This is a genomic window from Phyllobacterium brassicacearum (assembly GCF_003010955.1).
Classification (GTDB): Bacteria; Pseudomonadota; Alphaproteobacteria; order Rhizobiales; family Rhizobiaceae; genus Phyllobacterium; species Phyllobacterium brassicacearum.
The window spans coordinates 170,914-227,370 of the sequence record NZ_PGGO01000007.1 but is presented as its reverse complement, the minus strand read 5'-3'; the positions used below and the strand labels follow the sequence as shown (position 1 = coordinate 227,370).

At 58.5% G+C, this 56,457-nt stretch carries 55 protein-coding genes and 2 pseudogenes (2 of these 57 cut by a window edge); 14 read left to right on the top strand and 43 right to left on the bottom strand.

The features are described from left to right. The 13 genes from CU102_RS11670 to CU102_RS11610 form a co-directional block, all read right to left on the bottom strand. A protein-coding gene (locus CU102_RS11670) for an ATP-binding protein (protein WP_106711259.1) crosses the window boundary here: on the bottom strand, positions 1-609 show its 5' end (the start). The gene continues 696 nt to the left of window position 1, outside the view; 609 of the gene's 1,305 nt are visible here — the first part of the coding sequence; the start codon lies at positions 607-609; its stop codon lies off the left edge, out of view. A gap of 16 nt (positions 610-625) precedes the next feature. After that, complete coding sequence (locus tag CU102_RS11665; RefSeq protein ID WP_106711258.1) at positions 626-1,570, bottom strand: type II secretion system F family protein; 945 nt, start codon at positions 1,568-1,570, stop codon at positions 626-628. Positions 1,571-1,577: 7 nt separating this feature from the next. Then, positions 1,578-2,531, bottom strand: a complete 954-nt coding sequence (locus CU102_RS11660; RefSeq protein ID WP_106711257.1) for a type II secretion system F family protein — start codon at positions 2,529-2,531, stop codon at positions 1,578-1,580. Then, positions 2,528-3,982 (bottom strand): TadA family conjugal transfer-associated ATPase, encoded by a 1,455-nt coding sequence (locus tag CU102_RS11655; RefSeq protein WP_106711256.1) that lies wholly within the window; start codon positions 3,980-3,982, stop codon positions 2,528-2,530. The genes CU102_RS11660 and CU102_RS11655 overlap by 4 nt, the downstream gene beginning before the upstream one ends. 15 nt (positions 3,983-3,997) lie before the next feature. Next, positions 3,998-4,570, bottom strand: a complete 573-nt coding sequence (locus CU102_RS11650) for a L,D-transpeptidase (RefSeq protein ID WP_106711255.1) — start codon at positions 4,568-4,570, stop codon at positions 3,998-4,000. After that, positions 4,567-5,709: a pilus assembly protein gene (locus CU102_RS11645; RefSeq protein ID WP_106711254.1), complete on the bottom strand. Its 1,143-nt coding sequence runs from the start codon at positions 5,707-5,709 to the stop codon at positions 4,567-4,569. The genes CU102_RS11650 and CU102_RS11645 overlap by 4 nt, the downstream gene beginning before the upstream one ends. 28 nt (positions 5,710-5,737) lie before the next feature. Then, entirely contained in the window at positions 5,738-6,361 is a 624-nt protein-coding gene (locus CU102_RS11640) for a TadE/TadG family type IV pilus assembly protein (protein WP_106711253.1), read from the bottom strand. Next, on the bottom strand, positions 6,355-6,834 hold the full coding sequence (locus CU102_RS11635) for a TadE/TadG family type IV pilus assembly protein (protein ID WP_106711326.1): 480 nt from the start codon (positions 6,832-6,834) through the stop codon (positions 6,355-6,357). Before CU102_RS11635 ends, CU102_RS11640 begins: the two co-directional genes overlap by 7 nt. Further along, entirely contained in the window at positions 6,834-8,441 is a 1,608-nt protein-coding gene (locus CU102_RS11630) for a pilus assembly protein TadG-related protein (RefSeq protein WP_106711252.1), read from the bottom strand. The genes CU102_RS11635 and CU102_RS11630 overlap by 1 nt, the downstream gene beginning before the upstream one ends. A 92-nt stretch (positions 8,442-8,533) precedes the next feature. Beyond that, positions 8,534-8,878 carry a hypothetical protein gene (locus tag CU102_RS11625; protein WP_166648383.1) on the bottom strand — a complete coding sequence of 115 codons (345 nt, stop codon included), beginning with the start codon at positions 8,876-8,878 and terminating at the stop codon, positions 8,534-8,536. After that, on the bottom strand, positions 8,823-10,310 hold the full coding sequence (locus tag CU102_RS11620; RefSeq protein WP_106711251.1) for a type II and III secretion system protein family protein: 1,488 nt from the start codon (positions 10,308-10,310) through the stop codon (positions 8,823-8,825). Before CU102_RS11620 ends, CU102_RS11625 begins: the two co-directional genes overlap by 56 nt. 51 nt (positions 10,311-10,361) lie before the next feature. Then, complete coding sequence (gene cpaB, locus CU102_RS11615) at positions 10,362-11,348, bottom strand: Flp pilus assembly protein CpaB (RefSeq protein WP_106711250.1); 987 nt, start codon at positions 11,346-11,348, stop codon at positions 10,362-10,364. Positions 11,349-11,447: 99 nt separating this feature from the next. After that, positions 11,448-11,651 (bottom strand): hypothetical protein, encoded by a 204-nt coding sequence (locus CU102_RS11610; RefSeq protein ID WP_106711249.1) that lies wholly within the window; start codon positions 11,649-11,651, stop codon positions 11,448-11,450. 404 nt (positions 11,652-12,055) lie between these two features. On the opposite strand from CU102_RS11610, the gene CU102_RS11605 reads away from it, so the two are divergent. Both CU102_RS11605 and CU102_RS30350 read left to right on the top strand, forming a co-directional pair. After that, complete coding sequence (locus CU102_RS11605; protein ID WP_106711324.1) at positions 12,056-12,577, top strand: prepilin peptidase; 522 nt, start codon at positions 12,056-12,058, stop codon at positions 12,575-12,577. 439 nt (positions 12,578-13,016) lie between these two features. Beyond that, a pseudogene (locus CU102_RS30350) lies at positions 13,017-13,645 on the top strand (IS5 family transposase); the annotation flags it as partial. 59 nt (positions 13,646-13,704) lie between these two features. Here the strand turns inward: CU102_RS30350 and CU102_RS11590 are convergent. The 8 genes from CU102_RS11590 to CU102_RS11555 all read right to left on the bottom strand — a co-directional run bounded on the left by CU102_RS11590 (position 13,705) and on the right by CU102_RS11555 (position 21,265). Further along, positions 13,705-14,175 (bottom strand): nucleoside deaminase, encoded by a 471-nt coding sequence (locus CU102_RS11590; RefSeq protein WP_106711246.1) that lies wholly within the window; start codon positions 14,173-14,175, stop codon positions 13,705-13,707. A gap of 219 nt (positions 14,176-14,394) precedes the next feature. After that, complete coding sequence (locus tag CU102_RS11585) at positions 14,395-15,462, bottom strand: ABC transporter ATP-binding protein (protein WP_106711245.1); 1,068 nt, start codon at positions 15,460-15,462, stop codon at positions 14,395-14,397. A 23-nt stretch (positions 15,463-15,485) separates the two neighbouring features. Continuing rightward, complete coding sequence (locus tag CU102_RS11580; RefSeq protein ID WP_106711244.1) at positions 15,486-16,310, bottom strand: carbohydrate ABC transporter permease; 825 nt, start codon at positions 16,308-16,310, stop codon at positions 15,486-15,488. A 10-nt stretch (positions 16,311-16,320) separates the two neighbouring features. After that, on the bottom strand, positions 16,321-17,226 hold the full coding sequence (locus tag CU102_RS11575) for a carbohydrate ABC transporter permease (protein WP_208113815.1): 906 nt from the start codon (positions 17,224-17,226) through the stop codon (positions 16,321-16,323). Positions 17,227-17,267: 41 nt separating this feature from the next. Next, positions 17,268-18,596 carry an ABC transporter substrate-binding protein gene (locus CU102_RS11570; protein WP_166648382.1) on the bottom strand — a complete coding sequence of 443 codons (1,329 nt, stop codon included), beginning with the start codon at positions 18,594-18,596 and terminating at the stop codon, positions 17,268-17,270. A 59-nt stretch (positions 18,597-18,655) separates the two neighbouring features. Next, positions 18,656-19,315 carry a GntR family transcriptional regulator gene (locus CU102_RS11565; protein WP_106711242.1) on the bottom strand — a complete coding sequence of 220 codons (660 nt, stop codon included), beginning with the start codon at positions 19,313-19,315 and terminating at the stop codon, positions 18,656-18,658. A 39-nt stretch (positions 19,316-19,354) separates the two neighbouring features. Next, the gene (locus CU102_RS11560) at positions 19,355-20,242 is read right to left on the bottom strand and encodes a dihydrodipicolinate synthase family protein (protein ID WP_280951894.1); all 888 of its coding nucleotides are present in this window, start codon (positions 20,240-20,242) and stop codon (positions 19,355-19,357) included. Between the two features lie 99 nt (positions 20,243-20,341). Beyond that, complete coding sequence (locus tag CU102_RS11555; protein WP_106711240.1) at positions 20,342-21,265, bottom strand: PfkB family carbohydrate kinase; 924 nt, start codon at positions 21,263-21,265, stop codon at positions 20,342-20,344. Between the two features lie 177 nt (positions 21,266-21,442). Here CU102_RS11555 and CU102_RS11550 point away from each other — a divergent pair, with 177 nt between their 5' ends. Then, entirely contained in the window at positions 21,443-22,333 is an 891-nt protein-coding gene (locus CU102_RS11550) for an MBL fold metallo-hydrolase (protein ID WP_106711322.1), read from the top strand. 67 nt (positions 22,334-22,400) lie between these two features. Here the strand turns inward: CU102_RS11550 and CU102_RS11545 are convergent, their stop codons facing one another. Genes CU102_RS11545 through gcl form a run of 3 tightly spaced genes read right to left on the bottom strand, consistent with a single transcriptional unit; the run spans position 22,401 to position 25,916 of the window. After that, positions 22,401-23,285 (bottom strand): 2-hydroxy-3-oxopropionate reductase, encoded by an 885-nt coding sequence (locus tag CU102_RS11545; RefSeq protein ID WP_106711239.1) that lies wholly within the window; start codon positions 23,283-23,285, stop codon positions 22,401-22,403. Between the two features lie 3 nt (positions 23,286-23,288). Beyond that, positions 23,289-24,104, bottom strand: coding sequence for a hydroxypyruvate isomerase (gene hyi / locus CU102_RS11540; RefSeq protein ID WP_106711238.1), 816 nt, complete (start codon positions 24,102-24,104; stop codon positions 23,289-23,291). Positions 24,105-24,131: 27 nt separating this feature from the next. Continuing rightward, positions 24,132-25,916, bottom strand: a complete 1,785-nt coding sequence (gcl, locus tag CU102_RS11535) for a glyoxylate carboligase (RefSeq protein ID WP_106711321.1) — start codon at positions 25,914-25,916, stop codon at positions 24,132-24,134. A gap of 169 nt (positions 25,917-26,085) precedes the next feature. Here gcl and CU102_RS11530 point away from each other — a divergent pair, with 169 nt between their 5' ends. After that, entirely contained in the window at positions 26,086-26,916 is an 831-nt protein-coding gene (locus tag CU102_RS11530) for an IclR family transcriptional regulator (protein WP_106711320.1), read from the top strand. Between the two features lie 39 nt (positions 26,917-26,955). On the opposite strand, the gene guaD is transcribed toward CU102_RS11530, so the two are convergent. Further along, the gene (gene guaD, locus CU102_RS11525) at positions 26,956-28,314 is read right to left on the bottom strand and encodes a guanine deaminase (RefSeq protein ID WP_106711237.1); all 1,359 of its coding nucleotides are present in this window, start codon (positions 28,312-28,314) and stop codon (positions 26,956-26,958) included. Further along, on the bottom strand, positions 28,311-29,552 hold the full coding sequence (locus CU102_RS11520; protein ID WP_106711236.1) for a urate hydroxylase PuuD: 1,242 nt from the start codon (positions 29,550-29,552) through the stop codon (positions 28,311-28,313). The genes guaD and CU102_RS11520 overlap by 4 nt, the downstream gene beginning before the upstream one ends. 134 nt (positions 29,553-29,686) lie before the next feature. On the opposite strand from CU102_RS11520, the gene CU102_RS11515 reads away from it, so the two are divergent. Further along, a complete protein-coding gene (locus CU102_RS11515) occupies positions 29,687-30,601 on the top strand; it encodes a LysR family transcriptional regulator (RefSeq protein ID WP_106711235.1) in 915 nt (304 codons plus the stop codon). Between the two features lie 2 nt (positions 30,602-30,603). Here the strand turns inward: CU102_RS11515 and xdhC are convergent, their stop codons facing one another. The 4 genes from xdhC to uraH are packed head-to-tail and all read right to left on the bottom strand — an operon-like array spanning position 30,604 to position 35,668. Continuing rightward, positions 30,604-31,461: a xanthine dehydrogenase accessory protein XdhC gene (gene xdhC, locus CU102_RS11510; protein ID WP_106711234.1), complete on the bottom strand. Its 858-nt coding sequence runs from the start codon at positions 31,459-31,461 to the stop codon at positions 30,604-30,606. 7 nt (positions 31,462-31,468) lie between these two features. Continuing rightward, positions 31,469-33,799, bottom strand: a complete 2,331-nt coding sequence (xdhB, locus tag CU102_RS11505; RefSeq protein ID WP_106711233.1) for a xanthine dehydrogenase molybdopterin binding subunit — start codon at positions 33,797-33,799, stop codon at positions 31,469-31,471. Positions 33,800-33,809: 10 nt separating this feature from the next. Beyond that, on the bottom strand, positions 33,810-35,291 hold the full coding sequence (xdhA, locus tag CU102_RS11500) for a xanthine dehydrogenase small subunit (RefSeq protein WP_106711232.1): 1,482 nt from the start codon (positions 35,289-35,291) through the stop codon (positions 33,810-33,812). Between the two features lie 5 nt (positions 35,292-35,296). Next, positions 35,297-35,668, bottom strand: coding sequence for a hydroxyisourate hydrolase (gene uraH, locus CU102_RS11495; RefSeq protein ID WP_106711231.1), 372 nt, complete (start codon positions 35,666-35,668; stop codon positions 35,297-35,299). A 183-nt stretch (positions 35,669-35,851) separates the two neighbouring features. On the opposite strand from uraH, the gene puuE reads away from it, so the two are divergent. From puuE to CU102_RS11480, 3 genes are read left to right on the top strand one after another with little or no spacing between them, the layout of a single operon-like run. Then, a complete protein-coding gene (puuE, locus tag CU102_RS11490; RefSeq protein ID WP_106711230.1) occupies positions 35,852-37,270 on the top strand; it encodes an allantoinase PuuE in 1,419 nt (472 codons plus the stop codon). A 9-nt stretch (positions 37,271-37,279) separates the two neighbouring features. Further along, positions 37,280-38,293, top strand: coding sequence for an allantoicase (alc, locus tag CU102_RS11485; RefSeq protein WP_106711229.1), 1,014 nt, complete (start codon positions 37,280-37,282; stop codon positions 38,291-38,293). A gap of 3 nt (positions 38,294-38,296) precedes the next feature. Next, a complete protein-coding gene (locus CU102_RS11480) occupies positions 38,297-38,782 on the top strand; it encodes an ureidoglycolate lyase (RefSeq protein ID WP_106711228.1) in 486 nt (161 codons plus the stop codon). Positions 38,783-38,845: 63 nt separating this feature from the next. Here CU102_RS11480 and CU102_RS11475 read toward each other — a convergent pair whose 3' ends face one another. From CU102_RS11475 to CU102_RS31110, 5 genes and pseudogenes are all read right to left on the bottom strand, one after another. Next, positions 38,846-39,451: a deaminase gene (locus CU102_RS11475; protein ID WP_166648381.1), complete on the bottom strand. Its 606-nt coding sequence runs from the start codon at positions 39,449-39,451 to the stop codon at positions 38,846-38,848. A gap of 104 nt (positions 39,452-39,555) precedes the next feature. Then, positions 39,556-40,848 (bottom strand): NCS2 family permease, encoded by a 1,293-nt coding sequence (locus CU102_RS11470; RefSeq protein ID WP_106711227.1) that lies wholly within the window; start codon positions 40,846-40,848, stop codon positions 39,556-39,558. Between the two features lie 290 nt (positions 40,849-41,138). Then, a complete protein-coding gene (gene tam, locus CU102_RS11465) occupies positions 41,139-41,915 on the bottom strand; it encodes a trans-aconitate 2-methyltransferase (RefSeq protein WP_106711226.1) in 777 nt (258 codons plus the stop codon). Between the two features lie 46 nt (positions 41,916-41,961). Beyond that, entirely contained in the window at positions 41,962-42,261 is a 300-nt protein-coding gene (locus CU102_RS31115; RefSeq protein ID WP_245425302.1) for a hypothetical protein, read from the bottom strand. A 3-nt stretch (positions 42,262-42,264) separates the two neighbouring features. Continuing rightward, positions 42,265-42,801, bottom strand: a pseudogene (locus CU102_RS31110) (DUF2865 domain-containing protein); the annotation flags it as partial. Positions 42,802-43,605: 804 nt separating this feature from the next. On the opposite strand from CU102_RS31110, the gene CU102_RS11455 reads away from it, so the two are divergent. The 5 genes from CU102_RS11455 to CU102_RS11435 all read left to right on the top strand — a co-directional run bounded on the left by CU102_RS11455 (position 43,606) and on the right by CU102_RS11435 (position 46,697). After that, the gene (locus CU102_RS11455) at positions 43,606-43,923 is read left to right on the top strand and encodes an SH3 domain-containing protein (protein WP_106711224.1); all 318 of its coding nucleotides are present in this window, start codon (positions 43,606-43,608) and stop codon (positions 43,921-43,923) included. A gap of 141 nt (positions 43,924-44,064) precedes the next feature. Then, positions 44,065-44,439 (top strand): YciI family protein, encoded by a 375-nt coding sequence (locus CU102_RS11450; protein WP_106711223.1) that lies wholly within the window; start codon positions 44,065-44,067, stop codon positions 44,437-44,439. Beyond that, a complete protein-coding gene (locus CU102_RS11445) occupies positions 44,436-45,677 on the top strand; it encodes an RNA polymerase sigma factor (RefSeq protein WP_106711222.1) in 1,242 nt (413 codons plus the stop codon). Before CU102_RS11450 ends, CU102_RS11445 begins: the two co-directional genes overlap by 4 nt. 90 nt (positions 45,678-45,767) lie before the next feature. Continuing rightward, entirely contained in the window at positions 45,768-46,244 is a 477-nt protein-coding gene (locus tag CU102_RS11440; protein ID WP_106711221.1) for an SRPBCC family protein, read from the top strand. A gap of 15 nt (positions 46,245-46,259) precedes the next feature. Then, a complete protein-coding gene (locus CU102_RS11435) occupies positions 46,260-46,697 on the top strand; it encodes a YybH family protein (RefSeq protein ID WP_106711220.1) in 438 nt (145 codons plus the stop codon). A gap of 17 nt (positions 46,698-46,714) precedes the next feature. On the opposite strand, the gene CU102_RS11430 is transcribed toward CU102_RS11435, so the two are convergent. The 3 genes from CU102_RS11430 to CU102_RS11420 form a co-directional block, all read right to left on the bottom strand. Further along, positions 46,715-48,343 carry an MFS transporter gene (locus CU102_RS11430; RefSeq protein ID WP_106711219.1) on the bottom strand — a complete coding sequence of 543 codons (1,629 nt, stop codon included), beginning with the start codon at positions 48,341-48,343 and terminating at the stop codon, positions 46,715-46,717. Between the two features lie 457 nt (positions 48,344-48,800). Then, complete coding sequence (locus CU102_RS11425; RefSeq protein WP_106711317.1) at positions 48,801-50,057, bottom strand: type II toxin-antitoxin system HipA family toxin; 1,257 nt, start codon at positions 50,055-50,057, stop codon at positions 48,801-48,803. Further along, entirely contained in the window at positions 50,032-50,361 is a 330-nt protein-coding gene (locus tag CU102_RS11420; protein ID WP_208113811.1) for a helix-turn-helix domain-containing protein, read from the bottom strand. Before CU102_RS11420 ends, CU102_RS11425 begins: the two co-directional genes overlap by 26 nt. Positions 50,362-51,088: 727 nt before the next feature. Here CU102_RS11420 and CU102_RS11415 point away from each other — a divergent pair. Then, positions 51,089-51,487 carry a hypothetical protein gene (locus CU102_RS11415; RefSeq protein WP_106711218.1) on the top strand — a complete coding sequence of 133 codons (399 nt, stop codon included), beginning with the start codon at positions 51,089-51,091 and terminating at the stop codon, positions 51,485-51,487. A gap of 371 nt (positions 51,488-51,858) precedes the next feature. On the opposite strand, the gene CU102_RS11410 is transcribed toward CU102_RS11415, so the two are convergent. The 5 genes from CU102_RS11410 to CU102_RS11390 form a co-directional block, all read right to left on the bottom strand. Then, positions 51,859-52,674: a formylmethanofuran dehydrogenase subunit C gene (locus CU102_RS11410; RefSeq protein ID WP_106711217.1), complete on the bottom strand. Its 816-nt coding sequence runs from the start codon at positions 52,672-52,674 to the stop codon at positions 51,859-51,861. Then, positions 52,671-53,579, bottom strand: coding sequence for a formylmethanofuran--tetrahydromethanopterin N-formyltransferase (gene fhcD, locus CU102_RS11405; protein WP_106711216.1), 909 nt, complete (start codon positions 53,577-53,579; stop codon positions 52,671-52,673). Before fhcD ends, CU102_RS11410 begins: the two co-directional genes overlap by 4 nt. Then, complete coding sequence (locus tag CU102_RS11400) at positions 53,567-55,201, bottom strand: formylmethanofuran dehydrogenase subunit A (protein ID WP_106711215.1); 1,635 nt, start codon at positions 55,199-55,201, stop codon at positions 53,567-53,569. The genes fhcD and CU102_RS11400 overlap by 13 nt, the downstream gene beginning before the upstream one ends. Continuing rightward, positions 55,195-56,247: a molybdopterin-binding domain-containing protein gene (locus CU102_RS11395; RefSeq protein WP_106711214.1), complete on the bottom strand. Its 1,053-nt coding sequence runs from the start codon at positions 56,245-56,247 to the stop codon at positions 55,195-55,197. The genes CU102_RS11400 and CU102_RS11395 overlap by 7 nt, the downstream gene beginning before the upstream one ends. Positions 56,248-56,369: 122 nt before the next feature. Next, positions 56,370-56,457 carry the end of a 4a-hydroxytetrahydrobiopterin dehydratase gene (locus CU102_RS11390; protein ID WP_106711213.1) on the bottom strand. Its footprint extends 311 nt past the window's final position, so only the last 88 of its 399 coding nucleotides appear in the window; its start codon lies off the right edge, out of view; the stop codon is at positions 56,370-56,372.

Sequence of the window (56,457 nt, the reverse complement as noted above, 5' to 3'; positions counted from 1 at the left end):
GATGGCATAGGGCACCCAGATCGTTTGGCGAAACAGTTGCGACGTCCGCTCGGCGATGCTCGTCTTTCCGTTTCCGGGCGGTCCGTATAGCAGGATGGAGCGACCGGAGTTCATGGCCGGACCGAGCTTTTCGACCAACGAATCTGAAATTACCAGCCCTTCAAGGCTCTCGATCAGCCGCTCTGGGGTCACGCGCTCGCCATGGATGGACTGCAAACCCACTTGTCGGCAGAAAGAGTCCAGCGATACCGGCGCCGACCCCACATACTGGGATTGACGTGACGCCGCGTGGGCATATTCGAAGCCATTCGTCGAAAGCGCATAGCGAATGTCGGATCTCACATCCTCGCCAGCCAGGCCCCGCGCCTCCAGGAATGCGAGTTTCACGAGTTCCTTGATCAGGATATGGGCCAGTACTTTCGGCAATTTCATGCGGTCAGCCAAGTGAGATGCCGTGACTGTATCCTGCTGGGCCGCACATTTTGCCGCCAGCCGAAGCAGGAACGACAATTCCAGGCCAGTCTCCTCTACGCTTGCCGGTGCCATCGGCATCCGTGGATCGAGGGGTATTACGACATCTTGACGATTCTGTTCGGGCGAATACGGCATACGGACCTCGCTTGGCTCAACCGCCAGGTTTCAGGCCGCCGAGAATACTGGCGACACGGATGACAATGGGCACGAGCACGATGATAAGGCTCACTGGAAACAGGAAGGCTCCGAGCGGCAACAGCATTTTGATCGGCAGGGCGTTGGCCTTTTCCTCGGCCCGCACGATGCGAAGATCGCGCATTTCGTTGCTGTAGACCCGCAGCGTCTGCGTAACGCTCGTTCCGAGTTCCTCCGATTGGCGGAACAGTACCGAAAGCGCCCGCGCCTCATCTATACGCAATCGTGTCGCAAGATTGGCCAATGCATCGCGCAGGCGGCGCCCGCCGCGCACTTCCAGCATCATGATCGAGAGATGCAGGCCGAAGTCTTGCTGCTTGTCGACGAATTCCCGGGCAACGCGGTCGGCCGCCGCCTCGATGCTCATCCCCGCATCGAGGCAGACGATCAGCATGTCCATGAAGTCGGGAAAGAGCCGGCGATATTCCCGCTCCTTGGCGCCGCCGCGCCGGTCGATATAGATGTTGACCAGAATAAAGGTCACGCCGGCGGCAAACATGGCGAAGATCAAGGTAGCTATCCGCGACATCTCGGGCACGAAGCGATTGAATGCCCAGACCGCCGCGACAAACACGCCGATACAGATCAGCGCGCGAACCACCTGGAAGATGGTCACTGCGCTGGCATCGAAATATCCCGCGCGGATCAGCCGGTTCTGGGTGGAGTTCGCATTCGTATCACGCCGGGTAATCTCGAAATAGCGACGGATCAGGCGGTTTTCCGCCTCGCCGAGATCGGCAATCGTCGTATCGCCAAGGTGGAATTCCTCGCCTGCCGCCGCCGTGGCTTCCGACAATCGCACCCCGACCTCGCGCCGCCGAAAAACGAATTCCGATGCCGCTGCAGCAAATATCAGCACTGAAAAGAAGACGATGAAGTAAATTCCATATTCACTCGACATGACTGCCTCAGTACTCGAAGTTGACCAGCTTATAGAGAATGACATTCCCGACCGCCATGAGGGCCAGCAGCGCGCTTACAACGATGGTTCCGTAGCCGCTGTCCCAGACGGAATTGAAGTAGGTCGGCGACAGCGCCTTGATCATCCCGTAGAGCAGAAACGGGTAGATCGACATGAAGATCGCCGTGATGCGCCCTTCCGAGGAGATTGCCTTGACCTTTGCCTTCAGCATCGTCCGGTTGCGCAGTGTCTTCGATAGATTCTGCAGGATTTCGACGAGATTCCCGCCGGTCCCGGCCTGTACGCTCAGCGATATTGCGAGCAGGTTCAGATCCTCGACGCCGACCCGGTCGGTCAGGTTTATGAGGGCGTCGTCGAGCGCCACGCCATAGGTGAGTTCGTCCGAGAGGAGGCCGAACTCGCTGCCGATCGGATCAGGCATCTCGCGCGCCACCAGAGTAATCGCCGCAGGCAGCGGGTGGCCGGCAGCCAGGCTGCGGTTGGCGACATCGAGTGCTTCGGGAAGCTTCAGTGCGAATTTTCGCATGCGGCGCGCCCGGGTGCGCCAGACGACAAGCGCAGGGATAAGGAGGCAGATCAGGAGAAAGACCGGTGCCCTGACCAGATTGTTCGGCACAAGAAACTGAACGACCAGCCATAGCAAAGGTGCGCCGGCGATCGCAAAGAGCGCAAATCGCCTGGCATCGAACTTGATGCCGGACTGGACGTAGAACTGCCGCAGTCGCTGCACCAGGGGGATTTGCCGCCAGCTGCCGTCGGCGCCGCGCTCCTTCAGCATGTCGTGGTAGGTCTTACGATGATCGTTGCTGACATTGAGCAGGCTCAGCCGATGGTTTACAGCGCGGTGACGCTCGGATGTCCTGAAATAGCCGCGCACTATCGCTTCGACGGCAACAAGGGCGGCGACAAAGACGGCCGCGTAAAGCAGGATCAGGGTCATGGTTCAACAGGTCCCGTTTGCAGCGGTTTACCGGGATCGAAGATCATCGCAGGAATCTCAATCCCGAGTTCGGCAAATTCCTCGATGAAGCGCGGCCGGATGCCCGTGGCGCGAAATTCTCCGCGGATCCGCCCGTCGTCATCGGTGCCGGTCTTCTTGAATTTCATGATCTCCTGCATCTGCACGACTTCACCCTCCATGCCGGTGATCTCGGAAATCGAGACGATCTTGCGGGTGCCGTCGCTCAAGCGTTGAACCTGCACGATAATCGTGATGGCGGACGAGATCTGCGAGCGAATGCTCAGCTGTGACATCGGCATCCCGGCCATGCCGACCATCTGTTCGAGCCGGCCGACGGCGTCGCGGGGCGTGTTGGCGTGAATGGTCGTCATCGACCCCTCGTGACCGGTATTCATCGCTTGCAGCATGTCGAAAGCCTCGTCGCCGCGCACTTCGCCAACGATGATGCGGTCCGGACGCATACGCAGCGCGTTTTTCAAAAGTTCGCGCTGACGAATTTCGTTGCGCCCGTCGAGCGTCGGCGGCCGAGTTTCCAGCCGGCCGACATGCGGCTGCTGCAACTGGAGTTCGGCCGCGTCCTCGATTGTGATCAGACGCTCCTTCGGAGAAATTTGCGACGAGAGCGCGTTGAGCAAGGTGGTCTTGCCTGAACCCGTGCCGCCCGAAATGACCATGGACACCTTGCCCCTGACCGCGGCGCTAAGAAGGATGCGCATCGCATTAGCCATGGCGCCATATTCCACGAGGCGCTCCATCGTCAGCGGCTTGCGGGTAAATTTTCTGATGGAAACGAGCGGCCCGTCGACCGAGATCGGCCGAATGGCGACGTTCACACGTGAGCCATCCTTGAGGCGGGCATCGACCATCGGGGTCGATTCGTCAACGCGGCGGCCGACGGCCGAGACGATCTTGTTGATCACCCGCAACAGATGGTCCTCGTCCTTGAAACGCACGGCGGTGCTTTCGAGCTTGCCGCCCCGCTCCACATAGACGCTGTTGTGGCCGTTGATGAGAATATCGGCAATCGTGTCGTCGGCCAGTAGCGGCTCGATCGGTCCCAGCCCGAGCATCTCGTCGGTGATATCGCGGATCAGATCATTGATTTCCTTGGCATTGAGCGGAAAGTTGTTACGCCGGATATATTCCTTGACCAGCGGCCTTATCTCAGTCGCAATCTCCTCGTTGTCGAGCGTGTCGAGCATGCCCAGGTTGATACGATCGAGCAGGTAGCGATGCAGATTGACCCGCTCGGACACCATGTCCGGCCCGAGCGAAGCTTCTTTGCCACTCACCGGCGCTTCGCCGGACGCCGGTTGCCGGGCTGGCACGTGCGGAACCGCGTCGGCCAGAGACAGTTCGGTCGCCTCCAGACGCTCCCGGCTTTCCGGTTCCTGCTGCTTGTAGAAACGCCCCATGATTCCGTACGCCATGCCTTTCACCCTCGACTATTTTACAATGACCGCGGAGCCGACCTTCACCCGCTCATAGAGATCGATGACATCGGCGTTGCTCATGCGGAAGCAGCCCGACGACGCGAAACCGCCGACCGTCGACTGCTCGTTCGTTCCATGAATGCGGTAGAGCGTGTCGGTGTTGCCCCTGTAGAGATAGATCCCGCGAGCGCCCAAGGGATTAAGGGGCCCGGGAGGTACCAGGTCCGGAAGTTGCGGCGAGCGCGCCTTCATCTCGGCCGGTGGCCGCCAGTCAGGCCACTTTGACTTGCGCCCGACCTTCACGATGCCGCTCCAGCGAAATCCGTCGCGACCGACACCGATCTTATAACGGATCGCGCGTTTTCCGGAGACGACGAGGTCGAGCGTCTGGTTCCCGCTGACAATGACGATAGTCCCTGCCGCGTAGCTTTGCTCGATGGTCACCATGGCGCTTGTCCTCGGTCCGAGGCTTCGCGGCACAAGCCCGCCTGCAGCGGCATCCCCGACAGCGGCCGCTATCGCGAAAACCGCAAGGCCAAGAGTGGCGGTGCAGGCCCTTATGCGCCCACGGTCGATCGCCTTCATCGCACCAGTGCTCCGAGCTTGGCGACCGCGCTGCAAAAGCGCGCTCGGGAATTCACTTCCACCGGCAGCACGCCGCGGTTGACCGCCTCGCTTAGGGTATCCCAATCATCCGTGATGACGTGAGTGGGGATATCCTTGAATATCTTCTCCGTTTGCTGCCGGCGGACGCCGGGGCCGAAAAGCTTTTTTCGGTATTTGTTTATGACGATGAATATCTGATCCGAATTGCCGCGCAACCGCACCAGATTGGCAAATAGGTCCTTGGCTTGGGAAAGCGCGGGGATCGTCATTTCGGTCACGATGCAGATGCTGTTGACCGAACTGAGCACATCGTACTTCCACGGCGTATCGTAATAGGGAATGTCGATGACGGTGTGATCGCTCTCGAAGGCGGCTACGTCCAGCATGCGCAGCACGAGTTCGGCGCCCCTTGGCGTCAGAAGGACGGACGGCTGCTTGAAGGACAGCAGCGAAAAGCCGCCCGAATGACGCTTGCGGACCAGATCGATGAATTCCAGATCGACTCGCGAAGGATTGGCGATGACCGGCTTCAGGTCGTAGTCGTTGACAAGGTTGAGGTAATAACCGAGCGACCCCGAAGAAAAATCCATGTCGAACAGATCGACCCGCGGCGCGGAATTCTTGGTCGGCTGGGCAAGCACATGCGCGAGCGACGAAGCGATCACGCTGGCGCCCGCACCGCCGACGGCCGAAACCACGGCATGCACCCGGCTGTCGCTGGCCCCGGTGCCGGGCGCATGGGTCGAGATCATGTCGATCAACGCGCGGCGCTCGAGCGGCTTCTTCAGCCAGTCGTTGCCGTTCAGCCGGAAGAGCAGCCGCAGCATGTCGTCCGGCAGATCTTCGGAAACGACAATGAGCGGAATGTCCCGATGGCTGGTGCGGAACGCGAACAGTTCCGGACGGTGCAGCGATTGGCCGTCGTCGACGTCGAGAACGATCAGGTCGAACTGCGTCGGATCGAACCGACCTTTATCGCCAAGCGCCTTCAGTGCCACATGGCGCACATCGTAACGCGACAGCGCACCGAACACATCAAGCATGAGGCTTGCGGCCGCAGCATCGTCGGACAGGACCAATATCTTGGTGGATGAGGCAATGTTCATGTGAGCTGTCATTTCACGTTCCTACGCAATATTTAAGGAGTCAGCAGGTTGAGCATGTCTTGAGGTCTTCCGTAGTGATCGTCACCGGATGGGCTGGAATGAGGATGTCGTTGATCCCGAGCAGTGCCCCGAGGATCGGCAGATCGAAGGTGATGTCGCGCACCTCCAGCCGCATCGTCAGCACCGGCCCGTCCGGCCGGCCCCAATAGCCTAGTCCCGAGCGCTGGTAGGTCACCATCAGATTCTGCGGCTGAATCCGCCAGTTGAGGTCGCAAATGCCGGGGTGCGGATCACCTGCCACGCCGCAGAGTCCATCGCCCCCTAAGACGATCCGGTTCAATGCCGCCGTGCAGTTCGCAAGTGCCGGTCCGCAGGTTGAGGAAATCGCCGCATCGTTCGGCGCGGCCTTGCCGTTGTTGAGTGGATCGGCGGCTTCGATCGGGAAAACGGTGTCGAAATTCGTTGTCAGCGGATCGGATACCGCCGCCAGGCGGGCGCCATATTGCAGTGCCTTGACCGTCTGGTTCCACTGCGACATTGCATAGCCGAACTCGACGAAAGCGGCGAACACCAGCATAATGATCGGAAAGGTCACCAGCGCCTCGGTGAGGCTGACGCCACGGGTATCTTGCCAGAACGCCTTAAATATCCGAAAGGTCACCATCCGATGTACCTCTCTTCATGGAAGGAATTGATGGTGATGGCATCGATTCCGAGCCAGCCGAACAGAGGCGAAGTCTGGTAGAGGTGAGCGGTAGAGATAGTAATGTTCCCGTCAGCATCTGGCGCTGCGATGGTGATGTCGGCAGGGTCCTTCCAGCCCGGCACACGGGGTTTAGCGTCCGCTGCAGGAGTTTGCGTTCCGTAAAAGGCGATCGTCTTCGCCGTCGCCTGATTGCATGTCGGCTCATAGGTTCCCGACGCCGGCCGACAGCGCGACAAATAACGTCCCGCATCGCGCAGGCCAGCGTCGATCTGCATCCGCTCCCAGAAAATGTTGCCGAATTCGAGAAAACCGGCGGCAAACAGCGTCACAAAGGGCACCACCACCAGCGCTTCGGCCAGTACCGCCCCCTCCTGCCTTAACCAGAACCCGAGACCAAGCCCTTGCCGGACGAAATTGCGGAGCGCCATCATCATCGGACGAGTTCCGCTTCTTCGCGCAGGAACTCATCGAGCGTACCTCGCCCGCCCTTGCCGGTTATGTCGATCATTTCGAGCGAGAAGTATCGCTCGCCGGCAACTTTGATCGCCGGCTTGGTCAGGAACATCCGGGCGAAGGCGACCGCCCGGGTGGCCTTTTGGCCGTTCAGATGGCCGACGGACTGTTCGTAGCCGCAGTTTACGATGGCCGCGAATATCTCGCGGCGATCGCCATATTCGGCCGCTGTATAGTCCGCGAGGTCGGGCCCGCTGTAGCACTGGCCGCCTGTCGCAGGCGTCCCGGTCTCGCCGTTCGCCGAGGCATGGCTGATGAGCGCCGGGTTGGTGAGTTCGTAGCGGTAGACGTCGTAGGCGGAGGGCTGGGATGGTGTACCGGCTGCCTGCTGCGGATAACTGGAGTAGTTGCTGAGGATCGTGCTTGCTGAGGGAGCGGTCGTTCCCTGAGCAACGTTCCAGTATGTCGTATACTGCCAGTTGTTACCGCTGCTGATCTTACCGCCGGCGAGGGAGGTCATGGCTGCTCCGTAACCTAGCGGCAAAGCCTTGGCGGGATCGCCGACAATGTCTCCGACTTTCACCGGATCGTACGTATCGCATCCCTTGCTGCCATTTCCGGTTATCGTTTGAGCGGAACGCACGTTTTGCGCTGGGCGATAACGATAATCGCCCTTCACTTTATTGAACGACGAGGAGTAGTAGCCAAAGCGCGTATTCACGCCGTCTTCGACAGGCCCCGCCTTTGCACCGGTTTCGGTATCGAGGCTGTCCTGGGTATAGCAGGTACCGGGATTGCCGGTGGCAAGAGCCTCCGCCAGCACGGACGCCCCATTGCCCAAGGGAGTCCGCAAAAATCCGAAATTGCCGGGACCGGGGTTGGACGCCGCGGTGCTGTGAAGCTCGATCTGCACCCCATAGAGATTGCCGGCCGCAAAATTGGTGTGTAAGGCCTCTGCCGCATCTTCGCTCGCAGTTTCGCTTGTGTTCCCAACGGGCTCGAACGGATTGCAGATAAACATCGGCGTCACGTCGCAGGCGCTCGCCCGGTAGACCGCCACGGCATCCGCCGAGACATTCACCGTGTCACGAGTAAAGCCGATTGGAAGCGGGAAGATCGTTTGCATCGCCTGTTCCTTGGTGACGACCCAGGCGTAGGCTGCTTCGTTGGAGTTCTCCGCCTCCATCGTATCAAGGTCGATTTCGTCGTCATCCTGAGCCGGTATGCTCTTGAGATATTTGACAATAACGGTGCTCCCGGCATCGTTTCCGGCATCATAGCTCACCGTGATGTACGAGCCGAGCGACATGCCGGTCCCGCCGCCGGAAAAAGCCGCACTGTTGGCGATCTTCTCGATTGCGGCGTCCGCCCGGTCGATCGCATTGTCGCGGCCGTCGAGCTCGCGGGCTCCGGCAAGCGCCATCGCATCGACGGCGCTCTGCAGGTCGGTATGCAGGTTGCCGGTGCGGCCTACATCGATGACCAGCAGCGAAAAGCCGAGAAGCAGCGGCATGGCAATGAGCGTCAAGGCGATGACGTAGCCATGATGATCATTCCAGAACCGTCTGATAACCCTGCTCAGCATTGGCATACCCCCATCGCGGCGCTATCGCCGTGACGTCCGTGTTTTGTGCGTCTTCTACTTCCGGCGCTGCCGCCGTTCATGCCGATCGATAGTTACTTGCCGACGGCCGACCCATTGGAGGCCCCATTGGTCGCCATGGCCGGCGCCGGCTGCACGATAACTGATCCGCCGTTCTGGTACTCGGTGACCACCCTGCGAATCACCTTGCCGTCGCTGGCGATCTGGGTTCGCTGCGCTTCCGGCGGGAACGGGTCCTGTATATGGATGGCCTTGTTGGCTTCCACGGCGTTCCCAAGCCCGAAGGTGATCGAGTCGCGATGGTTCATGTAGTCGGCGCAGCCGGAAACGAGGCTGGCGACGACGAGGACGAGAAGCACGAGCTTATCGTTTTGTAACGGCAAGTTGGCCTCCCTGGTCCAGATCGAGACGATGGCCATAGGGACCTTTCACACCTTCGCCGTTGCGAAAGCGTCGCAGCATGTCCTTGTCCACTTCCAGTATACCGAGCGCGAACAGCTCGGCGTCGTTCGATGAACGCGTCTGGTCGAGCGGACTGTAGAGATCCTCGCCCGGCGAGGAAGGTCGCACGATATGCGGGGTGACGACGATGACGAGGTCGGATTCCTTTTTCTGGAAACTCGTCGAGCGGAACAGCGCGCCGAGAATCGGTATCTTCCCGAGGCCCGGCAATTGCTGGATGTCCTTGGCGTTGATCGACTGCAAAAGCCCCGCCATGGCGAAGCTCTGCCCGTCGCGCAGCGCCACTGTGGTGCTGGCAGCGCGCGAGATGAAGCCCGGATTGCCGTTGACGTTGATCGATGTATCGATCTCGGAGACTTCCGGCTTGATCTCCAGGTTGATGAGGCCGTCGTCGAGGACCACCGGCTTGAAGGTCAACCGCACGCCGAAGGGGCGATAGTCTGTCTCGGTGGCGACGGTCGCGCCGTTGGTGGTCGTCGTCAGGATCGGCACTTCGCCGCCGGCATGGAAGCTGGCGGTCGAGCCACTCATGGCGATCAGGTTCGGCTGCGCCAGCCGGCGCACCACCCCTTTCTGCTCGAGCGCGTTGATGACCACGTCGATTTGGCCGCCCGAGATTTCCAGCACCTTGGCAATTAGTTGGCCGAAGGGCTGCATACCCGTCGCCGCGCCCTTGGGGTCGAGCAGTGTGCGGACGAGGCTGCCGTCCTCCACTCCGATGCCCTGGCTGGTCGTTGCCTTGCCGATGCCGTTGTTGCCCCGTCCGGACCAACCAATCCCGAGGTCGCGGCCCGTCTGGCGCGAGGCTTCGATGACACGGACCTCCAGCATGACCTGCTGGCTGTCGCTGACCCTGAGCTGGTTCAGCACCGGGCGGTCGGAATAGGACTGGGCGATTTCCATCACCCGCTGCAGTTCCACGGCGTCACGTACGGTGCCGGTCAGGCGAATGCGGTCGTTGGAGTTGAACACCCTGACCCGGGCCGAGGGCGCGCCGGAGCGGATGGCGGAGGCCGCCTCGCGGAAATCGGCGGCGATGCGGACGTCGATGACGCCGAGCAGTCTCTTGCTGTCGTCATAGACCGAGATGTTGGTGGCGCCGATCTGCTTGGCGCGGATGAACAGCGACCGGTCTGACATCGGCACCACGTCGATCATATCGGCGCTGCCGATGACGAGATCGCCGAACGCCTGGCCAGTGTTGAGCGTCAGCGTCTCGTTTGGAGGCAACGTGACATGCTGGACCGACCCGCCGAGCGTCACGAACTTTTCCTGTGCGTCGGCGCGCCCGACAAAGCCTGGGCCCCAGGACATACAGGCCGAAAACACTGCGACCAGTGCCGCAAGGCTCCTGGACCTTGAGATTCCCCTCTTGCCACCCCTCGACATACCTGCCTTTGCCCCCTCATTCGGCCGCCGCGCCTGCGGGCCGCATTTATGTCACTGGATCAGGCCGACCCTGTACTCCTCGCGCTTCGTCTTGTTCCAGACGCCCACCGTCGTCCACTTTGGCTCGATCGGCAATACCGGCTCGACCTTGCGTTCGACAATCTGCACTTGTTTTTCGCTCTCTGGCGTCTTCATCTTCCCCAGGTCGTCCCCAACCTTTCGTACCAGGCGCTCGAGGATGTCGAACCGCCCGTCGTCGGCGTTTTTCGCCAAATCTTTGCCAAGTGCGGTCGCCATCGGGCCGCCCCCGAGGTCGGCGACGGTCATCGACCGGGTCTCTTCGACGGAGGACGAGGCGATGTTGCGAAGTGCCAGCGAAAGCGTGCCGATAGTGGCGCCGAGCGTAAGGCGCTGCGCCTCGTCGGTCGTCACCTCGAAAGTCACGGTTTTAACCACGGACGGCTGGTCCTTGCGCTCGTCCGCGGTCTGGTCCACGGCCAGCACCTTGACGCCCTGCAGCAGCACATCGACAAACGTTTGGTCGTTGCCGGCCTGGCCCCGCACGAGCCGCGTCAGAAGCACGTCGACGCGATCCGAAGGCCGCACAAAGCCGGCGACGCCGAGCACGTCGTTGACGCGGATGGAAACCGCCTTCATGCCCTGGTCGAGCGCTGCAGACAGCGTGGCGCGCTCGCCGGTACCGGTGATTTTCGAGGAAAGCACCGGCTCGCCCGGATCGATTGCCGCCATGGCATAGCGCGGTTGGGCGTCGTCGCCGACCACCGCCTCGATGCTCGCGAACGAACCTGCGGGTGTTTCGTTTGAGGGCCACGGAATGGCCTTGAGATTTTCGGGGCGCACCCGGTCGCCGAAACGCATCGGCTTGGCGGCGACAATCAATGTCTTTTCTTGCGTCTTGGTGCTGCCCATCGCCAGCAACCGGGCCTTCTGATCGGCGAGATACTCGCGCATCCCGAAAACCGCTGCTCCTGCGAGCACGAAAGCAATAACGAGACTGAAAATCGTTGAAGAACGCATCACCGCTACTCTATACTAGGTGGAATACTTCCATCCAAGATGGCTAATTTAGAAGAGAGGGATTAACAAAACCCCTCTCTTCAGATGCAAAAACACTGCTCAGACGGCAGCCGGTGCATCAAGGTCTTGAGCTTCGAACCAATCCGCCCAGGAATCCCAAGCTGTGTTGAGGTCTTCGCCGATCAGGACAACTGATGCAACGACTCCGCCGACCAGCAAACCAAGCAAAATAAGATATTCAGTCAGTGCGACGCCGTCTTCTTCCCGCGCGAAAGCGCGTACACTATTGACAAGTACTTTCATCGAGAATTACCCCCAATTTATTTGGCGCGCCGTCATTTCCCGCGGCCACTGCCTTGTCGTCGAGACCACCCCTCCGACTGGAAACATTAATAAACAGTAAATTCGATTTATGTCAACTAGTAATATTTAGTGATATGCACGCGAATCGGCAGCTATAGTTTATGGTAAAAGACCAAGAGCCTAAAAACTGTGACATCTCCTCATGTATCGGGTCAAAAAAAATCGGTAATCATCAGTTTATCCTCGCCTAAAGACGTAGGCGGTACTTGTCCTCATGTATCGGGTTAAAAATCGGCAATCATCAGTTTATCCTCGCCTAAAGACGTAGGCGGTACTTGTCCTTAATGCTTAGGCGGTACTTGTCCTTAAATGCGATAAGTCGTGGCATGGAGAAAAGGCAAATCATGATACAAATTGTCAATCTTATTACATGGATCTCAGTATTGCTTCTTCTCTATGCTGCCTGGACAGATTTCAGCACGTGGAAGATCCCCAACACGCTCGTCCTCGCGCTCGTGACCCTCTATGCGCTGCGCGCGGTGGCCGTGATGCTTGGCTCCGGGGATGCCGGCGCCGCGCTGCTTTCCTCTACCGGGATCGGCGGCGACGCTGGGGCCGGCCTGCTGATGTTCGTGCTCGGCGTCGTGCTCTGGGCTTTCCGGCTGTTCGGCGCCGGCGACGCCAAGCTCTTCCTGCCGATCGGCCTTTTCATCGGCTGGCACGGCATGCTGCCGTTTTCGTTCTTCCTCCTCGTCCTCGGCGTCGCGACACTGCTGATGCTGCGGCTGCCGGTGCCGCTGCCCTTCGCGCATCTCGCCTTTTTCATGCGCATCGAGGAAATCCGGGCGAGCCGCAAGGTACCCTATGGCGTCCTCATAGTCTTCGCGGCGCTCCTCACCCTGGCCTTGCCCCTCGGCAGGAACTGACGCTTCGCTAAGTCCGCCCGCTCCGGAATGGCGCAAAGCGGCGCAGCGGTTTGCGGCAGGGTATACTTTGCGATACCTACAATTCGAATAAATGAAGTAATAAACCGTAAATTACTTACATACAAAGGGCGCTGTAAACTTAACCGAGAATTTATGGGGGGCGGATAATCCGGCATGACCCAGCAGCACCGTGACCCCCTTTACCACCGCCACCGCTTTGCATCGTGCTCAATCGCATGCTGGCGTGTGCACGCTCGAATTCTGTCCGCTGCCAAGAAAAGCAGGCGTAATCGCCAACATCAAAGAACGAATAGCGTCCGTTGACAATTTCAGCTGCATTCATGCCCCAGCGCCGCTCGCTGGCCTTTCCGACGGCAAGATCGACGGGTTAATTCATGTTAGCCATTTTGATCTGATGATCTCGGCCCTTCCCCGAAAAATCGCCAACAGCGGAAGTCCGTGGCGTGACCTGCCGACATTCTTCGGGAACTGGAACAGCGTCTTCAAGCGACACCGCGATTGGGTCAAAGCCGATGTTTTCGTTCGGCTTTTCGACGCCTGCTCCGACCAGCCGGACATGGAGTACGCCATGGTCGACGCCACCATCGTCAAGGTCCACCGCCACGGCCAGGGCGCAAAAGAGGGACTCAGAGCCAGGCCATAGGCCGCTCCAAGGGCGGCATGACGACCAAGATCCTCGCTCTCACCGACGCGCTCGGCAATCTCGTGCGCTTTGTTCTCCGGCCCGGCCACCGTTTTGATACGGTGGGCGTCCCGCCGCTCATCGACGGCCTCTCCTTCGGCGGCCTGATCGCCGACAAGGCCTTCGACAGCAATAGCATCATCGCCGATTTGAACGAACACGGCGCCAAGATCGTCATCTCGCAGCACCCCAGGCGCGCCTCGCCCCTGCCGCTCGACACAGAACTCTACAAATGGCGTCATCTGATCGAGAACTTCTTCTGCAAACTCAAGGATTTCAAGCGCATCGCAATGCGCGCCGACAAAACCGACCAGAGCTTCAACGCCATCATCCATCTCGCCGCCGCCGTGATAAACTCTCGATGAATGGCGCCGCAGAGGCTACGGACTCTTCATCGACATCAGTCCCCTCATCATGTGTTCTGTCACCAGAAATCCTGGTGGTCGTTTACGATCTCTTCTTCGAGTTCAGGGAATGGGCCACGGATCGCTACATGGCGCCGTCCGGCGGCGAACACCTGGTGACAGCTCAGATCGAGGGTCAGATTCTCCGGGTTGTCTCCGGTCAGCTCGGCCAGCCGCCTTTCGCTGAGTCCGTAGACCACGGTGCCGATGCCAGCCCAGTAACAGGCCCCGGCGCACATGCAGCACGGCTCGACCGAGGTCACCAGCGTGCATCGCTCGAGAAAGGTCGGGTCGTATTGCTGCGCGGCCGCGCGGGCCACGTTTGCCTCTGCGTGGCCAACGCCGCGATCGCGCGCGTAGGTGTTGCCCGACGAAAGGAGCACGTCGCCCTCCGGCCCGACCAGGAGCGCCCCGAAGGGATGATTGTCACTGGCCCGGCTCTCGGTGGCGATCTCCACGGCGAGACGTAGATATTCGGTATCGCTCCTCATGGCCGCCTCCTTGGGGTGCGCATTCGAAACTGCAAGCGTAAAGGCCCTTCGCCTGGATTCTATATTTTCGGAGCGCTTGGGTGTTGTCTAGTCACGGGCATTAAATTCATGGCTGCGCAACGTGGCACAGAGGTTGCTTTCGATCGACACAGAAGCCGATTGGGACGCACATCCATCTCGCCGCCGCCGTGATAAACTCTCGATGAATCTCAACAGGCTTTAGTTCGGCAGCGGCCTGCTGCCAATACGTGCGCCGCTTGCCATGTCAAACAGATGGCTGGTCGCCGGATCGATCGCAACGTGAATTGTGTCGCCCGGCTTGATCGAAAGACGGTCGCGGAAGAGACAGGAAATCTCCTGGGCGCCGATCTTGCCCACCACCATGATCTCTGAGCCGGTCGGCTCGACCACATCGACTTTTACCGGGATTCCACTTTCCGCCATCCTGATATGTTCCGGACGAATGCCATAGGTTGCCTCGGCGGTCGAACCCAGGCCACTGGGCAACGGCAACTTGACACCGTCCGGGGTAACGAATGCGCCATTCTCGACTTTGCCCTTGATGAAGTTCATGGCAGGCGAGCCGATGAAACCCGCAACAAACAGATTGGCCGGATAGTCGTAGAGATCGAGCGGCGTGCCGATCTGTTCGACGAGGCCGTCCTTCATGACGACGATCTTGTCCGCCATGGTCATCGCTTCGATCTGGTCATGGGTCACATAGACAATCGTCGTGCCGAGACGCTGGTGCAGCCCCTTGATCTCGCTGCGCATTTGCACGCGCAGCTTCGCATCGAGGTTGGACAATGGCTCGTCGAACAGGAAGACCTGCGGGTCGCGTACGATGGCGCGGCCCATGGCGACGCGCTGGCGCTGACCGCCCGATAGCTGGCGCGGAAACCGGTCCAGAAGCTTTTCCAGACCAAGGATCTCTGCAGCACGCCCGACCCGGCTTTCCTTCTCCTGCTTCGGCGCGTTCTTCAGCATGAGCGCGAAGCCCATATTGTCCGCGACGGTCATATGCGGATAGAGCGCATAGTTCTGGAACACCATGGCGATGTCGCGCTCTTTCGCCGGCAGGTCGTTGACCACGCGGCTGCCGATGGCGATCTCACCGCCGGTGATTTCTTCAAGACCCGCAATCATGCGCAGCAGCGTCGATTTTCCGCAGCCGGACGGGCCGACCAGAATAACGAACTCGCCGTCTTCGATATCGACCGAAACGCCATGCATGACGTTGACATTGCCGTAAGTCTTGGTGACGTCCCTGATGGAGACCGAGGCCATATGACCCTCCCTCTATTCCTGAATTAGCCGCCCTTGACGGCACCGGCTGTGAGGCCGGCAATGATCTGGCGTTGTGCGAAAACGGTGAGCAGCAGCACCGGCAGCGTCACCACGAAGGCGGCGGCGGCGAGCGGTCCCCAACTGACCTGTTCGAACGACAGCATGTTGTAGACTGCAACCGGCAGCGTTCGCGTCTCACGGCTGGCAAGCACGATACCGAAGACGAAATTGTTCCACGAGAAAATCACCGCCAGGATCAGCGACACGACGATGCCGGGCTTGGCGATCGGCAGGGCGACCATGCGGAATACCTGCCATGAGGTCGCGCCATCAATCATGGCGGCTTCCTCAAGCTCCATCGGTGTGGTCTCGAAATAACCGATCATGATCCAGATGACGATCGGCACTGTCACGACGAGATGGATGATGATCTGCGGCCAGAGCGTGCCAAGGAGCCCCAACGTCTGGAACAACAGGAAGAGCGGGATCAGATAGGACAGTCCCGGCGTCATGCGGGCAATCATCACGACGATCGCGGCCTTGTCAGCACGCAACCGGGCAATGCCGTAACCAGCGGGGACGCCGACGAGCAGCGCCAACAGCGTAGCTGTACCTGTCACCAGCAGACTGTTCCAGAAATAGTGCAGGAAGTCATTGGTGGCGAATATCTCGGTGTAGTTCGACCAGGCGAAATTCTCCGGAATGAAAATCGGCGGGTAAGCGCCATTGTCGATCTCGTATTTCAGCGAGAGTGACAGCATCCACAGAAAGAAGAAGATTGCCGGCGACACGATGACGAATACGATGAAGGCCGTACCCAGCGATTTCAATATTTTGCGACGGGTCATCTTCTTTCCCTCAGCTATTCCATTTGGTCCGCTGGCGCAGGTAGAGCAGCGCGAGCGACATGGTGATGATGACGATGAAGAAGACCACGGCGAGCGCCGAGCCATAGCCAATGTCGTAATAGGCGAAAGCCACATTGTAGAGGTAGATGTTAATCGTTTCTGACGCAGTGCCTGGCCCGCCCTGGGTCATGGCAAAGATGATGTCGAAGCTTTTCAGCGCATCGATGGAGCGGATGATGACGGCGACCATCATGAAGGGCAGGATCATCGGCAAGGTGATGTAGCGGAATTTCTGCCAGCCATTGGCACCGTCAATTTCAGCGCTTTCGAAGGGATCGCGCGGCATCGCCGCCAGACCGCCGAGCACGATCAGCATGACGAGCGGTGTCCATTGCCAGGTCTCGACCAGTACAAGCGACGGAATGACGGTGTTCTGGTTGAATATCCACTCCTGCGGGCCAATACCGATCAGTGACAGGAGGTAGTTGAGGACCCCAAGCTGGGGATGGAACATCATCGTCCAGACAAGAGCGATCGCCACGGGTGTTGCCATCATGGGCATGACGAAGATACCGCGAAGCAACCCGCGCATGGGTAACTTGCTGTCAAAGACGAGTGCGGCGATCGTGCCGAGAAACAGCGGGGCAACGACGGAAAGAACCGTATAGAGCACTGTGTGGCTCATCGATTCCCAAAAACGTTGATCGCCGGCCAACCTGATAAAATTGGCAAGGCCGACGAAGCTTTTCTCTCCGCCGAGGTGCCATTCATTCACGCTCATCCACAGCGTGAATACCCAGGGGAAAATGATCACCGCCCCGACAATGACCAGAGCCGGAATAACGAATGGCCAGTAGCTTGGCTTCAAGCGGCTCTTTCCAGCCTTCGTTCCGGCATTCTGCTTTTCGCTGGTCATGGTGCCTGGGGCGGTGATTGTCATCGGATTATACTTCGATCTCAGCTTTCGCTTTTGGCAAGGACGGGACGGAATTCTTCCGTCGCCCGCTTCATTTCTGTCGCCGGATCGGCCCCACCGAGAAGGTTGGTCAATCCAACGCCCATCACGTCGCGGAACTCGGTGACTGGAACGATGACCGGCAGGCAGAGCTGGCTGATCTTCGCCGATTCCGACAGGACTTTGGCCCATTCGGCCGGCATGGTCACGCCCTTCAGCACTTCAGGATCGTTGAGGACCGAGTTGCGGAAGGGCACGCCGGAACCGGACTGCAACAGCCGGGCTCCCATCTCCTTCGAAATAGCCCATTGGCAATAAAGATAAGCTGCTTCTTTCTTCGATGATCCTTCAGTGACACCGATGCCGTCGCCAAATGTCGGGGCTGCCTGTGCGGCCGGGCCCTTTGGCATGAGACCGTAACCGACCTTGCCGACAACACGGGACTTCTGCGGATTTTCCAGTGGCGGAGCGAACCCGATACCATCGAGCCACATCGCGACCTTGCCCTGCAGGAAGCTTGACTGACATTCGGCCCAGTTGAAGCCGGTGACGCCGGGAGGTGCCGATTTCGTCATCAGGCGCTGGTAGAGAGTTGCGGCTTCGATGGCCTCGGGCGTATCCGTCTGAAGCTTGCCATCCTCGACCGTGCTTTTGCCGTAGCCCAGCATCAGGCTGGCCCAGACCGGTGTATTGGCGTTCTTCATGCCGCGGGCGACAAAACCATAGACGCCATTGTCCTTGTCCGTCAGCTTTTCTGCTGCAGCAACCAGTTCTTCGAACGTCTTTGGATATTCGACGCCCTTGGCGGCAAAGAGCTCCTTGTTCCAGTAGACGATCCAGTAGTCCACCGAGAAGGGCAGCCCACCGAAACGGCCATTCTTGTCTTTGGCAAAGGAAAGGCCGGCTTCAGCGAAATCGCTCTCCGTGAGGGAGGGATCCGTCAGACTCGGGTCTTTGAGGAATGGAGTGAGATCGGCCAGCCAGCCGCCCTTTTCAAACTGCCGCTTTTGCACATGATAGCTGATGTGAATGACGTCGAAGCTCGGCTTTCCTGACGTCAGTTCGATCACGGCCTTCTGCCGCTGCTGCTGTTCGGGTGTCTGTTCCGAGTTGACCGTGATACCGGTCAGCTCTTCGAATTCCTTCTGATACTTCTGCAGGATATCGCCACGCGGGCTCTTGATCAGATTGACCTCGAGTGTGGTGCCCGCATATTTTTTCCAGTCGACATTTGCGAATGCCGGCTTCAATCCGGTGATGCTCGCGGCACCCAGTGCCGCCGACCCGGCCAGGAACTGGCGGCGTGTCGGTTTGACGAAATTCATGCTCATTGTTTCCTCCTCGTGTGACTGATCCGAAGTGGCAACTCCCATTACCAGTTTCGGTCCATTTAAAGCTTTAGCGCCAAATTCCTCGCATTGTTGATATGCACCGCGATTGCATCCATCGCTGCCTGCGGATCGCGGGTTTCGATGGCCGTCAGCACCGCGAGGTGCTCACGCATGACCGGGACGACGCGACCAGTGATACGGAACCTTTCCTGGTTGATCAGACGCATCTTGATCGCGTTGATCCGATAGGCTCTTGCAATGATCTCGTTCCCCAGGGAATCGATGATCGTCTCGTGCAGGTTCCAGTCGATTGTCTGCGCCCGCAGTTCAAGTTCCGCTGTCTCCTTGCCCTGCAACGCTTCCTCAAGCGTTTCCTCATGTTCCTTGCGCAGTCTCGCCAACAATTCGTCTGACGCCGACTGGCAGAAAAGGGCGATCGCCTCCTTCTCCATGAACAGACGAAACTGGAACGCCTCGCGGATCAGGTTGAGATCGATATGCGCGATCTGGATGCCGCGTTGCGGAATGGTCTTGACCAGCCCTTCCGCCTCAAGCCGTGGCACCAGTTCACGAATGGCGCCAAGCGGCATGCCGGTCATCGCGACAAGCTGACGTTGCGACACGAACTGCCCCGGATTGATGTCACGGGCCAGCAGGTGTTCCGTGAAACTCGCATAGGCCTTCTCTCGCAGTCTTACCGGCTCATTGCCATCGTCCATGCCCGCTCTCCCTGACGAGTCGTTTCGCCTCTCCCTTTATTACGCAGCGGCCGCCACAAACAAGCGGTCGAAGATACTCGTGACGCGGCTAAAATCGGAATCCGGCAGAGCCTGCAGTGGCGCGCGTGCCCGGCGCCAGCCAGCGTCGCCGGTATGATGCGCAACAAGGGCTTTGACGGCGGGTACCACTGGAAATTTCAGGAGTTCCTGGACCGCTTCCACCATGGCCGTGTCGTCGCGTCCTTCATTGATCATCGGCAACAAACGGTCGGCGTAAAGATTTGCCATGCCCGAAATCGCACCCTGGCCACCACGTCGGACGCCGGCAGCAAGGTCTCGTTCGTCGCCGATGAGAATCGCCAGATCCTTGTGCTTTGCCAGCAGGTTTTCGGTATATGCCCAATTACCCGAAGAGTCCTTGACGCCCGAAATCACGGCCGGGAAGGCTTCACGCAGGCGGCTTATCAGATCCACCGATATCTCGACGGCCGTTACCGACGGGATGTTGTAGACGATGATGTCTCTCGCCGACGCACCGATTTGGGCGAAGACCGCCGAGAACCAGGCAAATAGTCCGTCGTCACTGACATTCTTGAAGTAGGAAGGCGGGGCAAGCAGCACCGCACGGCATCCGGCATCCAGCGCCGCGCCCGCTTGCGCGGCTGCTTCGAGATAGGAATTGGCCATAACACCCACAACGATCTGATCTGGCTTCACTCCCGCATCGAGGAATGCCTTGAGAATTGCTTCACGCTCGTCGTCGCCGATCGAAGATCCCTCGCCCGTCGTTCCGAACAGCGTAACGCTGTTGCAACCGCTATTGAGGCAATGCCGGGCATGGGCGATAGCCTTTGGCACATCGACGCGCATCTTGGCATCGAACGGCGTGACCAGCGCAGCGGAAAGTCCAAATCGATCCCGAGACAATTGCTTCTCCCTCTCGTTTACAACTAAAGACATACTAACATGTTAGTTGAAAGTCAATGTGTAGACACTGACTTTTCACGTCCGCCCGATCGTCTTGGTTTATTGCGCCAGGAAAGCGTCGACTTCGGCCTTTGTCGGCGCGCCGCGTCGGCCGCCGAAGCGAGAACACTTGATCGCGGCTGCGGCACTGGCAAAGCGCATGATCTGATAAATCGGATAGCCGCGTGCCAGACCCATGGCAAACGCTCCGTGGAAAACATCACCGGCGGCGAGCGTGTCCACGACATCTACCGCGAAGGCTGGCATATGGCGGACCTCGCCTTCAAGTCCATCGTACCAGTAACTCCCCTGCTCTCCGCCGGTCACGGCGATGAAGGCTCCGTCGCGGCCGTAAAGCGCCGCAAGAGCGACGGTTGCGCGTTCCGGATCACTCTCACCGGTTACGCGCTCTGCCGCCGGCTCGGAGGCAACGATGTGCGAGGCGAGCGGCAGCAACATCTCCAGCGTTTCGAGCGATGCAGTATCGGCATCGAGGACGCCGCGGACACCAGCCGCTTGTGCGGCCTTCAGGGCCTGAGCAGCGGCCAAGGGCCAGCGTACGTCGGTCATGACAACGTCGAACTGGCCATCGGCGATGGGTGGCATAACCGCAGGAGCAGACAGCAACGCAGGATCATAGAACGGCACGATCATGCGTTCACCTGCGGCATCGACAAAGATCGAAGAGAAGGCAGATCGGGCACCTTTAATGCGGCGGACGTGTGTACAATCCACGTCTTCAGCCGACAACTCGGCAACGACCCTGCGTCCGATATCGTCCTCGCCAACCGAAGCCCAGAGCGAAACGTCCCCGCCGAGGCGCGCAATGGTTGCGGCTGCGCTCGAGGCCATGCCCGCAGCAATTTCCACGGCCTCGAGCGGGATGAATTTCCCGGGACCGGAAGGCAAGCGATCCAGCCGAAAAATCGTGTCCATCGTCAGCGCACCGACACAAAGGATTCGCTGTTTCTTCTCGTTGGGCATGATTGAAGGCTTTCGTTCGTGGCAGAAGCCCGGCGGGCGGGCGACCTCCAGTTAGCGTCGCGAACCAATTCTTGGCAAGCACGGTCAGCTGCGATTTCGTAATGATTTTGCATCAATTGACATTGCGGACGAAAACCGGAGAGAGTGTCGCAGACCTTCGAGTCGGGGGACGCGCAAATGATAGAAGCCGCCATAAGGCCGGACGTTCATGCTTTTTTCGACAAGCGGACGAGCTCCGTGCAATATGTCGTTTCCGATCCAGGGACCAGACAATGCGCCATTATCGACCCGGTCCTGGATTTCGATGAAAAATCCGGCGCAACGGCGACATTCAACGCAGATCAGATTCTTGAGCACATTGACGCAAACGGATTGACGGTGCAGTGGATTCTCGACACGCATCCGCATGCGGACCACTTTTCGGCAGCGCATTACCTGAAATCGATGACCGGGGCCATTACGGCGATCGGCAGCCACATCGTTGACGTACAGGCACTGTGGAAGAGGCTCTATAACTGGCCGGATTTCCGTGCTGATGGTTCCCAGTGGGAAAGGCTTTTCAAGCCTGGCGACCGCTTCAGCATCGGCGATGTGGATGTGACTGTCATGTTTTCACCCGGACACACCCTCGCATCGATAACCTACGTCATTGGAGACGCAGCTTTCGTCCATGATACGATGTTCATGCCAGACGGTGGCACGGCGCGTACTGACTTTCCGGGTGGAAGTGCCGAGCAGCTGTGGCGATCGATCGAAGCAATCCTGGCCTTGCCGGACGAAACGAGAATATTCGTCGGCCATGACTATCAACCTGGAGGCCGCGGACCCCGTTGGGAAAGCACCGTCGCCGAGCAAAAATCAAGCAACATTCACGTGTCGCGGTGCGCCAACGAAGCGGAGTTTGTTGCTATGCGACAGGCGCGAGACAGAACTTTGCCGATGCCCAAGCTGATATTGGCCGCCCTGCAGGTCAACATCAATGGTGGACAGCTGCCGGAGGCGGAAGCCAATGGACAACGCTATCTGAAGATACCTCTCAACGCCCTCGGCGCGCCGAAATGGGATTGATCGGTCCGGCAAATTGTTGAAACCGTTGCCGGTGTCGTACCGGCGACGGTTCCATTCACTTCAATGCTTATGCCACTTCGTGGTTGGCAATACGCTCCAGAGCGCGCACCAGGCCCGAGTGATCGAGACCACTTTCGCCGTTGGCCGCACAACTGTTGAACAGCTCCTGCGTGGACGCCGTGTTCGGCAGCGACACACCGAGCGTTTTCGCACTCTGCAGAGCGAGATTGAGGTCTTTCTGGTGCAGCGAGATCCGGAAGCCCGGCTCGAATGTCCGCTTGATCATCCGGTCACCATGCAATTCAAGGATACGCGATGAGGCGAAACCGCCCATCAGTGCCTCACGTACCCGTGCAGGGTTGGCACCCGCTTTTGACGCGAGCACAAGCGCTTCCGATATTGCTTCGATCGTCAGCGCGACGATGATCTGGTTCGCGACCTTCGTCACCTGGCCGTCGCCGCAATCACCGACGAGCGTGATGTTCTTGCCCATCAGTTTGAACAGGGGCAGTGCGCGGTCAAAGGCGCTCTGTGTGCCCCCTGCCATGATGCTGAGGCTCGCATTCTTTGCGCCAACTTCACCGCCCGACACAGGAGCATCGATATATTCGCTGCCGGTCTCGCGGACTTTCCTGGCGAATTCCTTGGTGTCGATAGGTGAGATCGAGCTCATGTCAATGACAAGCTTGCCGGGCTTCAGTCCGAACACGACACCGTTCTCGCCGAAGAGCACGTCCTTCACTTCCGGCGTGTCGGGCAGCATCAGGATGATGATGTCGGTCTTTTCAGCCAGGGCTTTTGGGCTCTCGACAATCTTCAGGCCGTTATCGATAAGCTCCTGTTTCGGTGCGATGAAGAATTTTGAAGTGGAGACGTCGTGGCCCGCATCCTGCAGGTGGCGCGCCATAGGCGTGCCCATGATGCCGAGTCCAATGAAACCGATGTCCGCCATGTGCTATCTCCTGATCCTGATTATGTCCGCGTGCTTTTGCGTTGTGGAAGCTTCGTTCAGCCAGCCAAGCCCGCTCTGCGTCTCTGTCTTTGGTTTGTATTCGCAACCGATCCAGCCTCCGTAACCGGCACGGTCGAGGGCCGCGAACACAAAGGGATAATTGATCTCACCTGTGCCCGGCTCATGCCGGCCCGGATTGTCGGCCAGCTGGATATGCGCAATGAGCTGGCTGTACCGCTCGTAGGTCGCGACAAGTTCGCCGCGTGTCCGCTGCTGATGGTAAAGATCGTACTGAATGTAGAGGTTGTCGCTGCCGACCTCTTCAATGATCGAAGCCGCCTGGTCCACCGTATTCAGATAGAATCCCGGAATGTCATAATTGTTGATGGGCTCGATCAGCAGCCGGATCTCGTACCTGGCAAGTTCCAGTGCCGCAAGCCGCAGATTGTGAACGAAGGTGGTGTGCAGAATGTCGTCCGCCAACCCCTTTGGTGCGATGCCTGCCAGGCAATTGACCTGCTTGCAGCCAAGTGCTGTTGCATAGTCAATCGCCTTCGCCACGCCACGCCGGAATTCGTCGATGCGATCGGGCAATATGGCGATGCCGCGTTCGCCGGCTCCCCAGTTGCCGGCAGGGAGATTATGCAGAATCTGGACAAGATTGTTTTCGGTCAGTTCCCGCTTCAACTCGTCGTCGTTGTAATCATAGGGAAAGAGATATTCGACCGCTTCGAACCCCGCCTCGCTTGCAAGAGCAAAACGCTCGAGAAACGGAACCTCGTTGAAAAGCATCGTCAAATTGGCGGCAAATCTGGGCATGCGTGCCTCCCCGAATGGCTTGAGATTTCAGTCAAGATACGCGGCGACCGCAGTCGGCGCATCTTCATTGCGTTCGGCAAGGTCCTCGAATTCGACCACCGCGTTGATATCCGCGCCCATGGCGACATTGGTAACGCGCTCGAGGATGAACTCGACAACCACCGGTACCTTGTGTTCCTCCATCAGCGCCTTCGCTTGCGCAAAAGCGTCGGCGAACTGGTTCGGACTGCGCACGCGGATTGCCTTGCAGCCAAGGCCTTCGGCAACGGCCACATGATCGACACCGTAGCCCTTCTCCGCGTCTCCCGATGCATTGATATTGTCGAAGGCCAGGCTCACTTCGAAATCCATATCGAAGCCGCGTTGCGCCTGCCTGATCAGACCGAGGTATGAATTGTTCACCACGACATGCAGATACGGCAGCTTGTGCTGGGCACCGACGGCGAGTTCCTCGATCATGAACTGGAAATCATAATCGCCCGAAAGTGCTACGATTGGCCGATCCGGATCGGCCGCGCGGACGCCGAGTGCCGCCGGCAGGGTCCAGCCGAGCGGCCCGGCCTGACCGCAGTTGATCCAGTTGCGCGGCTTGTAGACGTGCAGGAACTGTGCGCCGGCGATCTGGCTGAGCCCAATGGTCGTCACGTAGCAGGTCTCGCGTCCGAAAACCTTGTTCATCTCCTCATAAACACGCTGAGGCTTCAGAGGCGTCTGGTCAAAATGTGTCTTGCGCAGCATGGTCCGCTTTCGTTCGCGGCATTCCTCCGCCCAGTCCGACCAGTCGCGCAGCTTGCCTGCGGTTTTCCATTCGGTTGCGACATCGAGGAATAGCTTCAGCGCCTTTCCTGCATCGGACACGATACCGAAATCCGGTGCGAAGACGCGGCCGATCTGCGTCGGTTCGATATCGACATGAACGAATTTTCTGCCCTCTGTGTAGGTTGCAACATTGCCTGTGTGGCGGTTGGCCCAGCGATTGCCGATGCCAAGCACAAAGTCGGAAGCCAGGAGCGTCGCATTGCCATAGCGGTGCGATGTCTGCAGGCCGCACATTCCGGCCATCAGTTGGTGATCGTCGGGGATTGTTCCCCAACCCATCAATGTCGGAATGACCGGCACACCGGTGATCTCGGCAAATTCAACCAGAAGGTCGGAAGCGTCGGCATTGATAATACCACCGCCAGCAACGATGAGCGGACGTTCCGCTTGGTTGAGCATTTTGAGTGCTTTTTCGACCTGGGCCCGGGTTGCGGCCGGCTTATAGGCTTCCAGCGGCTCATAGGTGTCGGGATCGAACTCGATCTCCGCCAGCTGCACATCGAGCGGCAGGTCGATCAGTACTGGACCCGGACGGCCCGAGCGCATGATGTGAAAGGCCTTTTGGAAAACATAGGGAACGAGTCCCGGCTCCATGACGGTCACTGCCCACTTGGTCACCGGCTTGGCGATCGATGCAATATCGACGGCCTGGAAGTCTTCCTTGTCGAGACGGGCACGCGGAGCCTGTCCTGTGATGCACAGGATCGGGATGGAATCCGCAGAAGCAGAGTAAAGACCCGTGATCATATCTGTGCCGGCGGGCCCGGACGTGCCGATGCAGACGCCGATATTGCCGTGATTGGCGCGGGTATAGCCTTCAGCCATGTGAGAGGCGCCCTCGACATGCCGTGCAAGGATGTGGCGGACTGAACCGCGAGCCTTCAGCGCCGAATAGAACGGGTTGATGGCGGCACCGGGTACGCCAAAAGCACAATCAATCCCCTCCTTCTCCAGGATTCGGACTGCAGCATCAACGGCACGCATTTTGGTCATGAACATTCCTCCAGATTTAGTGAGAGCATAATCCATCCTTGCGGGCTTACAATCGAAATATGGAAATCATTCCCATCATATGGAAATAAACATTTTCAACAAAACTGGTAAAATCAATGCAGCGCAGCTATGGCAATGAGAGGCAATTCAACAGGACATGAAAAAACAGATGGCTTCGCAATCGGCATCACTGAAGGGGAAGCGGGGACGCAAGGCTGGCGAAAACGCGACACCGTCCTCCGTGCAGGTTCTGGATCGCAGCCTCAATCTTCTCAGCATCATTGCGGATAATGATGGGTCGACCCTCACGGACCTGGCGGACCATACCGGCATGGCACCTTCGACGGTCCACCGCCTCCTGACCTCCCTCGCCAATCACGGAATGCTGACGCACGACACCGAGTCCGGCGACTGGACAATTGGCGTGCGCGCCTTCGAGATCGGCAACGCCTTCCTGCGCTACCGCAAGCTTGGAACAATCAGCCGGCCTTTCCTCAAACGGCTGATGGACGAATGCGGCGAGACCGCGAACGTTGCCATCGAAGATGAGGGCGACGTCGTGTTCATTTCGCAGATCGAGAGCCACGCACCCATGCGGGCCTTTTTCCGACCAGGGCGGCGAGGACCGATCCATGCCTCTGGCATAGGCAAGGCCATTCTCTCGACGTGGTCCGATACCGCCATCGGCCAGACGCTCGGCGGCCGGGCATTGACCCATTTCACCGATCATACGCTCGACACGCTTCCGGCATTGCTCAACGACATCCAGGCGATCCGAACGCGCGGCTGGTCGATTGATGATGAGGAGCATACACTCGGCATGCGCTGCATCGCTGCACCGCTTTTCAACGAGCATGGCGAAGCAATCGCCGGGATTTCGATATCAGGCCCGGCAGTCCGCTTGCCGAAGGAGAAGTTGGGAGTTCTGGGCCCGGTGATCCGCCGGACTGCGGACGAGTTGACCGCTGCGATGGGTGGCCGACGACCTGACGAGCTGTAGAGAAAGACAAAGGGGAGCAATGCTCCCCTTTATGTTGTTTCAGGCAGTCTGCAGTTCCGGGATGGACCTTGGCCACACATTTGCCGCCTGCGGTTTATCGAGGCCGCTCTTCATCGGCTTGCCGGCAACATAGACTTCCGCTACCGATCGGTCGTCACCCATGGTCTGGAGGATGAAGAGTTCTTCGGCCAGCGTCGTTGCCGTGCGCATGCGCAGTTCCATCGCCGGCTTGGCACGGCTATCGAGAATGGTGATGTCGGCATCAGCACCCGCATGCAACGAGCCGATACGATCCTCAAGACCAAGCGCGCGAGCATTGCCAAGGGTCATCATGTAATAGGACGCGAATGGCGACAGCCGCTGCCCTTGCACGTGCAACACCTTGTAGGCCTCGCTCATGGTCTCAAGCATGGAGAAGCTGGTTCCGCCGCCGACATCGGTCGCGACGGAAGTGCGAGCACCGAGCTTGTGGAAGCGATCACGATCGAAGAGCCCGCTGCCGAGGAAGAGATTGGAAGTCGGACAAAAGACAGCGACTGACCTCGCCTCAGCCAGAGCCGATATTTCCCGGTCCGAGAGGAAGATGCAGTGACCGAGCAGTGTCCTGGATCCGAGCAGGTCATAGCTTGCGTAAATGTCGGTATAATCCTTCGCCGAAGGATAGAGTGATGTAGCGAAGGCGATCTCGTCCTTGTTTTCCGACAGGTGTGTCTGCACGTAACATTCGGGATGTTCGCGCACCAGCGTCCGGCTCACTTCCATTTGCTCAGGCGTGGAGGTAATGGCAAACCGCGGGCTGATTGCATAACGCGCGCGTCCGCGGCCATGCCACTTGGCAATCAACGCCCTGGTGTCGTCATATCCGGTCTGCGGCGTATCCCGGAGCGCATCCGGTGCGTTACGGTCCATCATCACCTTGCCGCCGATCATCAGCATGTTGCGCTTTTCAGCGGCCGAAAAATACGCGTCGACGCTTTCGCGGTGAACGGAACAGTAGGCAGCGGCGGATGTCGTGCCGTTGCGCAACAGCTCGTCCATGAAGCGGCCGGCGATGAAATCGGCATGCGCCGTAGACAAAAATTTCTGCTCCTCGACGAAAATATAGGTGTTCAGCCATTCCATGAGCTGCGCGCCATAGGAAGCGATCGCCTGCGTCTGCGGGAAATGCAGATGGGTGTCGATGAAGCCGGGCAGGATCAGGTGAGGACGGTGATCCACGACCTCAACCCGAGGTCCGGTAATGGCAGCGAGCGCCGCATATTCTCCGGTTTCGACAACCTTGCCGTTCTCGACCAGCACCGCGCCATCCTCGAAATAGCTATAGGCCGACTGATCGTCGATGCTCTTTGGCTCGTCGACGAAAGTCAGCACGCGGCCGCGCAGAAGCAATTTGCTCATTGGACTGTTCCTCCCTGAACTGTGGTCTCATACCAGCTGGTGAGCAGGCGCCGCTCCTCGTCGGTAATGCCGCTGACATTCGCCGGCGGCATTGCATGTGAGCGTCCGGCCTGTAGATAGATCTCGCGAGCATGCCCCGCGATCTCGCTGTCGGTTTCAAGCACGACACCCTTGGGGGGCGCGATGATGCCCTCCCAGCCGGGTTCCTTGGCATGGCACATCGAGCAGCGTCCGAGGATGGTGTCCTTCACCTTGGGGAAGGCTTCCGCCGAGATGAATGGCTGCTGGACTGCCGACACTTTCTCCTCTGCGCCTTCGCCCGACAGGATCTTCGGTACCGTCGACAGCCACATGATGACGATGAAGAGGATCGCCGTGACCAGCCATGTCCAGGTAGGATCGCCCTTGCGAGCGTGCCGCGTATTGAACCAATGGCGGATCGTGACGCCCATCAGGAACACCAGCGAGGCAATGATCCAGTTGTATTGTGTGCCGAACGCAAGCGGATAGTGGTTCGACAACATCAGGAACAGAACTGGCAGGGTCAGATAATTGTTGTGGGTCGAACGCTGCTTGGCCTGCTTGCCCAGTGCGGGATCCGGAACCTTTCCTGCGATAAGGTCGGCAACGACCTTTTTCTGGTTCGGGATGATGATCATGAACACGTTGGCCGACATGATAGTCGCTGTGAATGCGCCAAGATGAAGAAACGCTGCCCGCCCAGTGAAGAGCTGCGTATAGCCCCACGCCATGCCGACCAGCACGAAGTAAAGCAGCACCATCAGCTGCGTGTCGTTTCTGCCGAGCGGCGACTTGCAGATCGTGTCATAGATGATCCAGCCACCAAAGATCGATGCGAGCGAAATCGCGATGGCCACTGGCCGCGACACGTCAAGCACATGCGGATCGATCAGATAGAGATCGGCGCCTGCATAGTAGACAATGCAGAGCATGGCAAAGCCCGAGAGCCATGTGGCGTAGGATTCCCATTTGAACCAGGTCAGGTGTTCCGGCATCTGCTCGGGTGCCACAAGATACTTCTGGATATGATAGAAACCGCCGCCGTGGACCTGCCACTCTTCGCCATAGGCTCCAACCGGAAGGCCCGGGCGCTGGCGCAGACCGAGGTCGAGCGCGACGAAGTAGAAAGACGACCCGATCCAGGCTATGCCCGTGATGACATGCAACCAGCGGACGGCAAAGTTCATCCAGTCCCAGGCTATGGCAAATTCGTACATGCGGCTCTCCCTTGTATTGCAGGGAGTATGTGCCAAAGCCTATGCAAAGGGGAAACAGGCTAATCCGCCCATCTCTTTCAAAAAAAACTTTAAAATGCTAGATCATCAGACAGTGTAAGCGGTTAAGCGAAACCATGTCATACCTTGATAATCTTCGTGTTTTCGTTCGCGTTGTCGAACTCGGGAACCTCTCCGCCGCCGGACGCGATCAGCGCGCCTCTCCGGCCGTCGCCAGCAATCGCATCAAGGAGCTGGAACGCCATCTGGGCGTTCGCCTTTTCAATCGGACAACCCGCAAGCTCACCCCGACCGAACATGGCCGCGTGTTCTATGAGGGCGCTGTGAAGATCATCGAGGCGATCAATGAGGCCGAGGCGGCGATTGCCGATCTTGCGAAGAAGCCGAAGGGCGCGATCCGCATCACCGCGCCGCTTGGCATCGGCCGACGGCTGATCGCATCGGGCATTCCGGAATTCCATGACAAGTATCCGGATATCGAAGTGCGGTTGCGATTGTCCGACCATAATATCGATATCATGAGCGAAGGCGTCGACGTTGCCTTCAAGCTTGGCATTCTCGAAGATTCAAATCTGCGCATGCGCGGCATCATGAATTGTCAGCGGGTGATATGCGCGTCGCCGGATTACCTGGAACGACGCGGAACGCCAGCGACACCGGACGAACTGATCTCCGAACGCCATGACTGCCTGCTTCTGCGCTATCCCGGCTCCAAGGAATATTTCTGGACGCTGCAGATGCCGGACGGCCCAAAGAAGCTCGAAGTCAGCGGTCCTTACGACTCTGATGATGGGGATGTGTTGACCCAGTGGGCACTCGAAGCCCGCGGTATCATCAACAAACCGCTGTTTGAGGTCAAAAGCCATTTCAATGAAGGAACGCTGCGAGCGATCCTCGAAGATACCCCTCCGGCCAGTATCCAGCTCGCAGCAATCTATCCGCACAAGCGTTTCCAGGATCCGAAAGTCCGGCTGATGATCGACTTCATGACCGAGCGATGCCAGCGCCTGGTCAGTGCAATGCTGCAATAGCATCAAGCAGGAATGCGCTTGCGCTCCTTGATCGCGGCCACTGGCTTGGATCGATGATTGAGTGCGGCGGTCATGATTTCAGCGGCGGCAAGAGCGGCGATCACACAAGGCCGCTTGTCCTTGACGGCAGTTCCACCGACGGGACAGACCAGCCTGTCAAAAGTCTCCGGCCGACCGACCTCACGCGTCAGCCAATTGCGGAACGTCGCCCGCTTCGTCTTCGAGCCGATCATTCCGACATAGGATGCATCATCCCTGCCGAGCGCTTCGGCGGTAATCAGGAAATCAAGCGCATGGTCATGCGTCAGGACGACAAATGCACTGCCCGTTGGTGCATCCCTGACGACCGCTTCCGGCATGGCTGTGAGGCAGGTCTCGATGCCTGGCACCTGCGTTGCGGAAAGCTCGTGTTCACGGGTATCCACGAGGATAATCCGCACCGGCACAAGCGACAGCGCCATAGCCAGAGCATCGCCGACGTGCCCCGCCCCAAAGATATAGACATGCGGCCGCCTAGCGATTTCGAGATCGACCTTCTCGATCAATGTCATGGCAACACCTCGGTCAACACGCTTGAAACGTAAGCCAACGCGCCCCCCGCAGCACTGTCCGATTTCCGGACCGAGAGGTATGGTCATCTCTCGGGCATCGGTGCTGCTGTTCAAGGACCTGCGCGCATGGTCGATCGCCATGAACTCGAGTTGCCCGCCACCGATGGTACCGAAAATGCAATCCTCGGCCACAAGCATCCAGGCGCCGGCCTCGCGCGGCGTGGACCCGTCTGCCGCCTTCACCTCGACCAGCACGACCTGCTTCCGTCGATTCAGAAAATCCCTGATATCGTCGCGGTTCGTTGGCATGGCAAGATCACTCCCTCGAGGACTTCAACCGCTCGATCGCCATCAGCACGCGTTCGGGTGTTGCCGGCGCGTCGAGGCGTGGCGCGATGCGATAGTCGGCGACGCTGGCGACTGCCATGGAAATCGCCTCCAGCACGGAGATCGCCAGCATGAATGGCGGCTCACCCACGGCCTTGGAGCGGCGGATCGTTTCCTCACGGTTTACCGACCAGCTCGCGAGATTGACGTTAAACGTGCGCGGGCGATCCGATGCCAGCGGGATCTTGTATGTCGACGGCGCGTGCGTGCGCAGCCGCCCCTTGGAATCCCACCACAATTCTTCCGTCGTCAGCCAACCCATGCCCTGCACGAACGCACCTTCAACCTGGCCCAGATCAAGCGCCGGGTTCAACGACTTGCCAACATCATGGAGAACATCCGTCCGGTCGACCTGATATTCGCCGGTCAGCGTGTCTATGCTGACCTCGGACACCGAAGCGCCATAGGCGAAGTAGTAGAACGGACGGCCCCTGCCCTCTGCCCGGCTCCAGTGGATTTTCGGTGTCTTGTAGAAACCCGCCGCCGAAAGCTGGACGCGCGCGCCATAGGCCGACTTGATGAATTCGGGAAATGGAATGAGCCGATCGCCCACCCGCACCGCATTGGGTTCAAAGAAAACCTGTTCCTTGGCAACACCGTAGTGCTCAACGGCAAACCGAACGAGGCGCGCCTTGATCTGTTGCGCCGCGTTGGCTGCGGCCATGCCGTTGAGATCGGAACCCGAGGAAGCAGCCGTGGCGGAGGTATTTGGAACCTTTGCCGTCGTCGTTGCGGTCACCTTGATCCGGTCGAGATCGACCTGGAACTCATCGGCGACGACCTGCGCTACCTTCGTGTAGAGCCCCTGTCCCATCTCGGTTCCACCGTGGTTGAGGTGGATCGAACCATCGGTGTAGACATGAACCAGCGCGCCGGCCTGATTGTATTCGGTCTTGGTGAAGGAGATACCGAACTTCACCGGCGTCAGCGCTATGCCTCGCTTGATGGTCCGGCTGTGGCGATTGAAGTTGATAATTGCCTCACGCCGCGCCGCATAGTCAGATGTCGCTTCAAGCTCCGCAATGATTTGCGGGATGATATTGTCTTCGACTGTCTGGTGATACGGCGTAAGATTGCGGCCTTCGCCGCCATAGAAATTGGCCTTGCGGATTTCCAACGGATCCTTGCCAAGCGCATAGGCGATCTCCTCAATCATCCGCTCGCCGCCGACCATGCCTTGCGGCCCACCGAAACCGCGAAAGGCGGTGTTGGAAACGGTGTTGGTTTTCAGTGGCCGCGAACGTAGCCGAACATTGGGATAGAAGTAGCAATTGTCGGCATGGAAGAGGGCGCGGTCCGTCACCGGACCGGAAAGGTCTGCCGAGAAACCGCAGCGCGCCGAGAATGTGGCGTCGACAGCTTCAATGCGCCCCTCGTCGTCGAAGCCCAGTTCGTAGGCGACGTGAAAGTCGTGGCGCTTGCCCGTTGCAACCATGTCATCGTCGCGATCGGGCCTGATCTTCACGGCCCGGCGATATTTCTTGGCGGCAATGGCCGCAACCGCAGCAAAGAGATTAGCCTGGGTTTCCTTGCCGCCGAAGCCACCGCCCATGCGCCGTACGTTGACCGTCACGGCATTGGAGGGAACGCCCAGGACATGTCCGACCATATGCTGGGTTTCGCTCGGATGCTGGGTCGACGAAAAGACCGTCACCTCGTCATCCTCGCCGGGGATGGCAAAGGCGATGTGACCTTCGAGGTAAAAGTGATCCTGCCCGCCAATGCGCATCTCACCGCTCAGACGGTTCTTCGCGCCAGCGAGACCAGCGGTGATATCACCGCGCTCCAGTTTCAGCGGATCGATCACCAGCGGATAGTTGGCCTTTGCGGCTTCCAGCACATCGGTGACATGATCAAGATCGCGGTATTCAATTTTGACTTTGGCGGCCGCTTCACGTGCGATCTGACGCGTTTCCGCAATTACCGCGAAGATCGGCTGGCCGTGGAATTCAACCTTGCCGATGGCAAACACGGGATCGTCATGTTTGCCCGCGGGGCTCACGTCGTTGTGGCCGGGGATATCGTCTACTGTCAGGACGCCGACAACGCCGGCGCACGACTTTACTGCCTCAAAATCAATGGATACGATTTCGGCGTGCGCACGCTGCGACAGGCCGAGGTAGGCATGCAGCGTGTCGGATGGTTCCGGCATGTCATCGATGTACTCGGCCGTGCCGGATACATGTTTGTGGCCCGACTCGTGCGGCTGCTTTTCGTGGACGCCACCGCGAATAAGGGCAATTGGCTGAATTGAATTCATTGCGCGCCCCTCACCCAAATGCCGCTTCATAGCGGTTCAACCGCACAGGCTTTTCACCGCCAGTTTCAAGAAAGAAACGCCGCAGCAGGTTCTTCGCGACCAACAGGCGATAATCCGCGGATGCGCGCCAATCGCTCAGTGGCGTGAAATCTTCGGAAAATGCTGCCGTCGCCGTTTCAATCGCGCCCTCGTCCCAGACCGAGCCCTTCAGGGCCTGTTCGACCGCACTGGCCCGCTTCGGCGTTCCGGCCATCCCGCCAAAGGCGATGACGGCATCCTTTACCGTGCCCCGTTCATCGAGAACGACACGGAATGCGCCGCAGACGGACGAAATGTCTTCGTCCAGCCGCTTGGAAATCTTGTAGACGCCGTAAAGATCGTCGGCGCCAAGATAAGGGATATGGATCGCCTCGACGAATTCACCCGGTACACGATCCTGTTTCCCGTATTCGATGAAGTAATTCTCGATCCGCACAGATCTCCGGGTCTTGCCTTTGCGCAAGATGACAGTCGCTCCAAGTCCAATCAGGGCCGGAGGCGTGTCGCCGATTGGCGAACCATTGGCGACATTGCCGCCGACGGTCCCCATGTTGCGGACCTGCTCACCGCCAATTCGGTTCCAGAGCTCCGTCAACTGTGGGAAATGGCGAATGATGACCGGATAGGCCTCTGTGTAGCTTACACCTGCACCGATAGTCAGGCCGTCATCGCCCTCGGTTATCAGCCGCAACTCGTCGAGATGCGACAGGAAAACGACCGGTCCGATCTCGCGCATGAATTTCGTCACCCAGAGACCGACATCCGTCGAGCCCGCAACAATCGTGGCGCCCGGATTGCATTCCAGCACGTCCGCGAAATCATCGCCATTGGCGGGAAGCACAAGCTGTTGCTTCCCCTCACCGAGGACAACACGCTTGCCATCTTTCAACGCAAGCAGTTGCCCGGTAACACGAGTCCGTTCAGTGACGAGTGGATCCTTGTTCAGATCGCCGATGGCGGACACGCTTTCCGCGGCCCGGATTATTGCGGCATAGCCGGTGCAACGACAGAGATTACCCTGCAGAGCCTTCTCGATTTCCTGGATATTCGGTTTCGGATTCTGCATCCACAAACCGTATAACGACATGACGAAGCCGGGCGTGCAGAAACCGCACTGCGAGGCATGGGTATCAACCATCGCCTGCTGCACCGGATGCAACGTTCCATCCGATCCGGCCAGAGCTTCAACCGTCACGACGTGGCAACCATCCAGTGAACCAACAAAGCGGATGCAGGCGTTGACCGATTCATATTTCAGCCGGTCATTGAAAAGGCGGCCAACGAGTACTGTGCAAGCGCCACAATCGCCCTCTGCACATCCTTCCTTGGTACCGCGCAATTTGCGTGTCAGCCGGAGAAAATCGAGAAGCGTTTCTGTCGGGGAAACATCCGTACGCTCGACGACCTTGTCGTTGAGCAGGAACCGGACGCTGTTGCGGATTTGGATTTCCATATGGATCAGCTCCCGCGATAGGTTGAATAGCCGAAGGGAGCGACGAGCAGCGGCACGTGGTAATGGACGTTCTCGTCATCGATGCCGAAGCGGATCGGAACCACGTCGAGGAACGGTGTCTGGCCGTTCGCCTGCTGATTGCCGAAGTATTCACCCACGTGGAAGCGCAGTTCATAGGCACCCGAGCGCATCTCCGCACCTGTCAAGAGCGGATGGTTGCAGCGTCCATCATCATTGGTATGCGTGCTGTGCAGCGGCATGAGGCGATCGCCATCGATGCGGAACAGATCAATCCGCAGCTTCGCGGCGGGCTTGCCGCTGGCCGTATCGAGTACATGGGTCGTCAGGCGGCCGGCTGCTTCACTGTGAAGGCTCATAGGTGTTCCTCCCTCCCGCGGAGTACTTTCAGTTTTCCATCGCTCAATTTGCCTGTTGAGACGGTCCGCGGGTAGGCGGCGGCTGATTACAGGACTTTCAAAATTTTCTAGGGGAATGCCCCGGGTATTTATTGATTATTCAAGGGGATCACTGAGCACCCCGTCTAAGGAGGGACGGCATTCATGAGATATCCCCGGGACATGCATGGCTATGGATCAACCCCGCCACAGGCCGATTGGCCGGACGGCGCTCGCATCGCCGTTCAGTTTGTCGTCAATTATGAGGAAGGCGGCGAAAACTGTGTTTTGCACTGCGACGCGGCTTCCGAGGCGTTTCTCTCGGAAATCGTCGGCGCACGGGCCTGGCCAGGTCAGCGCCACTGGAATATGGAATCAATCTACGAGTTTGGTGCGCGAGCCGGCTTCTGGCGGCTGCATCGCCTCTTAACTGCGAAGGGCGTGCCGGTAACGGTTTATGGTGTGGCAACGGCGCTGCAGCGATCACCCGCCCAGGTACGCGCCATGCTCGACGCGAATTGGGAGATTGCATCCCACGGTCTGAAATGGATCGACTACAAGGACTACAGTGCAGAAGCTGAACGCGAGCATATGCTCGAGGCGATCCGCATCCACACTGCCGTTACCGGCGAACGTCCGCGTGGCTGGTACACCGGCCGGTGCTCGGTGAACACTGTCGATCTCGTCACAGAGGAAGGCGGCTTCGATTACGTCTCAGATTCCTATGCCGACGACCTGCCGTATTGGCACGAGTTCGGCGGCAGACAGCAGCTTGTTGTTCCATACACACTCGATGCCAACGACATGCGGTTCGCTACCCCGCAAGGGTTCAATGCCGGCGACCAGTTCTTTTCCTACCTGAAGGACAGCTTCGACACACTTTATGCCGAAGGCGAAGCCGGTTCGCCGAAAATGATGAGCATTGGTCTGCATTGCCGTCTCGTCGGCCGGCCCGGACGCGTCGCGGCCCTTGCGCGGTTCATCGACTACGTGCAAAGCCACCAAAAAGTCTGGCTTGCCCGCCGCATCGACATCGCCCGCCACTGGGCAGAGCACCAGCCATACGAAGCACGCGAAGCGCGCCCGTCAGCACTCGATGAAGAGGCATTCGTTGAGCGCTTCGGCGGTGTCTTCGAACATTCCGACTGGATCGCCGGGCGCGCCTTCGGCTCAGAGCTTTCCGCCGCAAACGACACCGCGACCGGCCTCCATGCGGCGCTGACCGCCGTATTTCGCAGTGCTTCCGAAGGCGAACGGCTCGGCGTGTTGAATGCCCACCCGGATCTCGCCGGCAAACTGGCTCAGGCCAAGCGCCTGACGGAAAGCTCAACCCTGGAGCAGGCTTCTGCTGGCCTCGATGCCCTGACCGACAGTGAGCGTGAACAGTTCACGACACTCAATGCGCGCTACGTCGAGACATTCGGATTTCCATTCATCATCGCGGTCAAGGGCCGCAGCAAGGACGAAATCGTGGCGGCATTCAAGACGCGCATCGCCAATGACCGCCCGACCGAATTCAATACAGCGTGCCAGCAGGTGGAGAGGATCGCTCTTCTCCGGCTTCAGGACATGCTGCCAAACTGAGGAGCCAAAATGTCAAATCTTGTAGAAGAGCTGCCCGCATTTGCAAGGAACTCGATCAATCTCGCCTCGGCCGGATTGGGCGCCAGGCCGCTCTTTGCGACCGACGAATTCTTTGCCCCGCTGGAGCGGATGCTGAACGACGCGCCCGCTGTTTTCTACCCCGAGAAGTTTGATGATCACGGCAAGTGGATGGACGGCTGGGAGACACGCCGTCGCCGCAGCAACGGACATGACTACGCAATCATCCAGTTCGCCGCACCCGGAACGATCGCCGGTTTCGATGTTGATACAGCCCACTTCACCGGCAATTATCCGCCGGCCTGCCGGATCGACGCGTGCAATTCCACGAGTGAACCGGACGAGACGACGAAATGGACGGAAGTACTCGGCTTGAGCCAGTTGGGGCCGAGCGCGCATCACTTCTTCACTTGCGCATCCAATGATGTCTGGACCCATGTCCGCCTGCACATTCATCCGGATGGCGGTGTTGCGCGCCTGCGCGTGTATGGCCAGCCTTCACTCGACACAAGCACCATCAACGGCTCCGCGGTTGATCTCGCCTCGTCGCTGCTCGGTGGCCGCATCGTTGCCATGTCCAACGCCCATTATGGCCACCAGCGTCTGCTTGCACCCGGCCGCGGCGTCAATATGGGTGACGGCTGGGAAACCCGCCGGCGCCGTGAACCCGGCAATGACTGGATCATCGTCAAACTCGCGGCACGCGGCACCATCGAGAGCGCGATCGTCGATACGGCGCACTTCAAGGGCAACTATCCGGATGCCTGCTCGATCCAGGTCGCCGATCTTGGCGACGCCGGTGAAAGTCTCGATGAACTGGTCGTGGCCTCCTCCATGTTCTGGGAAGAAATCCTGCCGCAGCAGAAGCTTGTCGCCGACACGATTCATGAATATGGCCAGAACCAGATCAGGCAGAATGGCGCAGTGACCCACGCCCGCTTCAACATCTATCCCGATGGCGGGGTCAGCCGGGTGCGACTGTTCGGCAAGATTGCGCGCGGATAGATCATGCGCGAGATCACGATCCAACCTTTGACCCGGGAGGCCTTCCGGCCTTTCGGCGATGTCATCGAAATTGAAGGCGCGCACAGCTTTCCGATCAACCACGGCATGTGCGTGCGTTACCACGACCTTGCCAAGGTCGAAACAACGGGAGACAACGCCCGTACCTTGATCAGCCTGCTGCGCGGCAAGCCTTACGAACTGCCGCTCAAGCTTGAACTGGTCGAACGGCATCCTTTCGGCAGTCAGGCTTTCGTTCCCGTGTCAGGCAATCCGTTTCTCGTTGTGGCCGCTCACGATCAGCCGGATGGCCCAAGCGACCCTGTCGCCTTTCTGACGCAACCGGGCCAGGGCGTGAACATTCATCGCAATGTCTGGCACGGCATTCTAACGCCGCTTGAGGGCGAGTCTGACTTCGTCGTCATCGACCGTGGCGGCGATGGCGTCAATCTGCAGGAGCATTTCTATCGCGAGGCGTTTCTGATCCGCTAACTCCCGACACAAAAAAGGGCCGCCCCTCTTCTGGAAGGGCGGCCTTTTTGTGCGTTGGAACTTTCAGTTCAGGGGAATTGAGTTCTTGTCCTTGCTGGCCTGATACTGCTCTGAGAGTTCGGCATATTTCGTACTGATTGCAGCCGCGCGCTTTTGCAGCCTTTCCCGATCCGGTTCCGGAAGCTCCGCAATCATCTTGTGGATGGAGTAGCTCTTCCAGAAGGCGTTCTCCCGGTTGTAGCCGCCCGGCTCCAGCGTGAAGACTTCCTTGAGTATTTTGAGATCGTGCGGGATCGCGAATGCGTCGCGTGAATCCTCATGGCTGAAAAAGTAATAGAAATTGTCAAAGCCTGCCCAGGTGATTGCAGAGAGACACATGGAACAGGGTTCGTGCGTCGACAGGAAGATCAGCTCGCGCGGATCCGGACGCTTGCCTTCATCCACCTCGTAGAACCGCTTCAACGTGTGCACTTCGCCGTGCCAGAGCGGGTTTTCGGTTTCATTGTTGGTTTCAGCCAGAACGACCGACAGATCGGATTTGCGAAGCACCGCGGCACCAAAGATCTTGTTGCCGGCGGCAACGCCTTTTTCGGTCATGGGAATGATCTGATCCTCCATCGCGTCAAGCAGCGCATCGAGAAGGATCGTCGGGGAGCATTGCTGTGTCATGTTTTGGGCTTTCTCATTACGGAAAATTCTGATTGGAGCAGATAAGTCGGATGCGGCTCAAGTGCCGCATCCGTCTCCTGCCGTCGCCTTAGGTTCAGGACCTGTTAAGCTGGGAACATTGCAAACCGGATGACGAACAGGATTGCAACGAGCCATGTAGCGGGATGGATAGCACTTACCCGGCCCGTCAATGTCTTCAGCACTACATAGCTGATGAAGCCGAACGCCAGACCATTGGCGATCGAATAGGTGAACGGGATCATCAGCGCTGTCAGAGCCGCAGGAGTCGATTCAGTAACGTCGCTCCACTCGATATCGACAAGCTCATGCATCATAAGGCCAGCGACATAGAGCAATGCCGGAGCGGTTGCATAACCGGGCACGGACGCCGCCAGCGGAGCAATGAACAGTGCTGCCAGAAAGAGGACAGCGATGGTCAGGGCAGTCAAACCCGTGCGACCGCCCGCCTGAACGCCGGACGCACTTTCCACGTAGGCTGTGGTGCTGCTGGTGCCGAGCAGGGAGCCAGCTACAATCGCCGTGCTGTCAGCGAACAATGCGCGGCCAAGATTGTTCGGCTTTCCCTCCTGGATCAAACCGGCTCGCTTGCTCACGCCGATCAACGTACCGGTCGCGTCAAAGACTTCAACCAGCACGAATACCAGGATGACTTGCAGAAGTCCGGTATGCAGAGTGCCCATGATATCGAGTTGCAGGAAGGTAGGTGCCAGGCTTGGCGGCGCAGAGAAAATGCCTTTGAATTCGCTGACGCCCAAGAGCACGGAGAGTACCGTAACAATCAATATGCCGATCAGGATCGACCCGCGTATCTTGAGAGCGTCAAGCGCGGCAATAACGAAAAAGCCCAGAATTGCCAGCAAGGTGCCCGTGCTGCCGAGATTGCCCAGCCCGACAAATGTCGCGGGATTGGCGACTATAATACCGGAAGTTTTCAGGGCAATGAATGCAAGGAAAAGGCCGATACCGGCTGCAATTGCGCTGCGCAGCGATTTGGGGATCCCTGAGACTAGCCAACTTCGAACACCCGTTACCGTGAGCAGCAGAAAGATGCAGCCCGAGATGAACACGGCGCCGAGCGCCTGCTGCCAGGTGAAACCCATCGCTGCCACAACAGTGAAGGCGAAGAAGGCGTTGAGGCCCATCCCAGGCGCCATGCCGATGGGCCAATTGGCCACCATCGCCATCACGGCCGACCCGAGCGCTGCGGCGATACAGGTTGCGACAAACACGGCATTTCGATCCATGCCCGTGGATGACAAAATCTCTGGATTGACAAAAATGATGTACGACATCGTCAGGAATGTCGTCAGTCCGGCCAACACCTCTGTGCGTACGGATGTGTTGTGGTCGCTAAGCTTGAACAGCTTTTCGAACATAGTTCCTCCCCTTGGCAAAGCCTAAGTCTTACGTTGCCGCGGGCGTTACAAACGCGATTTCGCAGGCATCCGGTTTTGAGTTTTCGATAATTCTCCAATCAAGAGATGACGGGCACACACTCCTCCGCATGCCAGTCAGCTCTTCAGTGTCGCCACTGCATATTTGATTGTGCGTCTTTCGCTTCGGCGATGCTAGGCACCCATTCCGCATTCATTCGCGAAACACCTTCAATATTTTATTGACTTTTGAAGACGGCAAACAAACCCGGGTAGGTCAATAAACGTTCGTATTACCTGGTCGCTACAATGAAAATGCGCGGAAATGGCAGGAGCACGATGCCATCGTGCAAAGGTCGGTAAGATCGTGCGAGACAATCCTTGTATTTTTCAAGAAACAGCGAACGTTCGTCGGCGTCAAGTACTGAAAGATAGGGACGGAGGCCCGAACCCTTGAACCACTCGACAATACCATCGAGCCCCTGCAAGGGATGGTGGTAGGTAGTCCGCCAGATGTCGACACGCCGGCCATGAGATCGCAGCAGTTCAAAATAAAACGAAGCGTCGCCTACCTGGGAACGGGAGGAGGCTGCCTTCGCCATTTTGGCGGCCCACATTTCATCCCGGGCCACTTCGCGCATTGCCGCATGCGTTGGTTCCTTGAGATTGTCCGGCATCTGTATCGCCAATGATCCGCCCGTATTGAGGAACCCCATCAATTTTGGAAACAGCCGCACATGATCCGGCAGCCATTGCATGACAGCATTGGCGTATAGAAGATCAGCGTTTTGATGCGGTTGCCAGCTATCGATATCGGCCGTTGCAAAATCGCACTCTGGCAGCCGGGCTTTTGCCTCTTTGATCATCTCCGCCGATGAATCGATCCCTTGAACAACAGCCTGCGGAAACCGTTGCGAAATCAGCTCCGTCGAATTGCCCGGGCCACAGCCGAGATCGACAGCAAATTTCATGTCCCTGCTGGGAACTGCGGATAGAAGGTCGCTTGCCGGGCGGGTGCGTTCATCTTCAAATTTAAGATACTGTTCCGGAGACCACACTGGCTTTGTCATGTCGTTCTCTCACGCCCTCGAACAGGCGATACTCAAAGCTAACCCGTTATTGGATTCGCCTCAGAATATCCGATGTGATCGTTCTGACAATATTTTCCGGAGTGAGTATGCCCGTCGTGCTCCGCTTGTCTTCCATCACGGGTGGCGGGGCTTTGAAGTCGGTCACTTTCGTTTCAACCGGGAAGAATGCCGGTCCGACCATCCTCACGTCTCGCGACTCTGCCGGTGCGTCATCGACGTCCCCTTGAGCAGGTTCATTCATGGGAACAGCCGCAACCATGCCAGGATCCGTGCCCTCCTCGGCGAGGGCTGTTGTGCCGGATGATTGTGATTGGCGATCGGACATCAATTGCTCCGACATAGGGCTCGGCTGGCGGTGACAGCTGCAACCCGGCACTGATCTGAGGCCAACAGTCCGATAGTTGAATGCACTCGGCAATTCGCTGTACGGCTTCTTGTCGGCAACTGATATCATATCGTCCGATTCCTGTTCCGGCACCGCATGATAATACAGCTGCGCGTTCCCGTTTGGGCACATGGCGGTACAGGCATTCTGGTCACGCGGGAAATTACGCGGTTGGCTCGAAAACGAAATCGGGAAGTAATAACCGTCGCAAGTGCGTACACAAAGCGTGCGGTATCCGCCCTTTTTGACGATGACGTTCCCGCCCGGATCGCTTCCTTCGTAAGTCGTAGCTAGAGTATCAGGAGCCGATAGACGGTTGTTGCGTTGTGCCGAACGTTCGTCAACCGGCCGTCTCGCTACCAATGAGGGTGAAGGGTCCCGATCGCCAAAGAGAACCTCAAAGAGCGATTTGCGCCGGACGTTGGAGGGCTCGTCGCTGTTGCGTGCGGATATGCTGCCATTGCAACCGTTTGCGTTCATTGATGCGAGAATCTGCTGGCGGGACGGTCCCCGCGTCCGGTCGCTTGTGGCCTGCTGCCTTGCAACCCTCGCGGACATTCGTTCGATGCTTTGAGCATAACGTTTGCACAAGGCCGGATCGCCGCGCGAAAAGAGAAAACCACCGCAACCTGCCTTGCTTGCTGTTGCCCGCATCTGCTGTAATTGCAACGACTGTTGCTGGGCGCTTCGGCTGGATCTCTGCGAAACGTCCCGACCGCTTGATACAGCTACAAGTTGCTTCCTCAACGAGTCGCACGTGTTTGACGCAGCATGAACTCTATTCACCTCGATGGGTGCCATTGCCAACAGCAACCCGACCACGACGGATACTCGAGAAACAAGAACGACGCGCATAGCTACAGCATCCTCCAAGAGGTTGCTCCACGAGGAATTGGATCAAAGCTTTACTGGTCGGAGCAAAATCCTGACATTTCTGCCAGCCTCAAGTTCGTATCTCCTCCATCACATAGATTAATTCTTTTTTGACGTAATGTAATCCTAATTTATTATTTATCATATTAATGCTAATTGCTAGCGCTTCATGTAATATTTGTGAATGATGTGACTTTATTTTAAGATTATTCGCAAGTACTTCGCGCGCTGTAGTTGCATATTGCGTATTTTATAGTGACATACAAGCAACTTAATTCGAGCGTACGACAGCAAACTATAGAAAATGACGATTATTCTAGGGAAATATACAGACGGCATTTCCCAAAAACTCTCGACTATAGTGAATACATTAATCAAACTATTCTAAATTGACTAGACAATAATTGAAAAATCACTTCTGATCGCAATTGCAATCCATCGTATCGGGCGGGAACAACCTATGGCCGTGTCGCGACCCTGGCGCCCGAACTCCGGGTCAATGTTCTGACGTGTCAGTCAAACTGGTGCCGGATTGGTTATCAAGGGATGCGGGGATGGCTCTCGGCCAATTACCTTGAACGCTCCGTTGCCGTGGGTCCAACGATCGTCGTCCGACCGACAGTCGTCGTACGCCCGCCATATTGCGGTCGGCCTCCTTACCGCCCACGGCCTCCCTACTACCGGCCGCGCCCAACCTGCAGAATCGCTCCGGGTTACCCTTGCCGGTAATACTTCGACGTTAAGGACCACAGGAGGCATTGACCTCGCATGGCCTCCTGTTGCTCGAAGTTCCGGAAATCCATAATTTTTCTCGACCCCGTGTCGGGATTAGCCATACTGGATCGTCTTTATGTGAGGAGGTCGATCCGAATGCTATACGCCATACTTTGCTATAATCCAGAAGACGTTGTTGGTTCCTGGAGCAAGGAGGAGGATGACGCCGTGATGGCGCGCCTTGCCGTTGTCCAGGACAAGCTCAGGGAGCAGGGACGGCTCGGTCCCGTCGCGCGTCTGCTTCCAACCACAGCAGCAACGACGCTCAGGAAGAGCAGAGAAGACCCCATCATCATCGACGGCCCCTTCGCCGAGACCAAAGAGCAGCTCCTCGGGTTCTACGTCGTCGAATGCGCGTCCCTGGACGAAGCCATTGATACAGCGCGTGATCTCGCGCGCGCCAACCCCGGGACTGGTTCTTATGAAATCAGGCCGATCGGCATTTTCAGGCCGGGATCGAGTTTCCCATGAGCGAATCCGCCTGGATCGAAGCAGCACTCACCGCCGCCCGCCCGCAGGCGGTCGGTGCACTGCTTCGTTATTTCCGCAATCTGGATATTGCCGAGGAAGCCTTTCAGGAGGCGTGCCTCCGTGCGTTGAAGAACTGGCCAAAGAACGGGCCGCCCCGGGATCCAACTGCCTGGCTGATTTTCGTCGGCCGCAACAGCGCAATCGACGGGGTGCGACGCCAGGCCAAGCAGCAACCCTTGCCGCCGGAGGAAGTGCTGTCCGATCTTGAGGACACCGAGACGGCGATCGTTGAGAAGATCGACGGCTCCGATTACCGCGACGACATCCTGCGGCTTCTGTTCATTTGCTGTCACCCCGATCTACCGGCCACACAACAGATCCCCCTGGCGCTACGCATCGTATCGGGGCTTTCCGTCAGGCAGATCGCGCGCGCCTTCCTCGTCGGCGAGAGCGCCATGGAACAACGAATTACGCGTGCGAAGAGCCGTATCGGGGCCGGCGGAATACCGTTCGAGACACCGGACGCCATCGAGCGGACGGAAAGGCTCGCTGCCGTCGTAGCGATGGTTTATCTGATCTTCAACGAAGGATACTCGGCCGCCGCCGGCGAGCAGCAGGCCCGCCTTCCCCTGTGCGACGAGGCGATAAGACTGGCGCGGTTGCTGCTGCGAATATTTCCTACCGAGCCGGAAATCATGGGGTTGACCGCCCTCATGCTCCTGCAGAACGCCCGTGCCGCCGCTCGTTTTGACGCGGAGGGATCGGTGATATTGCTTGAGGACCAGGACCGGAGCCTCTGGAACCGCAAGATGATCAATGAGGGCCTTGCCCTGATCGACAAGGCCGTGCGCCACAGGCGCCCCGGACCATACCAGATCCAGGCGGCAATCGCCGCGCTGCATGCGCGCGCCTTGCGCGCCGAGGATACCGATTGGGTGGAGATCGATCTGCTCTATTCTGCACTGGAGCGGCTGACGCCATCGCCAGTAATCACGCTCAACCGCGCCGTCGCAGTGGCAAAAGTGCGAGGCCCTGCAGAAGCTCTGGCGATGATCGAGCCATTGGAAGACCGGCTTTCCGGTTATTTCCATTATTTCGGCGTCAAAGGCAACTTGCTGATGAAAATCGGCCGTGCCGACGAGGCGCGCGAGGCCTTCAACCGCGCCATTTCCCTCGCAAATACGGCGGCCGAAGCAGCCCACATTCGCACGCACCTCGACAGGCTTGCGCAGCACTGAACCCTCAACAAAAAATTATGCGTGGCTGTGTCGGATCGGCACTCGCCAGTTCGTCCTTGGTGCAGAAATGATCACACCAGGAGAACACCAATGAGCTTTGATACAACCCCTAATTCCGACCGCGATCTCGTCCTGACCCGCATCATCGACGCGCCGCGCCAGAAAGTCTTCAGGGCATGGACGGACGCCGAACTGTTGAAGCAATGGTTCGCACCCCTGCCCTATACCACACCGCATGCGGAACTCGACGTGCGTGTTGGCGGCGCAAATCTCATCGTCATGCGCGGACCCGATGGCAATGAATTTCCCAATCGGGGCGTCTACCTCGATGTGGTGCAGAATGAGCGGATCGTCGTAACGGACGCCTTTACAAAGGCTTGGGAGCCGTCCGAAAAGCCGTTCATGACGGTGATCCTGACGTTCGAGGAACATGGTGGAAAAACCAAATACACGGCACTCGTCCGTCATTGGACCGCCGCCGATCGCGAAACCCACGAGAAAATGGGGTTCCACGCAGGCTGGGGGAAGTGCACCGACCAGCTTGAAGCCCTTGCTTCGAAGCTTTGACGGGAGAAAATTGTGATGACAAGCGCAACGATCGACGAGAAGGCAGCTGTCGCTACGGCGATTGAAGGCTGGGCGAAAGCGATTTGCGACAAGGATGCGGCGAGAGCCAAATCCCATCTGACCGATGACGTGGTTCAGTTCACCCTTGCCCCGCCATTGCAATACGAGGGCAAGGACGCCGAGGACCTGGAAGCGTGGTTTGCCACCTGGAAGGGCCCTATCGGTGGCGAGGCAAGAGATGTTCAGATCAGCGTCGGAGGCGACGTTGCCTTTGCAAGGAGCCTCGTGCGCATGACCGGCACCAAGACGGACGGATACGAGGTCGATCTCTGGTTCCGGCAGACGCTCGGCCTGATCAGGCAAGCTGGCACATGGCGCATCGCCCATGTGCACACCTCGGTACCGTTTTACATGGACGGCAGTTTTAAAGGCGCGTTCGATCTGACGCCTTAAGCGCCCCATGGCGAGACCTACGACATGTCAATCGGCGTCTTGTGAGCGGCGATATCGTGCGGCAGGATGGTCTGCCGCTCGATCATGCGATGCACCCGTGGATCGGTGACACCGCGATGGAGTTCACGGATCCGGTCGCCGATCGCAGCATCGGCCTGTGTCCTGCGCTGATTGTGGCGCACATATTCGACCCAGGTCGGCGTGTGATAGCTCTCGGTCCAGATCTCGGGGTTCTCGAGATCGCGCATCAGTGCCCAGTGCCCTGCCCCGTCGCGAATGCGCACACGTCGCCGCGCTGCCATGGCTGCGAGGAATTCAGGCACGTCCTCTTCGGCAATAATGTAGTCGATCATGATGACGATTGGTCCGCTTCGCGGTTTCAGATCCAGCGCAAGCAGCGGCTCGCTGAACCGGTTGAGCGGGTCGAGATTGAGCGTCTTGAACTCTGGAAGCGCGTAACGAAGTCCGATCACAGCACCGAAAAGCATGACCGCGCTTGAGGCAAGCAACGCTTTGTCCGCGCCATATTCTGCGGCTGCCAGACCCCATATCCAGCTGCCGCCGGCGATGCCGCCAAAAGTCGTCGTCTGGTACAGAGACAGGGCGCGGCCAACCACCCAACGTGGGGTAGAAAGCTGTACTGTCACGTTGAACAGTGACAGAGCAAGCACCCAGCAGGCACCGGCAGAAAGGAGAGCAGCGTTCGTTGGCCAAACGTTCCGGCTCAATGCTGCAATCGCGGCACTGATGGCAAATCCGGCGAAGGCAATACGCACAATGGATTCGCTCGACAGGAATTCCCGCAGCCGCGCGCTTAGAAGTGCGCCACCAATGGCGCCGATGCCGAACGAACCAAGCATGGTGCCGTAAACCAGCGGCCCGCCCCCGACGAGGTCGCGTGCGACCAGGGGCAGCAGCGCCAGCACCGCGCTGGCAGAAAGACCGAATACAAAGCCGCGAAAGATCACTTTGCCGATGTTTGGCGACATCGCCACGTAGCGCAGGCCTGCCGATACGGCGCGTCCGAGCGTTTCGCGCGGCAACGGGTTCGGGTCATACTTGGGCTGCCAGCGAAGCAGCGCGAAAATCAGAGCGAGGTAACTGACAGCATTGACCGCAAAGGCGGCGGCAGCGCCAGCCACGGCAACGATCAAACCGCCGATGGCCGGACCAACGCTACGGGTGATGTTGAATCCCATGCTGTTGAGGGCCACCGCTGCGGGAAGGTCGTCGCGTGGAACCATGTCGCCGACGGAGGCCTGCCATGAGGGGTTGTTCAACGCCGTTCCGCAACCGAGGAGAAAGGTGAACGTCAGCAGCAGCCATGGCGTGATGAGGCCGAAGTAGGCGCAGACCGTCAGCAGTACAGAGATGGAGACCATAAAGAACTGCGCGATCAGCATGACCCTGCGCCGGTTGAAATTATCTGCCAGTGCCCCGGAGAGGAGGGAAAAGAGCATTATGGGCAGAGCAGTCGAGGCCTGCACCAGGGCGACCATATCGACAGAATTCGAAATGGTCGTCATCATCCAGGCCGCGCCGACCGCCTGGATCAGGGAACCGAAATTCGAGGATAGGCTGGCAATCCAGATGGTGCGGAAGGTCTCGTGCTTGAACGGAGCGAGTGGCGATTTTCGGTCTGTCACCTCATCAACTTTCCTGTTGGGGCAAGGCGGGCATGGATAGAATCCCCGTTATAAGCGAGCCGATCCGGAATGCCAGAACCTGTTTCATTCAACTTACGTTTTCAATCTTAAGGAACCGTGGGTGTGAATATGATGCGGTCTGCACTGCGCCTACTTGCCACGCCCGCTTTCGCGTCTGACCATTGAATGGTTGGGAAGACGGCGGTTATCGAAGCGTCTCTTTGGGGTAGGAGTGGTGCGATACGAAGACCGCCTGTCCGGCGACTTTTGATCCGGTTCGTTCCGCTTGGGAGCATCGGCACCGGGGTTGCCCTTGTCCGAGCAACACATGCGTCGCCTACGCGCCCCTTAGAGTGCTCGTCCGCCGGCATGAGTCATGACCCCGGAAAATTCCAGCTCCGGATGGCCCAAAGACGGGGAGCACGTCAATTTGCCCAAAGTTGTTTTCATTTTTGGCTTACTTTTTGGAGCAGGAACTCAGTATCGGTGTCATTGCTTTTACATGCTCATCGATCCGATCGAGCACTTTCGCCGGAACAACGTCACGCTCAGGCAGTTGCCACCAGTGCTCGTTGACGAGTTCGACGGCCTCGACCACTATCTTCAGGACGGCCGGCTCCGGAAGCCTTGCACGGTTTGCAAATGCCTTCCATCGCGGTGCGGTTAGCGCCTTGAACGAACGCTCTCCTCCAAGCGAAAGTGCCATGGCGTCGGCGCGAATGTATGGCACGGTCGACAGGGCGTCGTAGATTGGTGCAAGCGCCGGCCTGTCGCCGTTTCCGGGATAGATCAACGACCAGTTCTTCAGGTGCATATCGCCATTGCCGGTGATGACAGTCAACGCCAGGCGGCGGACGAATTCGAGTGCCGCTGTAGGCGACACGGCCACGCCAAGAGCCGAGGCAATGTCGTGATAAGCGGCGCCCTCATATTTGCGCGAGGGATAGACGCCGAAGACCTGCGCGAAATCCTCGATGTGAATCCTATCTCCCTCAGCGTCGCGATCGAAGCGTTTGACGAGAAGCACCTTGCCTTCCGACAACGTGTCGAATTCCTCGGGAATGCCGTCGAAATCGGACTTCTCGACCAGCTCGCGTTCAGGAACCTCCATACCTATCGCTGCGGCCAGCGCGAGGTTAGCAAATTCGTTCTCGGAAACGCCCGGAAACGCGATGGAAGGAAACTTGGCGATGTACCGGCCCTGCTCGTCGTCCATCGGCAAGGTCAGGCCGCCGCCTTTTCCCGTATTCTTCATGACCGACAGCTTCATCTGCACGCCGGCAAGTGAAAATCGAGCCTTGGGCTTGTCCTTTGAAGCATCCTGCGCAACCGCTATCGCCCCGTCACTGGGCACGACCCGCACTGCCCCCGGCAGATCGGTGCCAAGCGCCGCCAGCAGATCGAAATCATTGCCCGGCCGCACATTGGCGCCGTGGTGCTTTTCCATCGCCTCGCGCAGCTTCTCCTCCGGAAGGAGGTTTGCGAAGAAAGCTGGCAAGGCGCCGGCCAGAGGCTTCGGATCTTTCCGCAATCCTCCCGTCGCTGCCCGGAACGACAGGCTAAGAACCGGAAAGCCGCCTGTCGCGCGATAAGCCTCATTGAGGTTGAACGCGACGAAATCACCCGGTGTCCTGACGATCGTTCCGACCTTCAGCGTGCTCAAGAGCACGTCCAGTGACGGGATCGTCTTAGGTGCGTGAAAGACTGGGGCCATGATCATCATCGTCAGGTTGAGAAACAAAGGCGGGTAGGTCGTCGTCACTATGCGGACGTAACAGAGCCTGGACAGCCGGCACCATGACTTGCGGAACCAGCATCATTTCCAGACCGAGCGCGCGAGCGACATTCATCAGCGTCGTCGCACGCGCCGCCGCGGTTCCCTTTTCGATGTCGCGATATCGGGGGCGAGATATGCCTGCCAAATCAGCGACCTGTTCCTGCGTCATGGCGGCAGCCAGCCTCGCATGCCTGAGGATATCACCGAGTTCACACAAAATTTCCGATTCAGACCCTATCATGATACTCATACGATACATGATCATCCGATATGATATGCAAAGGTCTCTAAGGTATCTCATCGAACGCGTAAAGTCAACCTCTAAATGATCTGTTTAGATATCATGCATAATAACAATGATATGCAAAGAGATCAAAATCCTGCATTCGAAACCTACCTGAGCTCTGGTTCGATATCGACCTCGATTATCTGCTGGATCTGGCGGCAAAAAAACTCCGGCACCGGGCACGTCAAAAAGTTACGCTTTTTGATTGTAAGGGAAAATCGCCGCGAAATTTTTTTGAGGTTTCGCCAGCTATCGGGTCAGTCGGGCGATTTTTAGACCTCGCGGCCTCCGACAACGCACCCGACGCTGCGTCTAAAAGTACCGTCATCAAACCATATCGCGCTTAGAAAACCGATGCCATTGAGCCTCGGCACCGGCTGCATTGATAGTTGCGCATGGACCGTCGTGGTTGCGCGTAGAGTTCTATTTGCAACCTCGAAATGCTATCCGTCGACCCAGGGACCACCGGCGACCCGCTGCGCATTGAAAGGCGCAGCCTCAGTCGTTGCGATCGTGGGTGGCATCACAAGTTCGGGTCGACAGCCAACGCGATGATTGAAGCGTTCCTCGCATAGAGCTGTCACACGCACTGAGCACGGTCTGTGCGCTGCTGACGATCCCGGCCGGTGCCCGATAAACGCCTTTCTTTGAGCGTCAGTTAAAAAAAACAAGGAGGATCGCCATGCGGACGCTACTGGCAGCCGTGGTTCTGGTGTCGGGGTCTGCCTCGTCCCACGCCCAGGACGACGTATGGAAGGCATCCAGCAACACGGCGACGGCTGTCACCGGGGATATCACTCTTGGAACCGATCGGATCGTTTTTGCCAATGGAGAGAGCATCAGGCTCGTTCCCGTCGAAGGCCGGCTTGGCGTGTTCAAGGTCGACCCTCCGGCCAATCCTGTGCTTATGAACGGCAACCGCCTGTGCGGCGAGAAGGATGTGATGTATGTCGTTCTTGCCCAGGGAAGCACTGTCTCCCTTTTCATGAAGGTATTCGAGGGGCCTGATGTGCCTCAGGAAGCTGTGGCCGATCCGAAACCGCAGAAGGGAACCTGCGCGCTATACAGTTTCACGCGCTAAATTTCAGCAAGGCCGCTCGCCACATGCTAGAGCCCCGTTCCACCAAGCCGAGGACGGCGACGTAGCCTGCACTCAGCGGTCGGATTTACAAGTGCTTGAGATAGTGCCGCCAGCAACGAGCCTCACTGGTTGTGCAAGTGTCGCTTAGTACCAGCGCCCTCGACCGTACCAGCCGCCTCCACCTAACAACAGCAGAATCAAAACAATAAGAAGAAGTGTGGTGAGATCCATATCATTTTACTCCGAAAAACTGAACTGTTCGATACGCATAACGCAGTGTCGTACTGTATGTTCCGTTGTGCGTGCAGAGGGATCATTAGAGCGTCGTGCAAAATCGGCGCAGTTCTGTGCCCTGGATAATCGAACTTGCTCTAGCGTCCGCGCCTGAACAGAATCTCGCCCTTGCCGGATACAGCATTGTCGCCACCGTATCTGCCCGGCTTTTGACCGAGCAAAGGCCGCGCCAATATCTTCTCGTCCACGAGAAAGCGGTCGAACAAATCTGAAAAGGCAATGTCCGGTTCGCCGCATGGCATGAAGGTCGGAACAAGATTTTCTGGACGGCGATCAAACAGCAGGGAGCCGCGTTTCATGAGATATCCTGGCATGGCACCAACGCGCCCCTTCACGACGATCGTGCCGGCGATCATGCGATAACCAGCATAGTCGCCGCAGCCCTTGAGGATTGCGATGACACCGCGGCGAAGACGATCTCCCGCATAATTGCCTGCCTTGCCGTTAACGATCAGCACACCACCTTCCATGCCGACGATCTCGCCCGCGAGCGGTCCGCCGATATTATCTCCGGCATTGCCTTTGATCTCGATGCGGCCGCCAGACATGCCGGAGCCGGCGTGGTCACCGGCACCGCCCTCGATGATCAGCGATCCGCCGGACATCTCCCTGCCGGCCTGGTTGCCGACATTGCCTGTGACGCGGATCGAGCCGCCGATCATCCTCGAACCAACCTTGTCGAGGCGCGAGCTACTGCCTTCGACGACGAGGCTGTCCGCATCCTTGCCCGTGATTTTGAGGATATCGCCAGCCAGCACAGGATTGCGGCCCGTCCCGATCCGGAGCTTGGCGATCTGCAACGCGGTCAGGCCAGCGAGGGCAGCCGGGGTCAGGCCGGACAGGTCCAGACGTTCTTCAGGTTCGGCGAGGAGCGAGAAGGTCAGCGCTTTCATGGCAGCAAATCCTTCAGGTGATAGTGAAACTTGCCGAGCTTACCGCCATAATTGCCAGCACTGATCCGAAGCGCGCCACGCTTCGGGCCGAGATCGATGACGGCTTTCAGTCCTGCCCGCATGGCGGCGGCAACGGCGTCGCTGGTCTCGCCATCGATAACGACTTCAAGCACTGCATTGACGTCGGGCGTCAGGGCACTGTTGACGACACCGCGCAGCGTCGGCGCGAAGGCGTCATTGGTTGACGCCATCATGCCCTTGTACTTGCCGCCGACCTTCGAGCCCGACCGGACCACGCCACCCGGAAATGGCATGATCGCGCCTGGAACCTTCCCGATAGCAGCTACGGCTCGCTCGGCGGCATGCAAGGCCTTTGCATTATCGGCAGCCAGGAACAACAGGTTACCGCCGCCGACGGCATTCTTGGTCAATCCCGTTGTTGCCTCGCACAGGAATTCGCCATCCATGACAGGCACGCGCCAATAGTGTCTGCCGCCGAATTTCTTCGATATCTGCCAGCCGTCGCCGAAATAGCGCAGCGCGTTGCCGAGATCGAGCGGAGCGGACCCTTCGAGCCCGGCGAAACACGCGCTGCCCGGTGAGGTCAGGACACATTGCCCGAGCCGGCTCTTCAGCTGTTTCTGCAATTCGTCCGTGCCCATGGCAAAGATCATGACACGGCAGCCGGGGCGGCCATCCGGGGTTTTGCTTTCCGGCAGATCGACATCGATGGCTGCCTCGCAACCGCAGCCGATGACGGATGTCGCATAACCCGTCATGGTGATCGCCGCCTGCCGCGCCCATCCAAGCGTCGGCGCAGTGATGACGATCGCGGTCGCCCGCATGCCGAAGGCCTCGGCAAAAGTGTTGTCGATCACGACGCCATTGCGGGTCAGCTGTTGCATTTGACCTCCGCAAATGGCTCGTCGCGGCTAATGGCGGAATCGGGGAAGGTGAACCAGTCGAGCGACAGGCCGTAGTGCTCGTCGTGATAGTCCTTCATGCGCTTGACCATTGCCTTGTCCGGCGGCGGGTTGAGCCGCAGGGTCTTGCCCCAACGATAGTGGGTTACCTTGCCATTCTTCACCACGAGATCACCATTCTTGAAAACCAGCGCCGCCTCCCGGAACATCTTGGCGATGTCCCTGCCCTTGCGATAGACCGCAATATCGGCAATGGCCCCGGCCCCAAGATGGCCGCGATCCTTGAGGCCAAGCAAGCGGGCCGGAGCGGCACGGGTCATGATCGCAATTTCTTCGACCGTATACTCACGGCGCACCGAAGCGAGTGTCGTCAGCTCCAGCGCTGTCGTATTCAACTCCGCAGATTTGGCATCACGGGCGCCGCTGCTCATCAGCAATTCGAACAATTCCGGATAGGCGGTGAAGGGCGCGCCATTCGGGTGGTCGGTGGTGAAGTACACGCGCCACGGGTCGGTGATCAGAAGGAAGAGCTCAAGGCCGACCGCCCATTGGAGCGAGCCGTAATAATCCTGTTTGTAGCGATAGGGAACGATGCCGCCACCGCCATTGCCATCACCGTCCATGATGACGGTCTTTTTCGGATTGGCGTTGCCGATTGCCGTAAACTGCCGCATCACATCCGAGGAGATCGTCACGGTCTGGCCGAACATCACCTGGCCGATATCGATCGAAACGTCCGGATTGGCATTGACCAGTTCTGCCAGACGCGCTGCCTCGGAGGAGAATTTGCGCTTGCCCTCGGTGCCGTAGCCATAGAACTGCAGATGAGCCAGATGCAGCGGTACGCCCTCGGTCGCAGCAATGGTGTCTGCCGCCGTATCCGCGCTGCCGGCAATGCCGAGATTATTGCAATGAACATGCAAAGGATGCGGTATGCCGAGCCTGGTCACGGATGCCTGCAGTGACTTGACGATCTTGCGCGAGCTGATGCCGTATTCAGGCACAGTATCGTCGAGCGAGAAGGACCGGACATTTTCCTTGAATGCCGCAGCAGCTCCGGCATTAATCACCTTCACGCCGAGGGCACGAGTCGAACCCACGACCCAGGCAACGTAGTCGTCGAGCATCGCCGATGACTTGCCGTTGCGGAGCAGCGACAGGGTGAAATCGTCATTGCCGAGAATGGCGAGCGTCGCCTTGTCGATGATCGGGATGTCAGCGAGTTCGAGATGCGTATGCAGGGCGGTGTATGGCGCCATGGCGGGCTCGACCACGGTGGTAAAACCCATCTGCGCGTAGAGGCAGCCGGTCTGGAACGTCGACCAGCCTGCATTGGACAGGGGCGTATTGGCAGGTCGCGGCAGGTGTGCCGCGTGATGTTCAGGCATCAGCAGCCGCGCCGTGTTCACATTGCCGCCGCCTATATGCGAATGAATATCGATGGCGCCGGCCATGACGACGCAGCCCGAAACATCGTGTGTCTCCCCGGCAGTCTCGCCTTGTGGCGGGTCGATCAGCACGCCATCCCTGATCCAGACATCGCGCTGGCTGGTGCCGCCACTGACCGGGTCGACGACCTCTCCTCCGACAAGCCGGGTCAGCATGGCAAGGCCTTTCTGCCAGGCAAAGAATTGGCCAGTTGCCGCACGATATTTGCAACGCTTGGCAGCGGCGATGGCGCGGTGGCGGCAAGAGCCCGGAATGTTCCGATCCGGCTGGAATAGGCCACGCCGTCATGGTCGACGCCAGGCTTGCCAACGGCAATGGTAACCGCGGCACCCGACGCGGGTGCTTCCGTCCTGCTTAGCGAAATCACGGCGGCCGTCCCCCCTCTGGGGGGAGTTTCACCACCCCGCGAAGACACCCAGACATGAAGATCCGCTTCCTTGTCACGGATCATCCGCTGGACGTCCCACCGCACCGGGTCATAGCTTGGGAGGCTATTCGAGAATCCTGTCCGGGTTGGAAATCCGGTCATCCAAAGGGAGGTAAGGGCTGTGCCCCAGGCATCGTCGTCGGCGGGCAGGAACACGCTGCTGGCGCGCCCCTTCCTGTTCAGATCGGCAATCAGGCCCTGCAGCATGGCCAGGCCCGGCGCGTCACCGGAAGTGCCGGAAAAGACAAAGACGGGAAACTGGCTTTTGGCAAGGGCTTTCCTGAACTGTTCAATACCGCCCAGCGAACGCGCCACCTGGCGGTCCTGCAGTTGGGCGCGTAGTACGGCAAGCGCACCGCCAAGTGACAGACCCTCGGCTCCGAGCGAAACGGCTTTGAGTTGCCGCGCAAGTTTGGCGGCCGCGTTCATTTCCCCGTGAATGTGGAACCATGTTCGCTTGCCGCGATCGCCGAGATCGGGCTGCGTGCCCGCCCATGACAGCAACATGTCGTGATGCGCCGCGGGAATATCACCGACGAGAATGATGAGGCTCGACCGCCGCCGCGCCTCGCCCGGCGTCGTGAACATGCCGCCATGGTCGGTAAACAGCGTCACCTCTTTCGCAAGCACGTCGCCGAGAGCGTGATCGTAAGCGCCGCCTAACCGTTCAATGAGAGCGATGGCACTGCGTGTACCATGCACATCCGTATCGAGGGTGAAGACTGGACAGCGGCTTGATGCCAGAAGCTTCGCAGCATTCTGAATTGCATCCATCAAAGAGACCGGCTGGCTGCCTATCCATGCAACCGACATATTCCGCAACTTTCTGGTGCCAAGATTAGCTTAGCCACTTCTTTTTCGATTGTGAACCCTGTCACCAGGCAAAAATCATGCGGTCAATCGTCGTACTTAACATAGGCGAAGCGCTGGTCAGATTGCGGCGTTCCTTCCAGCGATCCCGCCTCTTTGCCCGGTTGCCACTGA

Bases quoted from the DNA above. Each gene is read 5' to 3' on its own strand.
- CU102_RS11620 (WP_106711251.1), bottom strand. From the start codon at position 10,310: ATGTCGAGGGGTGGCAAGAGGGGAATCTCAAGGTCCAGGAGCCTTGCG.
- cpaB (WP_106711250.1), bottom strand. From the start codon at position 11,348: ATGCGTTCTTCAACGATTTTCAGTCTCGTTATTGCTTTCGTGCTCGCA.
- CU102_RS31115 (WP_245425302.1), bottom strand. From the start codon at position 42,261: ATGTCCGATCGCCAATCACAATCATCCGGCACAACAGCCCTCGCCGAG.
- CU102_RS11470 (WP_106711227.1), bottom strand. From the start codon at position 40,848: ATGTTCGAAAAGCTGTTCAAGCTTAGCGACCACAACACATCCGTACGC.
- xdhC (WP_106711234.1), bottom strand. From the start codon at position 31,461: ATGCCAACGAACCGCGACGATATCAGGGATTTTCTGAATCGACGGAAG.
- CU102_RS11520 (WP_106711236.1), bottom strand. From the start codon at position 29,552: ATGTACGAATTTGCCATAGCCTGGGACTGGATGAACTTTGCCGTCCGC.
- CU102_RS11425 (WP_106711317.1), bottom strand. From the start codon at position 50,057: ATGGCCCCAGTCTTTCACGCACCTAAGACGATCCCGTCACTGGACGTG.
- CU102_RS11515 (WP_106711235.1), top strand. From the start codon at position 29,687: ATGTCATACCTTGATAATCTTCGTGTTTTCGTTCGCGTTGTCGAACTC.
- CU102_RS11580 (WP_106711244.1), bottom strand. From the start codon at position 16,310: ATGACCCGTCGCAAAATATTGAAATCGCTGGGTACGGCCTTCATCGTA.
- xdhA (WP_106711232.1), bottom strand. From the start codon at position 35,291: ATGGAAATCCAAATCCGCAACAGCGTCCGGTTCCTGCTCAACGACAAG.
- CU102_RS11590 (WP_106711246.1), bottom strand. From the start codon at position 14,175: ATGAGGAGCGATACCGAATATCTACGTCTCGCCGTGGAGATCGCCACC.
- CU102_RS11420 (WP_208113811.1), bottom strand. From the start codon at position 50,361: ATGATAGGGTCTGAATCGGAAATTTTGTGTGAACTCGGTGATATCCTC.
- CU102_RS11645 (WP_106711254.1), bottom strand. From the start codon at position 5,709: ATGACAGCTCACATGAACATTGCCTCATCCACCAAGATATTGGTCCTG.
- CU102_RS11575 (WP_208113815.1), bottom strand. From the start codon at position 17,226: ATGACCAGCGAAAAGCAGAATGCCGGAACGAAGGCTGGAAAGAGCCGC.
- tam (WP_106711226.1), bottom strand. From the start codon at position 41,915: ATGACAAAGCCAGTGTGGTCTCCGGAACAGTATCTTAAATTTGAAGAT.
- CU102_RS11475 (WP_166648381.1), bottom strand. From the start codon at position 39,451: ATGACACAGCAATGCTCCCCGACGATCCTTCTCGATGCGCTGCTTGAC.
- CU102_RS11435 (WP_106711220.1), top strand. From the start codon at position 46,260: ATGACAAGCGCAACGATCGACGAGAAGGCAGCTGTCGCTACGGCGATT.
- xdhB (WP_106711233.1), bottom strand. From the start codon at position 33,799: ATGAATTCAATTCAGCCAATTGCCCTTATTCGCGGTGGCGTCCACGAA.
- gcl (WP_106711321.1), bottom strand. From the start codon at position 25,916: ATGACCAAAATGCGTGCCGTTGATGCTGCAGTCCGAATCCTGGAGAAG.
- CU102_RS11410 (WP_106711217.1), bottom strand. From the start codon at position 52,674: ATGAAAGCGCTGACCTTCTCGCTCCTCGCCGAACCTGAAGAACGTCTG.
- CU102_RS11565 (WP_106711242.1), bottom strand. From the start codon at position 19,315: ATGGACGATGGCAATGAGCCGGTAAGACTGCGAGAGAAGGCCTATGCG.
- CU102_RS11655 (WP_106711256.1), bottom strand. From the start codon at position 3,982: ATGGCGTACGGAATCATGGGGCGTTTCTACAAGCAGCAGGAACCGGAA.
- hyi (WP_106711238.1), bottom strand. From the start codon at position 24,104: ATGCCCAGATTTGCCGCCAATTTGACGATGCTTTTCAACGAGGTTCCG.
- CU102_RS11665 (WP_106711258.1), bottom strand. From the start codon at position 1,570: ATGTCGAGTGAATATGGAATTTACTTCATCGTCTTCTTTTCAGTGCTG.
- CU102_RS11570 (WP_166648382.1), bottom strand. From the start codon at position 18,596: ATGAGCATGAATTTCGTCAAACCGACACGCCGCCAGTTCCTGGCCGGG.
- CU102_RS11555 (WP_106711240.1), bottom strand. From the start codon at position 21,265: ATGCCCAACGAGAAGAAACAGCGAATCCTTTGTGTCGGTGCGCTGACG.
- guaD (WP_106711237.1), bottom strand. From the start codon at position 28,314: ATGAGCAAATTGCTTCTGCGCGGCCGCGTGCTGACTTTCGTCGACGAG.
- CU102_RS11585 (WP_106711245.1), bottom strand. From the start codon at position 15,462: ATGGCCTCGGTCTCCATCAGGGACGTCACCAAGACTTACGGCAATGTC.
- CU102_RS11395 (WP_106711214.1), bottom strand. From the start codon at position 56,247: ATGGATGCAATTCAGAATGCTGCGAAGCTTCTGGCATCAAGCCGCTGT.
- CU102_RS11545 (WP_106711239.1), bottom strand. From the start codon at position 23,285: ATGGCGGACATCGGTTTCATTGGACTCGGCATCATGGGCACGCCTATG.
- fhcD (WP_106711216.1), bottom strand. From the start codon at position 53,579: ATGCAACAGCTGACCCGCAATGGCGTCGTGATCGACAACACTTTTGCC.
- CU102_RS11480 (WP_106711228.1), top strand. From the start codon at position 38,297: ATGCGCGAGATCACGATCCAACCTTTGACCCGGGAGGCCTTCCGGCCT.
- alc (WP_106711229.1), top strand. From the start codon at position 37,280: ATGTCAAATCTTGTAGAAGAGCTGCCCGCATTTGCAAGGAACTCGATC.
- CU102_RS11400 (WP_106711215.1), bottom strand. From the start codon at position 55,201: ATGCTGACCCGGCTTGTCGGAGGAGAGGTCGTCGACCCGGTCAGTGGC.
- CU102_RS11530 (WP_106711320.1), top strand. From the start codon at position 26,086: ATGGCTTCGCAATCGGCATCACTGAAGGGGAAGCGGGGACGCAAGGCT.
- CU102_RS11630 (WP_106711252.1), bottom strand. From the start codon at position 8,441: ATGCTGAGCAGGGTTATCAGACGGTTCTGGAATGATCATCATGGCTAC.
- CU102_RS11635 (WP_106711326.1), bottom strand. From the start codon at position 6,834: ATGATGGCGCTCCGCAATTTCGTCCGGCAAGGGCTTGGTCTCGGGTTC.
- CU102_RS11605 (WP_106711324.1), top strand. From the start codon at position 12,056: ATGATACAAATTGTCAATCTTATTACATGGATCTCAGTATTGCTTCTT.
- CU102_RS11550 (WP_106711322.1), top strand. From the start codon at position 21,443: ATGATAGAAGCCGCCATAAGGCCGGACGTTCATGCTTTTTTCGACAAG.
- CU102_RS11415 (WP_106711218.1), top strand. From the start codon at position 51,089: ATGCGGACGCTACTGGCAGCCGTGGTTCTGGTGTCGGGGTCTGCCTCG.
- CU102_RS11650 (WP_106711255.1), bottom strand. From the start codon at position 4,570: ATGAAGGCGATCGACCGTGGGCGCATAAGGGCCTGCACCGCCACTCTT.
- CU102_RS11640 (WP_106711253.1), bottom strand. From the start codon at position 6,361: ATGGTGACCTTTCGGATATTTAAGGCGTTCTGGCAAGATACCCGTGGC.
- CU102_RS11450 (WP_106711223.1), top strand. From the start codon at position 44,065: ATGCTATACGCCATACTTTGCTATAATCCAGAAGACGTTGTTGGTTCC.
- CU102_RS11440 (WP_106711221.1), top strand. From the start codon at position 45,768: ATGAGCTTTGATACAACCCCTAATTCCGACCGCGATCTCGTCCTGACC.
- CU102_RS11610 (WP_106711249.1), bottom strand. From the start codon at position 11,651: ATGAAAGTACTTGTCAATAGTGTACGCGCTTTCGCGCGGGAAGAAGAC.
- CU102_RS11445 (WP_106711222.1), top strand. From the start codon at position 44,436: ATGAGCGAATCCGCCTGGATCGAAGCAGCACTCACCGCCGCCCGCCCG.
- uraH (WP_106711231.1), bottom strand. From the start codon at position 35,668: ATGAGCCTTCACAGTGAAGCAGCCGGCCGCCTGACGACCCATGTACTC.
- CU102_RS11625 (WP_166648383.1), bottom strand. From the start codon at position 8,878: ATGGCCATCGTCTCGATCTGGACCAGGGAGGCCAACTTGCCGTTACAA.
- puuE (WP_106711230.1), top strand. From the start codon at position 35,852: ATGAGATATCCCCGGGACATGCATGGCTATGGATCAACCCCGCCACAG.
- CU102_RS11660 (WP_106711257.1), bottom strand. From the start codon at position 2,531: ATGACCCTGATCCTGCTTTACGCGGCCGTCTTTGTCGCCGCCCTTGTT.